The sequence below is a fragment of the uncultured Roseobacter sp. genome, from assembly GCF_947488185.1.
In the GTDB taxonomy this organism is placed as follows: domain Bacteria; phylum Pseudomonadota; class Alphaproteobacteria; order Rhodobacterales; family Rhodobacteraceae; genus Roseobacter.
Genome location: NZ_CANKYM010000004.1, coordinates 57,672 through 112,246, shown reverse-complemented (window position 1 = coordinate 112,246; position 54,575 = coordinate 57,672). Strand labels below are relative to the sequence as shown.

Here is a 54,575-nt window from a genome sequence, read left to right as displayed (position 1 = left end):
CGCTGCGCTTCGGTATAGGGGCTGGGACCTTCCCGCACGGCGGCATAGAACACCTGCCCCAAATCATCTGCATCCTGTGCTCTTGCCCATCTGATCATGCTCTTGCTCCCCCACCCGGCCTTGTGACGCGGCGTTCGACGTGACAGCACATATGTGAAAATGTGATCTCGTGCCAATACCATCCGGGGAGGATTTCTTATGGCCGACTATCCGCATCTTCTGGCACCGCTCGATCTGGGCTTTACCACGCTGAAAAACCGCGTGCTGATGGGGTCGATGCACACCGGGCTGGAGGAAACCAAGGACTGGGCCCGCGTGGCGGAATTCTACGCCGCCCGCGCCCGCGGTGAGGTGGCGCTGATGGTCACCGGCGGGATCGGTCCGAACCTCGAGGGCTCCGTCCTGCCCGGTGCCGCGATGATGGTGAGCGACGAGGATGTGGCCAACCACTCTGTGATCACGAAGGCGGTACATGAGGCTGGCGGCAAGATCGCGATGCAGATCCTGCACGCAGGCCGCTACGCGTACGGGCCGAAATGCGTGGCCCCGTCGGCGATCAAATCCCCGATTTCCCCCTTCCCACCTGCGGAACTGGACGCGGACGGCATCGAAAAGCAGATCAGCGATATCGTGGCCTGCGCTGTGCTTGCGCAGGAGGCGGGCTATGACGGGGTCGAGATCATGGGCTCGGAAGGCTACTTTCTGAACCAGTTCCTCGTCACCCACACCAACAAGCGCGAGGACGACTGGGGCGGCTCCTACGAGAACCGCATGCGCCTGCCCATCGAGGTGGTGCGCCGCACCCGCGAAGCGGTGGGACCGAATTTCATCCTGATCTACCGCCTGTCGATGATCGATCTGGTGCCCAACGGCTCCACCCATAACGAGGTGGTGCAGCTGGCCCAGGAAATCGAAAAAGCGGGCGCCACCATCATCAATACCGGCATCGGCTGGCACGAAGCGCGCATTCCGACCATCGCCACTTCTGTCCCCCGCGCGGCATTTGCCTGGGTCACCAAGAAGCTGATGGGCAAGGTGGGTATCCCGGTGATCACTTCCAACCGCATCAACACGCCCGAGGTCGCCGAAGACGTGCTCGCGGGTGGCTGCGCCGATATGGTCTCCATGGCGCGGCCCATGCTGGCGGATGCGGATTTCGTGACCAAAGCCATGGCGGGGAAATCCGATCAGATCGCGCCGTGCATCGCCTGCAATCAGGCCTGCCTGGATCATACCTTCAGCGGCAAGATTTCCAGCTGTCTGGTGAACCCGCGCGCCTGTTATGAAACCGAACTGGTGATCACCCCCGCCGATGCGCAGAAGACTATCGCCGTGGTGGGCGCGGGTCCCGCCGGGCTGTCGACGGCCATAACGGCTGCGGAACGTGGACATGCGGTGACGCTCTTTGACCGAGCAACCGAAATCGGCGGGCAGTTGAACATGGCCAAGCAAGTCCCGGGCAAGGAAGAATTCTGGGGCCTTGTCGACTGGTACCGGACGATGGTTGCCGACCTGGGCATTTCGGTGGAGCTGGGCCGCGATGTCACGGCGGCTGACTTGCAGGGGTTTGACGAGGTGATCATTGCAACCGGCGTGGTGCCACGCGACCCCGAAATTCCCGGTCAGGATGGCCCCAATGTGCTCAGCTACATCGACGTGCTGCGCGAAAAAGCAAAGGTTGGCGAAAGGGTCGCGATCATCGGTGCGGGGGGCATCGGCTTCGACGTCGCCGAATATCTCGTGCACGCGGGCACCAGCCCAACCGAAAGCCTGCCCGACTGGATGCGGGAATGGGGCGTGGCCGATCCGGCAGAGCACCGCGCCGGTCTGGCCCCCGAGGGCCCAAAACCGCATGCCCCCGCCCGTCAGGTGACGCTGCTACAGCGCAAGGCGGAAAAACCGGGCAAGCGCCTTGGCAAGACCACCGGGTGGATACACCGCGCAGCCCTCGCCATGAAAGACGTGAAGATGGTGGGTGGCGTGAACTATGAGCGGATCGAGGGTGGCGGCATTCTGGTGTCCCATGGAGAGGCGCGTGAAAACCCGACGCTGATCGAGGCGGACACCATTGTGCTTTGCGCCGGGCAGCTCCCGGAGCGCAGCCTCGCCGACGCGCTGGAGGCCCAAGGCACAGCCTGTCACGTGATCGGCGGCGCGGATGTGGCGGCAGAGCTTGATGCTAAACGCGCGATCAATCAGGGCACCCGGCTCGCGGCGACGTTATGACAAGCCGCGTTGTTGACGGCGAAAACTTGCAGTAGTCTGGCGGACAAACCACTGCAGGATCACTCCCATCGCGCTTTTCGGAAAAAAATCAGGTGAGCAGGCCGTGCGAGAGGGCATGCCGGACGCCTATCCGGCTGTCTGGCGGTTCTGCGTCTCGCTGACCGGGCGCCGGGATTGGGGGGAGGATGTGCTGCAGGCGACCTGCCTGCGCGCAATCGAAAAGGCGGACGGGTTTGAACCCGGCACCCATCTTGACCGCTGGATGATGCGCATTGCCCACCGGCTGTGGCTCAACGAATTGCGGGCGCGCAAGGTGCGCACCGGCGGTGGCCTCGTGCCCGTCGAGGACATTGACGTCGCAGACCACAAAACACCGGCTGCGGAAACGAATATTTTCGTCGCTGAGGTGTTATCCCAGATAAATACCCTGCCCGATGCGCAGCGCCACGCGGTGTCGCTGGTCTACGTGGAGGGCATGAGCTACCGCGAGGCAGCTGACATTATGGAAATACCGATCGGCACCGTCATGAGCCGATTGGCCGCGGCACGTAAGACGCTGAATCAAAGTATGCCGGATGAAAAGAGGTCGTCACGATGACGGAAGGCACATGGATTAGCGACGAAGACCTGACCGCCTATCTTGATGGAGAGGCGGAGGAGGCGCTGTGCCGCAAGATCGATAAGACCCTTGCCGAGGATACCGATCTTCAGGCACGCCTTTCGGCGCTGACACTGGATGTGGACGCATTGCGCGCGGGCGTGCTGGCGGCCGTTCCGCTACCTCCGCCTATGCCCACCCTGCCAGCGGCCAACCGGTCACGCGCGCCGTTGGGGATGTTCAGCGCCGGGCTCGCGGCAGGTTTGGCCATTGGCGCCTTCACCTTCGCCACCTTCTTTACAAAACCTGCACCGCGTGATGGCTGGGCGGGGTTCGTCGCAAGCTACCAAAAGCTCTATACGGCTGAGACGCTCAACGCGATTGATCAGCCCGCTGCAGAGACGCAGGCGCAACTGTTGCGGGTCTCCGAAGCGATTGGTCTGGACCTCGGCAATCTGCCTGCCGTGGACGGGCTGACCCTGAAACGCGCGCAAATACTGGGCTTCAAGGGCAAGCCGCTTGTCCAAATCGCGTACCAGCGCACGGATGGCACGCCCGTGGCGCTTTGTATCATCCTGTCCCCGTCTCAGGACCCGATGCCGCTGACCGAAAGCGAGAACAAGGGCCTGCAAACGGTACGTTGGAACCGGGACAATCATGGCTTTTTACTGATCGGGGATATGGATCCGATGCCTCTTAAACAGGCAGCAGAGGTTTTCGCCGCGGCGCTTTGAGCGCGGATTTCCGCCGGAATTGTGGCCAACTCGTTTCCACGCCCTCAACGATCCTCGCAAAAACCGCGATACTGTCTCACCTGCGCCGCGTTCCTGCCCGAATTGACCGGCATACCCGTCTCTGGAACTGACAGAATAAAAGGGGAAGGCAATGGACCGCCTCACTGAAATGGAAGCATTCGCCACGGTTGTGGACCAGGGCGGCTTCACCGATGCGGCCAAAAAGATGGGGATTTCCAAGTCTGCCGTCTCAAAACACGTGTCCTCCCTCGAAGCGCGCCTCGGCGCGCGCCTTCTCAACCGCACAACGCGCCGCGTAAGCCCGACCGAGATCGGGCTTGCCTACTATGACCGCGCCCGCCGCGTCCTGAACGACGCGGGCGAGGCCGATGCGCTGGTGACGTCGATGCAAAGCGCGCCTTCGGGCCTTCTGCGCATCTCCGTCGCGACCGATTTCGGTGTGAACCACTTGTCGCCCGTTCTGAGTGAATTTCTGTCCGATTTCCCGGACATCACCGTGAACATGGTGCTCAACAACCGCTACGTCGAACTGATTTCCGAAGGGTTCGACATGGCCGTGCGAATTGGTGAGCTGGAAGACAGCACCCTACGCGCGCGCAAGCTGACCGAAACAACCAAACGCATGATTGCGAGCCCGGAGTACTTTGAAAAGTACGGGCGGCCCGAAAAGATTGACGACCTGAACAACCACAAACTGCTGCATTATTCCAATCAGTCGTCCGGCAATGTCTGGAAGCTGACAGCACCTTCGGGCGAGAAACGTCAGGTGCGCACGGCGGGATGGCTGAGCGTGAATGACGGGCAATCCTTGCTGAATGCTGCGATTTCCGGTCTGGGCATCGCTTACCTTCCCAGCTTTCTTTACGCCGACGCGATGGAAAAAGGCCTGATCGAGGATGCGATCCCGGATCTGCCGCTGGAAACGCAAGGCATCTACGCCGTCTACCCGCCGGGCCGATTCACACAGCCGAAAGTACGCGCCTTCATCGATTTCCTCGTCCATGCCTTTGCCGAAAAAGGCCCCTCGGACTGGTAACCCCTCAAACACCTCCTCGGTGACACTTCCTTCGGTACGCATCTCGTACCGGAGGATTTTTGTCTGGGAGGGCGCTATTCCGTGTTGAGAAGAATGGCCTCAACCCGGCGATTTTGATCGCGCCCTTCAGCGGTACGATTCGAGGCGAGCGGCGCCAGATACCCCATTCCTTCCGCCTCCAACCGGTCGGGATCAATCCCATATTGATCGATCAGTCTTGCGCGTACCATCCGCGCTCGTTCCCGCGACAATGCAATATTCGGCGCGAGGCTCCCGACGGTATCCGTGTGCCCCACCAGCGCGATCCGCATCTCTGGCCGTGCTTGCAGGAACTCCGCCATGCGTTCCAACGACATAAACGGGCCCGGCCCAAGCGCCGTGGTTCCGGTGTCGAAATCAAGATCACGCAAGACGACGAAACCGCGCTGCAAAAGGCCGGTTTCCGGGTCACTCACCTCCGTCGGTCGGTCAGGTGGTGTCGGCACCGGCGACGGTGTTTCAGTCGTGATTGGTGGCTGCACATCAGCTTCAGTCGATGTGTGAATGATCTGCACATAAGCCGAAGCTGCTGTCACGCTGGTTAAAACGGTCAGCGCTTCCGCAGGGTCGCTCCGCGGCCCCTTGAACGCCGTGAGATATCGGTACGACCCTATGTTCACATACATATTCGGCCCGGGCAGCACCTCGATACCAAAGCGGAAATCGAACCCGCCGCAAGCAGTACTGCTGCACTCAAACACGATATCGTAACCAAGCGCGTCAATCTGGTCGCGCAGCGGGGCCATCACTTGCAGAGGTGTCAACCCACCGGTTCCGATCCGCCACGCCCGCCGGGTCACTGCCCCTTCAAGGGTTTGCGACGGCACAGTGCCATCCAGAAACCCGGCAACGGGTGCGGCGAAACTGTCCAGATCCGTGGCGCGTTCGACCGTCATCTGTGCATCGGACGGCAAGACAAGATCAGCGGCGCTGGCTGCTTGTGCACAAGCCAAGATCATCGCGAACAAAGAGAGGTGGGGCGATATCATCTGGCCTGCGCGTGGTAGTCATCATTAGGCTGCATGGCCGTGGCGCTGGCCACCCGGTTGGTCATGTTGAAAAACCCGGCGACATTGGCGATGTCCCAGATGTCCTGATCGGTAAAGCCAACGTGACGCAGGGCATCGCGGTCCTGCTCTTCGATCGTGGCGCTAGCGGTGGTCATCTGTGCGGCGAAATCCAGCATGGCCCGTTGCCGCGTGTCCAGATCGGCAACCCGGTAGTTCATCACCAGCGCCTCGCCCAGTTTGGGATCCCCCGACATGGCCCGCACCGCCGCGCCATGGGCAACAAGGCAGTAAAAGCACTTGTTTATGGAGGAGACGACAACCGCAATCATCTCCCGTTCCAGTTTGCTGAGACCGGACGGGGCCAACATCAGGTTATTGTACACACCGGTAAACGCATCAAGCTTTTCGATATCGAAAGCGTAGGCACGCAGGACATTCGGGATCATGCCCAGCTTTTCCTGGCAGACATCGAAATACTTTTGCGTGGGCGCGGGCAGCGGGTCCACCATCGGCAGGTTCAACGCTGTGGGAAGAGCGGTATCGGCCATGTCATTGCACCTCTTGCAGATCTTTGTAGCGATAATGGTACTGTCCCACCGGGACAAAGCCCAGAGAGGAATAGAGGCGATTGGCAGCCACATTGGCCTCTACACAAAGCACCGAAATATCTTGGGCTCCCTGCTCCCGTGCCCAGAAAGCCGCAGCACGCATGACCCACCCGGCAACACCCTGCTGACGCTGCGCGGGCAGGATTTCCACGGCGTGGACCATGCATGTCTTCCGGTGCAGGGCCGCAAAACCCGCCCCGGCAGGTTTTTCATTCCAGCGGGCGAGAATACCAGTTTTCACCTCCGCCCGCGCCATCACTGCCAACCGTTCGGGACCGATGCCGCCCTGCGCCCAGATCTCTTCCATAATCGCCAGCGGCTCCCAGATGCAAAAGGCCGTCACGCGCGGTACTGGCACATCCGTCAGCCGGGCGATCGGCAGGCTATACGCTGTCGTGGGATCAAGAGTGCGATAGCCTCTGGCCTGCAGCATTTCATCCAGCACCTCGTCCCCCGGTCGGATCATGAACAGCGGTTGCTGCCCCGCGTGCAGCATGGCCTCTTCCGCGTCCCGAATGTCAGTAGGCCCGACCTCTGCGGTTGCCGTAGCGGCGGACACGCGCTTGCCACCGCCCTGCCCGTCGCGCAAAATCCACGGTCCCAGCGGGATTTGCCGCGCGGCGGGCCACGTGGCATCAATCGCTGCAAAGAGCATGTCATGGTTCATGTCGGGAAGGTTTCCGCGAGCAAATCCTTCACCTTGCGCACCAGGGCCGCGTCCGACCCCCGGATCACCACGTTCGATCCGTATTTCCCGCTCTTTTTCTGGAACGGATAGGACCCCATGCTGAGCATCGGATATTCAGCAGCCAGCGCCCCCAGCGGCCCCGCGATGTCCCCCTCTCCCCGGTCGATGCGCAGCGTTTCCGACACAAGCGGCGCGCCCCCCGTCAGCGTGGGCAGCAGGCTGTCCACCATCGCCTGAAACACCGAAGGCACCCCGGCCATGACATGCACATTCTCAAGGGTGAACCCCGGCGCTGCGGAGACCGGGTTGTCGATCAGCTTGGCATCATCGGGAATGCGCGCCATACGCAAGCGTGCCGCGTTCAGCTCGGTGCCCGAGGTGGCGTAGTGCCGTTCCAGAATGCCGCGCGCGTCTTCGCGCACATCGATGTTCTTGTTGAAGGCTGCGGCGATGCAATCGGCTGTGATATCATCATGAGTGGGCCCGATGCCGCCGCTGGTGAACACGTGGTCGTATGCGGCGGAAAGCGCCTGCACGGCGGCAATGATAGCCCCGCGATCATCGCTGATCACACGCACCTCGCGCAGGTCGATACCGGCCTCCGTCAGCTGCCCCGCCAGATGATACATATTGGCGTCGCGCGTGCGCCCGGACAGGATTTCATCTCCAATCACCATCATCGCGGCAGTCGGGTTGGGCATGTTTCGGCTCTCCTTGCGTCTCACCTGATGCGAGGTATAGACCTGCCCCCATGCGCTTTCAAACCGATCTTGTGCCTGCCCGGCTGACCCGCCGCTACAAACGCTTTCTCGCCGATTGTGTGATCGAAGAGACGGGTGCAGAAATCACCGCCCATTGCGCCAATCCCGGCTCCATGATGGGGCTGGCAGAGCCCGGCACCCGGGTGTGGCTGGAGCCCAATGACGACCCCAAGAAGAAGCTGAAATACGGCTGGCGACTGGTCGATCATGAAAACGGTCATTTCACCGGTGTGGATACCTCACTGCCCAACCGGGCGCTGAAATCAGCGCTGCAATCCCGTGCGATTGCGCCCCTCTCCGTCTATGAAACAGTCCGCCCGGAGGTGAAATACGGCGAAAACAGCCGTATCGATTTTCTATTGAGCGGGCCGGGGCTGCCCGACGCCTACGTGGAGGTTAAAAGCGTGACCCTCTCGCGGCAACCCGGTCTGGCGGAATTTCCCGACAGCGTCACCGCCCGCGGGGCCAAGCACTTGCAGGAATTGGCGCAGATGGCAGCGGCAGGGCATCGCGCGATCATGCTTTACCTGGTGCAGCGCACCGATTGCCATGATTTCACGCTCGCGGCGGACATCGATCCGGCCTATGCCGCCGCCTATCGGGACGCCCGTCAGGCAGGCGTTGAAACTTTATGCTATGGTACCAATATCAGCCCTGCGGGTGTCGAACTTGCCGATGCCTTGCGGATTTCGACCTGAGCGCCCTCTGGTTCTCAGGATTATTGCGCGTTAAAAGCGCCTCGAACAGCCACGGTGGAGCACATTCGTGAACGAAGACCTTCGGGGCCGTCACACCAAAGACGGCATACGCATCTACAATCCGTCGGATTTCGCCGGCATGCATACCGCCGGCGCGCTGGCCGCGCGTATTCTGGATGATATTGCCGCACATGTCTTTGTCGGCCAGACGACCGGTGCTATCGACAAGGCCATCACCGACATGGTCGAGGACGCAGGCGCGACCTCTGCCACCATCGGCTACAAGGGTTACCAGCACGCCAGCTGCATTTCCGTGAACCACGTCGTCTGTCACGGCATTCCGGGCGAAAAGACCCTCAAGGACGGCGACATCCTGAACATCGACGTGACCGTGATTGTCGATGGCTGGTACGGCGACACCAGCCGGATGTATGTGGCGGGCAAGCTGCCGCGCAAGGCCGAACGGCTGATCCAGGTGACCCATGACGCGCTGATGCACGGGATCGAGGCGGTGAAACCGGGAAATACCTTCGGCGATATCGGGCACGCCATACAGGTCTATGTGGAAAGCCACCGCATGTCCGTTGTGCGGGATTTCTGCGGTCACGGGCTGGGCCGCGTCTTTCACGCGCCACCCAACGTGTTGCACTACGGGCGACCCGGCACCGGCGCCGTGCTGGAAGAGGGGATGTTCTTCACCATCGAACCCATGGTGAACCTCGGGCGGCCCGAAACCAAGACGCTGTCAGACGACTGGACAGCGGTGACCCGCGACAAATCCCTGTCGGCCCAGTTCGAGCATTCGATTGGCGTGACATCGGACGGAGCGGAAATTTTCACGACATCGCCCGGCGGGCTGTTTCACCCGACTTACTCCAAGGACTGATCGGCATCCGCCTCGCGGCGCAGTATGTCAAATAGCATCGTCCCGTGCCCCCAAGGCTGGACCGCATCACCGATGAACACAGGCGAGGCGCGCCTTTTGGGCGGGTTTGATTGGGCCGGTGCTTCGGCGACAGGCGGCCAAAAGAATGACACAGCACTTGCAAACATGCGGTGCTGCCTAGCACATCACGATGGAATTTTCGACAACAAGGTGATGTGTGTATCGCCATACCTGCGTTGATCGATGGGCGCGAAACCCTCCGGTGCAGGCATCGGCTGTGCCTCTTCCCAGACGATGAAGGCCTCCGGTGCCAGCCAATCCCCTGCGTCCGCAGCTGCAAGCGCCTTGCCGCCCATGTCCTTGCCATAGGGCGGATCCAGAAAAATCAGTTCGTAGGGTGTTGCATCGTGGACCGGCAGGCGCGTTGCATCCCGCCGGATCAGATCGGTCTGACCTTCGGCGCGCAGCTTGGCGACATTCTGACGGATCAACCCCTGCGCAACCCGCCCGCCATCCACAAAGCTGACGTGCGCCGCCCCCCGCGACAGCGCCTCGAGGCCCAGCGCGCCGGTGCCCGCGAAAAGGTCGAGAACACGCGCGCCCGCGATCACGTCATGATGTGTCAGCATGCTGAAAAGGCTTTCACGCACGCGGTCCGACGTGGGCCGCAGATGCGCACCCTTATCCCCCTTGCCAACGCTGGTAAGGGCTGTGCCGCGAAACTGTCCGGCGATGATCCTCACGCCTGCAGCAGCACTTTCAGATCCGCAGAGGGGTCAGTCACCAAGGAGGGTTCCGCAGATTTACCCGCCTCGATCAGCCGTTTGCCGATCATATAGGAACGCGGGTCATTCATCGCGTCCACGGCAAGTAGTTCCGCATCCCGGTAGTACCAGAAGGATGCGGTCTGGCCTGCGCTAACCCGGCTGACGACATCGGTGTAGCCGGTGTTCAGCCCGGCGATCTGCAGCTTCACGTCATACTGATCCGACCAGAACCACGGTTTGGCGGTGTATTCCTTACCCGCGCCCATGATGTTCTCGGCCACCAGTTCCGCCTGATCAATCGCGTGCGGCACACTCTCCAGACGGATACGACCGCCACGATAAGGGAAAGAGGTACAATCCCCCGCCGCCCAGATATGATCCTCGGAAGTGCGGCCCTGCGCATCCACCTTGATGCCGTTTTCGATGTCGAGACCTGCGGCCTCAGCCAGTGCTGTTGCGGGTGCGATCCCCACACCGGCAATCACGAAATCAACCGCGATCTCTGTGCCGTCGCTCAGCACGGCACCACTGACATCACCGTCACCCGTCAAACGATCAAGGCCGACACCTTCCAGAATGCGCACCCCATGCGACTGGTGCAGAGCGCGAAAATAATCACTGGTTTGCGGCGCGGCCACACGCTGCAGAAGCCGGTCGGCCATTTCCACCAATGTGACGTCGAGACCCAGCTTGGCCGCCACCGACGCCGCCTCCAGACCGATGTAACCGCCGCCCACGATCAACACCCTCTTACCCGCCTCGAACCGTGGCGCCATGGCATCCACATCAGCAAGATCGCGCACCGTAAACACCCCAGCAAGATCGCCGCCGATGCTCGCGGGCAGACGGCGCGGGACCGAACCGGTGGTCAGAACCAGCTCATCATAGCTGAGGGTTTCAACCCCGAGCGCCACGCGCTTTTCCGCCGGATCAATCGACGTCACCTCTGCGTCGGTGCGCAGGGTGATGTCATGCTCTGCATAAAAGGCCTCGGGCCGCAGGTAGAGCCGTTCCAGCGCCATCTCGCCCATCAGATAGGCCTTGGACAGCGGCGGGCGTTGGTAGGGCGGTGCAGGTTCGGCTCCGATCAGCGTCACCTGACCGTCAAACCCGCCATTGCTCAGTTTGGCCACGCAGGAGGCGCCCGCCTGCCCTGCTCCGATCACGATAACGTGGCTCATGTCGTGTCCCTCACCTTGCCCGATTTTTCTGGCCCTGCCCGAGGCCGCAACCTATATCCAGCGCAACGACAAACGCAATTGCAAGAAAGGCGTATCACATGACGATCTCACAGGGCGACCAACTTCCCGACGCAACATTGATGGAATTGGGCGCGGAGGGACCAGCGCCCGTCTCGCTCTCCGACAAGGTCAAAGGCCGCAAGGTAGTGATCTTTGCCGTGCCAGGCGCCTATACGCCCACCTGCCATTCCGCGCATGTCCCGAGCTTTGTGCGGACCAAGGACCAGTTCGACGCCAAGGGCGTGGACGAGATCATCTGCGTCTCCGTGAATGACCCCTTCGTGATGAAATCCTGGGGTGAGGCAACCGGGGCAGCCGATGCCGGTATCACCATGCTGGGCGACGCGGACAGCTCGTTCACCAAGGCGATCGGCATGGACTTCGACGCCCCGCCCGCGGGCCTGATGGGCCGTTCCAAGCGCTACGCGATGCTGGTGGATGACGGCAAGGTCACATTGTTCCAGCCCGAGGAAAGCCCCGGCATGTGCGAGGTTTCCGCCGGGGAGGCCCTGCTGGAAAACATGTAGAAACGCAAAAGGCCCGGAGCATCCCTCCGGGCCTTTTTGGTATGTCTGGCACGTGACGGCACAGGTCAGGCACGCTCTTCCTCGGCATCCCCGTCGAAGCCCGTACGCGCCGCACCATTCTGGTTGCTTTCCGGCTCCTCACCACTGTCCGCGTCCGCTCGCACAATGGTGCGCGTCGGGAAGGGGATGTCGATATCTCCGGCATCAAGTGCCTCTTTGACCGCCCGTTTCATATCCGCCTGATAGGCGAAATACTCGGAGGCTTCGACCCAGACCCGCACCAGGAAATCGACGGAACTGGCGCCCAGATTGTTCACCTGAATGAAAGGCTCCGGATCGCTCTTTGACCGCGCGTCGGCCATGATCGTATCGCGAATGATCCGCTCTGCATCCGCAAGATTGGCCCCATAGCCCACGCCAAAGGTCCATTCGGCGCGTCGCATGTCGTTCGTCGAATAATTGGTGATCACGTTGCCCCAAACCTCGGAATTCGGGATGATCACCTGCACATTGCTCAGATCCGCCAATTCGGTGAAGTTGAGCGTGATGGCTTTGACGGTGCCCATCTCGCCGCCCACTTCGACGAAATCGCCCAGTTTTATGGGGCGGAAGAGGATCAGCATCACACCGGCGGCGACATTCGACAGGGTGCCTTGCAACGCCAGACCAATGGCCAGACCTGCCGCACCGATGACCGCAACAACAGAAGTGGTCTGCACGCCAAAGGTGTTGAGCACGAAGAGAACCGTAAAACCCAGCACCACATAGCGCACGATCGAGGCGAGAAAATCAAAGAGCATGTCGTCAAGGTGACGGTGTCGCAGGCCGATGTTGCGCACGCGGCGCTGCAGCCAGGCCGAAACGATCCAGCCAATGATCAGAATGCCTATGGCCGCCAGAACGGACCCCGCCGCGCTCAGCAGGAATTCAACGGTGAGAAGATCGGCGAGGGTTTTGCCCTGCCAGATTTCAGTTTGCAGTAGCTCTTGCATTGTTTACTCCGAAAGACTGTCCATCTTGCGGGCCAGCTTCGCGTCCAGCGCGCTGAGCCCGTCCACATCGTGGGTGCTCAGCACCACATCGACGGTTTTGTATACATTGTGCCACTCCGGGTGGTGGTCCCATTTCTCTGCCCAGATCGCCACGCGGGTCATCCAGCCAAAAGCCTCGACGAAGTTCTTGAAAACGAATGTCTTCCGGATCGCGTCGCGGTCCTCGACCATCTCCCAGCCGGTGTCGAAGAGTGGTGCCAGCAGGGGGCCACGGGTTTCTTCGCTCAATCTCTCTGTCATTCCTGTTCCTCGATCTCGGCCCGTTTGAAGGGCCCATATTCCGTCAGCACGGTAATCTCTTCGTCCACGGCGTCCCGTTCAGCCTTGAGATAGGTGCTTATGGCATCAGCAAAACCCGGATCATTCACCCAATGCAACGACCACGTCGGCGTCGGCAGATAGCCGCGCGCCAGTTTGTGTTCGCCCTGCGCGCCCGCTTCGACCCGCGCCAGCCCCCGTTCGATGGCGATATCAATCGCACGGTAGTAGCACAGCTCAAAATGCAGGCAAGGATGATGCTCCGTGCATCCCCAATACCGCCCATATAACGTCTGGGCGCCGATAAAGTTCAATGCGCCCGCAATCCAGCGCCCGTCCCGCTCTGCCAGCACCAGCGCCATGTCGTCCCGCAGGGTCTCCTGGGCGATATCGAAAAATGCCCGTGTCAGGTAGGGCGTGCCCCATTTGCGCGCGCCGGTATCCTGGTAGAATCGCCAGAAGGCATCCCAGTGTTCGGGCCGCAGGTCATCCCCTGAAAAAGTCTGGATCGTGCCGCCGAAATCCTGTGCGCGGGCACGTTCCTTGCGGATGTTCTTGCGCTTGCGGGAACTCAGGCTCGCCAGAAACCCGCCGAAATCCGCGTATCCTTCGTTGCGCCAGTGAAATTGCTGAGTCTTACGCAGCAAAAGGCCGATCTCTTCGCCGCGCCGCGCCTCTTCTTCGGTGCAAAAGGTCAGATGCACCGAAGAGAGGTTGTTGCTGTCGGCCAGCTGCACCGCCCCCTGGATGAGCGCGGCGGTGCCCGTTTCCTCGAACCCCGGCCGCACCAGCAACCGTCTACCCGTTGCAGGTGTATGCGGCACGGCGACCTGCAGTTTGGGGTAATAGCGCCCGCCAGCGCGTTCGTAAGCATGCGCCCAGTTGTGATCAAAGATATATTCGCCCTGGCTGTGCGATTTGACGTACATCGGCGCCACGCCGATCAATTGCCCCGCCAGATAGGCCGTCAGATACTGCGGCTGCCAGCCGGTGCCAGTGCCCACCGAGCCGCTGTCTTCCAGTGCGCTCAGGAAACGGTGCGTGGTGAAGGGATCCATCGGTGGCGTGCCCGCCGCCGCTTCCGGACAGGCGCAGGCATCCCAGTCACCGGCGTCAATAGCACGCAGTGAGGCTACCACCCTGATCTCAACTTCCTGTTGCTGCATCCGCATCGCCCTTCTACGCCTTAGGTGTGCCCGCCGGGCGCGGGATCAAGCGGGAAGCGCCGCGCGATACTGTTCAAAGGTGATATTCTGGGCGATTTCGCGCGCTTGCGCCTCGTCTTCGGGCGATTTCACAGTCCAGCAGAGGATCGAGGCGCCTTGGGCTTTCAACGCCGCGACCCGTGCCCGGGCCAGATCGTGCATATTGTGGCTGATGAAACTGCATTCTGCCGCATCGTAGTCGGGGATGCCGCGCAGCCGGTCGCAGGTCTCAGCAGGCAGTTTCCAATGCGCTGCATCATATCCATCCGTCACCAACCCGCGCGGCTCATTGGGGCAAAGAGCTGCCATCCGCATCACCGAATGCGGATTGAACGACATCACCGCCACCGGCCCGTCATAGCCTTTCAGGGCGGCGGCCACCGACTCTTCCAGCGGTCCGATATTCGCGCCCATCGCGCCATCCTGATCCTTGATTTCGACAAGCAGTGGCACGCGACCCGCGACCAGATCAAGGATTTCAGGCAGATCGGGAATACCTTCTTCGCCCCCGCGCAGCGGCACCTGAGCGAGTTGTTCCGCCGTTTGCTCCCGTACCGGCCCGCTGCCGTCGGCCAGCCGGTCCAGCGCATCATCGTGAAACACCATCGCCTGCGCATCCGCGCTCTGCTGCACGTCGATCTCGATCCCGTAGCCTGCGTCAATTGCCGCTCGGATCGCCGCGCGGCTGTTTTCCGGGCGGCCATCCGCGACATCATGCAAAGCGCGGTGCGCCAGCGGGATCGTCAGGAATGCCTCTGGCAGGGGGACCCTCATTTGATCTCGAAAATGCCTTCGATCTCAACAGCAACCCCCAACGGCAGCGATGCGGCGGACACGGCAGATCGCGCATGCCGACCCGCATCGCCCAAAGCTTCGACCAGGAAATCCGACGCGCCGTTGATGACTTTGGACTGATCGGTGAAATCCGCCGTGGAATTCACGAACCCGGTGAGTTTCACCACCCGATCAAGCCGATCGATATCACCGCCACAGGCTGCTTTCACCTGTGCCAGCAGGCTGATCGCGCAGAGCCTGGCAGCGGCAGCGCCCCCTTCCACCTGCATATCGGCACCAAGCTTGCCGGTCACAAGACCATCAGGACCGTTTGAAATCTGTCCGGAGACGTAAAGCGTGCTGCCGACCTGCACAAAAGGCACGTAGTTGGCAGCGGGCGCAGGCGCATCAGGCAGGCTGACGCCCAGGTCGGCGAGGCGGGAGGCAATACTCATATCGGGGTCCTTCAGGATGTATTGGCGTGTTGGCGGGCCAAGCACTCAGCGTGGATTATGCCCAGTCTGCCACGATCCACAAGCGTCAAGATCACGGTGTCGGGGCGCCATCGGTACGTTGACTCCTACGGAAAATTCCGGGGCAAAAATTTGAAATCAATAAGAAATGCCAAGCAATGCTCAATGTCGGGAAGACCCTCTCAATTCCCATCGAGAGACCCTTGCAGGTTGCATTGATCGCATTTCCGCTTACAAATCGGTTCTTGCCGCCACAGTTCTAGACTGTATACGCTCAATAGCTTTAGAGTTGCGCTGTCGCGCATGTGCCACATCATATGAATTCCACATTCTCGCCCCCTAGGCATCGCTGTAAAAAGTTCTAACTACCGTCCAGTCAATTTCACAGGATTTACCCAGTGTCCCGTACTCCAAGAATGAAGGCTTTCGCGCGGCCCGCAACGGCGCTCGCAACCGTATTGGCGTTGAGCGCATGTGCGACCACGCAGGATGTTGCGACCCGCTCGGATGGCATCAATGACCCCTACGAGACACAGAACCGCAAGATTCACGGGTTCAACAAGGGGTTGGACAAGAATATCGTGCGCCCCGTGTCACAGGCCTATGGTGTCGTGCCGGTGGAGATCCGCAACACGGTGAACAATTTCTCCGACAACCTGTCGATGCCAGGCGTTGCTGTGAACAGCCTGCTGCAGGGGGACCTGCGGGGAACCGGACTGGCAACATTACGGTTCGTGATGAACACGACCATCGGGCTTGGTGGTCTGTTCGATGCGGCCTCCGAACTGAACATTCCCGAGCACCAAACCGATTTTGGCGAAACGCTTACCGTCTGGGGATCGGGCGAAGGCGCATATATCGAACTGCCCGTTTTCGGGCCCTCGACGCAACGCGATACAGTTGGTTTCGTGGTCGATTTTTTCACCAACCCGCTGACCTACAACACGATTGACGGGGATGCGCGCGTTGTGCCGCCTACCGCCGCCGCTGCCTCCGTCCTGAACGACCGGGAGAAATTCTCCGACACGATCGATTCCGTACTTTACGAGAGTGCGGACAGCTACTCGCAATCCCGGTCGATCTATTTGCAGAACCGTCGGTTCGAGCTTGGACAGGGTCAAGGCACAGATATCGACCCGTTTGCAACAGACCCGTATGAGGACCCTTATGCCCAGTAATCTCAACCGCCGAGATTTTTTCCTGAGTTCCGCCGCCGCTGCCCTTCTGGCAGCAACACCCGCCGCGGCGCTGACCGAATCCGGCGCGCGCCAACTCGTGGACCAGGTTGTCGCAGACATTGATCGCGTCATTTCCTCAGGCCAGTCCGACGCTGCAATCCTGCGCGAGTTCGAGCGGCTCTTCGTGCGCTATGCCGACGTCAACATCATGGCGCAATACGCGTTGGGAGCGGATGGCCGCTCTGCTTCGTCCTCGCAGAAGCGGGCGTTCAACGATGCCTTTACCTCCTATATCGCGCGCAAGTATGGCAAGCAGTTCCGTGATTTCATCGGCGGACGTGTTGAAGTGCAATCCGCGCGTCAGATCAAGGCCGGGTACGAGATCAACACGCTGGCCTATCTGCGCGGCGACGGTCCTTTTGAGGTCACATTCCACGTGTCTGACAGATCCGGCAGCCGGAAGTTCTTCAACATCTACATCGAAGGCGTGAACCTGCTGCTGACAGAGCGGAGCGAGATCGGTTCCATGCTCGACAGGCGCGGCGGCGACATCAACGCGATGATCGCCGATCTCAAAGGCGCAGGCTGAACCAACGGCAGTGGCGGGTTACCGATCGCTGCCGCTGACATTGGGCTGCCGTTCGCGGCCGTTGTCGTTGCCGCCGCCCAGAATATCGCGCAGAAGCCCTTCCAGAATACCAACGGCGCCGCCACCGCCACCCTGTTGTCCGCCTGACGGGTCACGCACCTCGCCTGCCTGCGAGGGCGACATCATCGGCAGGGGTTTCAGCGGCACACCTTCATGTACCCGCGACATGGTTTCGCGCCAGATGTCCGCAGGCAGGCCAGCGCCGGTCACACCAGTCAGCGGGGTGTTATCGTCATAGCCCATCCACACGCCCGCAACGTAGTCGGCTGAAAAACCTACAAACCATGCATCCCGCGCGGCCTGCGTTGTGCCGGTCTTACCCGCCAGTTGACGTCCGCCGAATTGCGCCCGCGCGCCGGTTCCTTGGGAAACAACCTTTTCCATCATGTAAATCAGCTGCCGCGCGGCAGGTTCCTGTACAACGCGTTCGCCGATCCCGCCGCCGGTGCCCATCAAAGGCTCGTCCTCGCCCATCAGGCGCAGTTCGACCAATCCATATGGCTCAACCGAAGACCCGCCATTGAGAATGCCCGCATAGGCGCCCGTCATCTCGATCAGCGTGCTTTCCGACGCCCCCAAGGCCAGCGCAGGACCAGCCGCCAGATCGCTCTCCAGACCGAAATCACTGGCCACCTGCCGCACCAGATCGCGGCCGACGAATTCTGAAACCTTCACGGCCGGGATGTTCAGACTGTCCGCCAACGCACGGGTCAGGGACACCTTGCCGTAAAACCGGTTGGTGTAATTGCGCGGCGACCACGGGCCGGACCCGGGGATATCGATCGTCAGCGGCTCGTCAGTCACCGTGTCATTGGGCGAATACCCCAGATCAAGCGCGGCAGCATAGATAAAGGGCTTGAACGCCGACCCGGTCTGCCGCTTGGCCTGTACCGCCCGGTTGAACGCCCCTGCCACCTTGGTCTTGCGCCCCCCGACCATGGCACGCACGGCCCCATCTGCCGACATCACTACAATCGCGGCCTGCGCCTTGCTTCCGTCGCGAATCTTGTTCTCGAACACCCACTGCATGGCCTCGTCGGCGGCGCGCTGGATGCGTTGATCGAGCGTTGTTTTGATGATCACGTCCTCGGTGGTCTTGCGGGTGAAGAACTCCGGTCCGGAGGACATGACCCAATCGGCAAAATAACCGCCTGCCCGTGCCTCTGCCGCCTCAGACAGTTCCGCAGGGTTGTTTTGCGCGGAGCGGGCCTCAGCATCGCTGAGGTACCCTTGCTCATTCATCAGGCGGACAATGGTTGCCGCCCGGTTCTGCGAACGTGTCAGGTCATTGGTTGGTGCAAACCGCGTCGGGGCGACCAGCAGACCTGCAAGCATTGCGGATTCCGCCGGGGTCACATTGGCGGCGGATTTGCCAAAATACCGCTGGCTCGCGGCCTCGAAGCCACGGGCCCCGGCCCCCAAAAACGCCCGGTTCATGTAGATCGTAAGGATTTCATCCTTGGAATACTTGGCCTCCATCGCCAACGCGTAGACCGCCTCGGAAGCCTTGCGCTTGATCGTACCGCGCCGGCATTCGGTTTCGTATTCCGCCTCGGTCTGGACCGTTGGATCATAGGGCACACCGAGACACAAAAGCTTGGCCACCTGCTGCGTGATCGTCGACCCCCCGTGCCCCGACAGTGGCCCGCGCCCTTCACTCAGATTGATGCGCACGGCGCTGGCGATCCCGCGCGGGCTGAGACCGAAGTGCCGATAAAAGCGCTTGTCTTCGGTAGCAATGATCGCATTGCGCAGATGGGGAGAGACGGTGTCTGCCGTGATCGCGCCGCCAAACTGATCCCCGCGCCAGGCAAAGACCTGACCGGAATCGTCCAGCAATGTCACAGACCCGCGCGCGCGCCCGTCCAACAGCTCCGTCACATCGGGCAGGGTCGTGTAATAGTACCCCACGATCAGCCCGAGCATCAGGCAGGCTACGGCACCCACGCGCCACACCACCCGCCAGATCAGCCGGAGCAGCCACGCAAAAAGCCGCTGAATGAGGCCAATGATCCCGCCCCGCCGCCGCGCAGGGGCTTTGCGCCGTGCTGTCTTGCGCGGCTTCGGTTTGGCTTTGGGTTTCGCCTTGGTCTTGCGCGCCTTTGTCGGTTGCGCAGCGTAGCGCTTGTCAGCGACCAGCGGTCGTCTGCCTTTACGTGAATCACTCATGAAGAACCTGCCCGGCTCACTGTTGTTTTGCGCAGTCTAGCGGCTCTGCACCAAATTGTTGAGGCGCTCATGTGCAGAAACATGATTAAATATATGCCTAATAATTATGCAATATCCCCAACGTGACTATTTCTTGGGCACATGGCTTGCGTTTTCCGTCGCGACTCCGCCCAGAAACTTCCATGTCTGCTGCCCTCTGGCGTTTTCTGCAGGCGCAAACATTGCAGATACGTCTGCCAAGCGAAGGGGACACGAGGTGAAACTCATCATTGCAACAATCAAGCCGTTCAAGCTGGAGGAGGTGCGCGAAGCACTGACCGAAGCAGGTGTGCGCGGCATGATGGTCACGGAAATCAAGGGCTTCGGCTCCCAGTCCGGCCACACTGAAATCTACCGCGGGGCTGAATACGCCGTGAATTTCGTGCCGAAGGTCAAAATCGAGATCGTGGTCGCCGAAAGCGTGGTCGATCAGGTCGTCGATACCATCACCAAGACCGCGCAGACCGGCAAGATCGGCGATGGCAAGATCTTTGTCCTCAGCGTCGATCAGGCCGTGCGTGTGCGCACCGGCGAAACCAACGAAGACGCGCTGTAAAGCTGCGCATCAACCAGGGATACGTACAATGAAGCTTCTCAACACACTTGCCCCCGCTGCCGCGCTGATCGCGCTGCCCAGCCTCGGGCTGGCCCAGGACGGCCCGACGCCCGGCATTAATCCGTCTACGGATTCGGTCTTTATCTTCAACTCGCTCCTATTCCTCATCGGCGGCTTCCTCGTCTTCTGGATGGCGGCAGGGTTCGCCATGCTGGAGGCTGGTCTTGTCCGCTCCAAGAACGTCACGATGCAGCTGACCAAGAACATGGCGCTCTTCTCGCTGGCGGCGATCTTCTATTACCTGATTGGTTACAACCTGATGTATCCACTCGGCACGTGGATGGTTGACGGCGTCCTCTCCGGCGTCTGGGGTCCGGGCGTTCTGGAGGCCGTTGGCGTGACGTCTGACGCCGCCGATGACTATGGCTACGCGTCTACCGGCTCCGACTTCTTCTTCCAGCTGATGTTCTGTGCGGCCACGGCGTCCATCGTGTCCGGCGCGCTGGCCGAACGCATCAAGCTCTGGCCCTTCCTGATCTTCGTGATCGTGCTCACCGCCGTGATCTACCCGCTGCAGGCCTCCTGGAAGTGGGGCGGTGGTTTCCTCGACGCGATGGGTTTCCTCGACTTCGCGGGCTCCACGGTCGTGCACTCCGTCGGGGGGTGGGCGGCTCTGGCAGGCGCACTGATCCTCGGACCGCGTATCGGCAAATACAAGGACGGCCGTGTGAACCCGATGCCGGGCTCCAACCTCGCGCTTGCGACGCTTGGGACATTCATCCTGTGGATGGGCTGGTTCGGTTTCAACGGCGGCTCGCAGCTGGCCATGGGCACAGTGGGTGATGTCGCGGACGTGTCGCGCATCTTTGCCAATACCAACGCCGCTGCTGCCGGTGGCGCAGTGGCTGCCCTTATCCTGACGCAGCTTCTCTACAAAAAGCCCGACCTCACCATGATCCTCAACGGTGCGCTGGCTGGTCTGGTCTCCATCACAGCCGAACCGCTGACACCAACATTGGGGTCTGCCACGCTGATCGGCGCTGTTGGCGGTGTCATCGTGGTCTTCGCGGTACCGTTCCTCGACAAGCTCAAGATCGACGACGTGGTCGGCGCCATTCCTGTGCACCTTTTCGCCGGCATCTGGGGCACGATCGCAGTGGTCCTGACCAACCCCGATGCCTCCTTCGGTGTTCAGATCTATTCGATCTTCGTGGTGGGTATCTTCACCGTCGTCGCTTCGGGTGTGATGTGGTTCATCCTCAAGGCAACCATGGGTATCCGGGTCTCCGAAGAGGCGGAGATCAACGGTCTCGACACGTCAGAGCTGGGCATGGAAGCCTATCCAGATTTCTCCAAAGGCTGAGCTGAACACCTTTGTAAAAGCAAAAACCCGGGCGTCCGCGCCCGGGTTTCTCTTTGTTCGCAGCGAGGGGGGGAAGAGCGACGTTTCCGGTGGCTCCGGGTCCCGTCACATCGTCTCAAGGCAAGTCAGACACCCGCATCGATGATCGCTTTGGCAAGAATCGGAATTGTGTGTTCGTTCAGCCCGGCGATGTTCATCCGGCTGTCCGAGACCATGTAAATCCCGTGCTTCTCCCGCATCTCGACCACCTTGTCCGGCGTGGTGCCAAGGCGGGAAAACATCCCACGGTGCTGCGCCAGAAACCCGAATCGGTCAGAGCCCGACAGCCGTTGCAATTCGCTCGCCAGCTGACTGCGCAAGCCCAGCATGCTGGACCGCACCTCCTCCAGCTCCGCCATCCAATCCGCCTTCAGCGCGTCGTCATTCAGGATCATCGTCACCAGACGCGCGCCATGATCCGGCGGGAAGGAAAAGTTCTGCCGGTTGAGAAAGGCCAATGTGTCCTGATGCAGCTTGCGGGCTTCGGTGTTGTGGCTCACCGCCATCAAGAGGCCGGTGCGCTCCCGGTAAATCCCGAAATTCTTGGAACAGCTGGCCGCGATCAGGCATTCCGGCACGGAAGAGGCGACAAGACGGGTGGCCGCGGCGTCCTCCTCCAAACCATCGCCAAAGCCCTGATAGGCGATATCGATCATCGGCACCGCGCCGGTTTCCAGCAGCACGTCGACAACGGCGCGCCATTCGGTCATGTTCAGGTTAGCGCCCGTCGGGTTGTGACAGCAGCCGTGCAGCAGAACAACGTCCCCCGCCCTGGCCGTTTTGATATCCTCGATCATCCCGTCGAAATCGACGCCGCGCGTGTCCTCATCGAAATAGCGATAGTTCACTACTTCGATGCCCAGATAGCCCAGAATGGACAGATGGTTTGGCCACGTGGGGTCAGAGACAAAGACCCGTGCATCAGACCGCGCCATCTGGATGAGCTCAAACGCCTGACGGACGGCGCCCGTCCCGCCAGGCGTGGCCACCGCCGCAACACTGTCACGGGGCACCGCGTCGCGCAGCACCAGATCGATCATCGCATCGGCGAAGGCCGGGTCACCAGCGAGGCCGGTATAGACCTTTGTGTCCTGCGCTTCCCAAAGCTGGTGTTCGGCCGCCTTCACGGCCCGCATGATCGGCGTCAGGCCCGTTGCATCCTTGTAGACACCCACCCCCAGATCGATCTTAGTCGGGCGCGGATCGTCCTTGTACATCTGCATCAGGGCAAGAATGCCATCGGCAGGGCGGGTTTTCAGGCTTTCAAACATCATGCGTCTCCGGTTGCGACAGGTACGGTGGGAAACATCCCCCATTCGGCCCAGGAGCCGTCATAGACGGACCACTGAAGATGCCCCATGCGCTCCAGCGCCAGGGCGAGGATCGCCGCCGTCACGCCCGACCCGCAAGAGGTTATGATCGGCTTGTCGAGGTCTACGCCCGCGGCTTCGAAAACCGCGCGGCAGGCTTCGGGATCTTTCAGGGTGCTGTCGGCGTTCAGCAGGTCAGCAAAGGGTACGTTGCGCGCGCCGGGAATGTGACCGGACCGCAGGCCTTCGCGCGGCTCGGGCGCTTCCCCCCGAAACCGCGCGGCTGCCCGCGCATCGACAATCACATGGTCCTCCAGCTTCGACGCGGCAGACACCTGTGTCACGTCCCGCACAAGATGGTTCTGGAAACGGACAGTCATGTGCCTGTCCCGAATGACCGGGGGCATGTCTTCGATGGGATGACCTTCAGCCTGCCATTTGGGAAAGCCGCCGTCCAGAACGGCAACATTCTCCTGCCCCATCAGCCGGAAAAGCCACCAGACCCGCGCAGCCGAGAGCAAACCGGCGCCATCATAGATCACCACCTGATGGCCGTCGCCAACCCCCATCGCCCGCAGCCGGGACATGAATTTCTCAACCGGAGGCGCCATATGCGGCAAATCGGAGCGGTGGTCGGAAATCTCGTCGATATCAAAAAACCGCGCCCCTGGAATATGCGCCGCATCATATTCCGCCTTCGGATCGCGGCCAGCGTCAGGCAGGTGCCAGGATGCGTCGAGTATCCGCAGATCTGGATCCTTCAGGTGCTGGGCCAGCCACGCGGTGGAAACCAGTGTTTTCGGATCATCGGACATGAGATTCTCCTAGCTGTGCAGATCGGCTTCTGGGTACCCTCCGCCAGCCACAGTGGCAAGCCTGCTTGCGCGCGGGTGGCCTGAAGCCCACCCTACCTGTCTACCACGGCGCTCACCGCCTGCAGGTAAGGTGGGCTTCAGGCCACCTTTGCCTATCCGTGGTCTTTCATCAGACGCGACTTTTGACGTGACCAGTCCCGCTTGGCCGCGGTTTCACGCTTGTCGTGCAGCTTTTTGCCCTTGGCGACGCCGATCTTGATCTTCGCCATGCCACGGTGGTTGAAGTAGAGCACCAAGGGCACAAGGGTCATGCCCTTGCGTTGGGTGGCATTCCAAAGGTCAGCCAGTTGCTTGCGCGAGATCAGTAGCTTGCGCCGACGCCGCTCCGCGTGCTGAAAGCTCTTGGCCTGCTTGTAGGGGGCGATGTAGCTGTTGACCAACCACAGCTCCCCATCTTCCACGGCGGCGTAGCTTTCGGCAATGTTCGCCCCGCCCTCGCGCAGGGATTTCACTTCCGAGCCTTCCAGAATGATCCCACATTCCAGATCTTCCTCGATCGCATAGTCGAACCGTGCCCGCCGGTTTTCGGCGACCACCTTATAGTTCGGATCGGACTTGGATGCGGATTTCACCTGGGCCATGGGCGCAGATGTAGTGCCTGCGATCTCCACGCGCAAGCCGCCCCACATGGACACTTGTGCCCTTCATGGCCTGTACACGTAGGCGTCTACAGAAAAATAGTGTATGCAAGGCGGATAATGCAGGCCCGGGAGGTCCAGATGTTCAACCCGACAGCAACGCTGGCGTCCTCCTTCGGCGACCACCTATCGGAGACATTCCTGCAGTATTTTTCCGGACGAGAACCGGAATATGCTGCCTTCATAAACGGATGCGCCAAGATGGTGCTGGAGCGGCTGGCCAATTCCGACGCGCTTTATCACAACGCCGAACACACGATCATGGTAACGCTTGTGGGTCAGCAGATCATACGCGGGCGTCTGGTTACCGAAGCCCTGCAACCCTGCGACTGGCTGCACTACATCGTCGCCCTGCTTCTGCACGACGTCGGATACATGCGCGATATCTGCAAGGGGGATGTCGGATCAAAGGTGGTCATTGATCCTTCAGGCAAGACCATCACCCCGCCTCGTGGGGCCTCCGACGCTTACCTCGCACCCTATCACGTGGACCGGGGCATGATGTACGCCCGCCAGCGGTTTGCCGACTCGGCCCTGATTGACGAAGAACGCATTGCAGCGGCCATCGACTACACCCGCTTCCCGGTGCCTGACGATGCGCACTATGGCTCTACCACCAGCGAACCGGCGCTGGTGCGGGCGGCCGACCTGATCGGCCAGATGGCGGATCCGTTTTATCACCGCAAAATCGGCGCGCTTTACCTGGAGTTCGAGGAGACCGGCATGGCCGAGCAGCTTGGTTACAAAAGCGCGGTGGACCTGATGGAGAAATTTCCCGATTTCTTCTGGGCGCAGGTGCAGCCGCTGATCGGTCCGGCCCTGAACCATCTGGAACATACGATGGAAGGCAAGCAGTGGGTGGCGCAACTCTATAACCACATCTTTCAGGTGCACCATCGGACCAGCCTTCTGGGTCCTTTCGACGGCCGATAACCTGCCAGATCAGTCCCCCAGCTTGGCGTGCACCTCATCGAGGTCGATCTCGGAGACAGGCATCTTGTTGCCCGGGTTCTCGAAATCATACCGGAAGAGCTCGAAATCCCGTTTGTAGATCTCATAGACCAGATGCATCGACAGATCGTCGAAATACGCCTCAACCGGATGTGCCCGCTTGGGCCCATGCCCTTCGCTTTCGTTAAAGCGCGGCACCTCATCCAGCTTAATCTGATACGGTGTCTCAATCGCATTCAGAACCTCCTGCATGCCGTCGTTGAAACTCTCCGTCCAGACGATCTTGTCGTATGTGCCGCCGTTTACGATAAAGGTGCTGACATGGCCTGACATCGCCGACCAATGAATGTCCGGGTCCATGGGTTTACGAAATTTGATGGTGTCGCGCGCGAAGAGAAGAAACCGCCGGAACGACGCGATCTGGTCAAACTCCTCCTGACCGTCATCGCCCCCCACATCAATCCCGTATTTCTGCACCAACACCGGCACCAGATTGCCGCGATACCGTTTGCCATTGCGCTGAATACCGCAAATCTTGTCGAAGAAGGAGCTCAGAATGCGCGTGTAGGGGTTCCGGACACAGGTGAAAGCATAGGATTTATGCTGCTGCACATTTTCGGTGATCGGGGTCTGACTATCGTCCAGCGCCCATTTGTGCAGCCCCTCTTTCGCATCATGGATGTCCCCGTCGAAAAATACGCCGTGATCTGAATAGTACATGATCTGACCGATGGTCGAACAGGCGCATTTGGGCACCACGCGGTACACCATGCTTTCACTGGTGGTCATCCAGGTTCCTGGGAAACCCATACTGTTTAACTCCTGCCCGGTCCGCCCGTTTTGAGGCTTTTGACGATGTTAGGTTAGAAAAAAGCAAATAATTTCGGTTTATTCAATGAGCCTTCATGCTTATCAACATATAGAGTGGCAACAATAAGAGCAGATCAAATCAAACGTGGCAAAGATCGCCTTTATCCTTTTATGCCATAAAGACCCCGATGCCATCATCCGGCAGGCGGAGAAATTAACTGCGGCTGGCGACTACATGGCCATCCACTTCGATGCCCGCGCCAATCCAGAACATTACCAAAAAATCCGCAAAGCATTGAACGGAAATGCGAACGTGACCTTTGCACGCAAACGCGTGAAATGCGGTTGGGGGGAGTGGTCCCTGGTACAGGCCACATTGAACGCTGTTCAGGCGGCGGTGGATGCGTACCCGCGCGCGACGCATTTCTATATGCTGTCGGGCGATTGCATGGCGATCAAGACAGCTGAATACACCCACCAATTTCTCGATGAAAACGACGCGGATTTCATCGAGAGCTTCGATTATTTCGAAAGCGACTGGATCAAGACCGGCATGAAGGAGGAACGGCTGATATACCGTCACTTCTTCAACGAACGCAAACACAAGCATCTGTTCTATGCGTCGATGGACCTGCAACGGCGCCTGAAGCTTGATCGCAAACTGCCCGATGACATCCAGATCAGGATCGGCAGCCAATGGTGGTGCCTGCGGCGGGAGACCGTCGAAAAAATGCTGGATTTCCTAAAAGAGCGCCGTGACGTGATGCGTTTTTTTGCAACCACGTGGATTCCGGACGAGACCTTTTTCCAGACCGTCGTGCCCCATCTGGTGCCGGAAACGGAAATCCGCAGCCGCACCCTGACCTTCCTGATGTTCACCGATTACGGGATGCCGGTGACCTTCTACAACGATCACTACGACATGCTGATCAGTCAGGATTACCTCTTTGCCCGCAAGATCAGCCCCGAGGCCAGCGACCTGAAACGCCGCCTCGGCCTGCTCTACGCCGCCTCGGGCGTGGATTTCCAGATTTCCGGCGAGGGACCAAGCCTCTTCAAATTCCTCACCGGACGTGGGCGCGTTGGACGCCGTTTTGCCTCGCGGTTCTGGGAAACGGAATCGACGCTGGGCCGCGAACGGGAATTGCTCGTTGTGGTCTGCAAGAAGTGGCATGTGGCCAAGCGGGTGCTGGACCGCATCCGGCAGACCACCAATGTGCCTGCTGTCGAATACCTCTTCAACGAAGAGGACACGCCCCTGCCCGATCTGGGTGGCATCCAGACCAGCCTCGAAAAACGTACCCGCCACCGCCGGGCGTTGATGCGGATGCTCTTTGACTACTATGAAACTGACCGCATGATCGTCTGCATGGATCCGGGCAACATCGAGCTTTTGCAGGATTTTGCGGCGGATCGTTCCGTCACCCGCCTGCTCGAAATCGAATGCAGCTTTACCGACGAGTATCTGATCGGCCATGCCATGCGGGTCGGCCTTGCGGGGGAACAGACCTCTACCGAAACGCTGGAACGGCTGCTGCCCACCATTCGCAATGACATGGTGTTCGAAAGTGACCGCATCAAGGATGCAGAGTTCAAGAACTACACCCGCATCCGTGAAAGCGGTGATCTGGACGACAATGCGCAGGCCCTTGCGCAGTTCCTGTCCATCCCGCAAGACGCCGCACGCGATATCGCCGACAGTCCACACCTCTTTGCCGACTAAGGATTCCCAATGAGCTACGCCTACGACGATCAGAATATCTTTGCCAAAATCCTGCGTGGCGAAATTCCCAATACAACCGTGTTGGAGACCGACCACAGCCTCGCCTTTCGCGATCTCTATCCGCAGGCGCCAACCCATGTGCTGGTGATCCCCAAAGGGGCTTACGTCAGCTACGATCACTTCGCGTCCGAGGCGTCGGAAGCAGAAATCGTCGACTATACCCGCGCCATTGCCGAGGTGTGCCGGCTGGAAGGTGTCGCCCTCACGGCAGGCGATGGGTTTCGTCTGATTTCAAACGCCGGGTCAAACGGTGTGCAGGACGTGCCCCATCTGCATGTGCACATCCTGGGCGGGCGTCCTCTGGGGCGGATGCTGGCAAAAGCCTGAGGCTAGTAGCCCCGCCGCTTGGCCGCCCACCAGCGGCGAAAGCGGTTGCGTTTCTCGGCAATGCTGTCTTCGGTGGCTTCCCAGCTGTCCTGCATCTCTTCCAATTTGGGGTCGATCCGTGCCTGGCGAAAACGCCGCCAGCGGACCCAGATGCCATAGAAGATCGCCGCCAGGAACAGCAGGATCAGCGCGTTCAGCCAGGGCAGCGGTTTGCTGGCCTCAGGCCCGTCCACAGGCCAGACCGAGATCGCATTGGGGAAGATCGAAAAGAACTCGTTGCGCCAGCCATAGTGCCGGATCGCCACGTATTGCGGCGCCGCAGCCGTTGATTTCGCATCCGCCGCTTCCGCCTGCAGGTTCGAGGTGTCGAATTTGAAATAGGGCGGCCAGCCCCAGCCGGTGTCCTCATTCCGGTAGACCATCACCGTGCCGTCGGCCCGGCGCGTCTGGATAAAGAACACATCCCGGCTGATCGCATTGGGGTCAGACCCCGCATCCGCCTGTGCCCAGAACAGCCGGTTCTCGCCGGGGTCGATCCGCTTTTCATAGGTATCCGTGACCCGCGCGATGTCGACCTGCGGCAGCGTGTAGTGAAAGAAGGAGGCGATCAGCAGCCAGAAGGCGATGATGAAACCCCATTTGACGTAAAACATGGATCAGCCCCCTCAGGCGAAATTCGTGAAATAGATGAGCAAGGCAATGGCAATCGACGGGATCACATAGACGCCCAGAATGAGTTTCCGGCGCAGCGAACCGTCGTAGTCCTGCAGCCCCGCCCGCACGAAACTCTCGCGATCGCCGGGGCCTCTGGCTTCATCCCATTCCGCCTCCAGCTTACCGCGCCGGACGGACCGTGAGTAGAAGGACAGACAGACGTAGATGATTGTCAGGACGATGAACCCGATAAACAGCATCCGTGCCAGTGCGGCCATTCCGATCTCCTTTGTGCGGCTTACCCGCAATATAGGGGATGTAAACTCTATTTACATCCCATGCGCCCTTGCTTTGATTGCTGCATCGCAAATGTCCCCGCCATTGGGAAGCCTATTTTGATGCGGCGGCGTCGAGCATGGTGCGGGTCAGACCCCGCAGGGTCCTTTGCAGTGCTTCGATCTCCGCCTGTGGCATGCCGGTGGCTTCCAGAATGCAGCCCGGCACGTGGGCGGCCTGCGCCTCCAGCGCCTGCCCCTGATCCGTCAGGGCCACCACCACGCGGCGCTCGTCGTCGGGATCGCGGGAGCGGGTCACCAGCCCGGCCTCTTGCAGCCGCTTGATCAGAGGTGTCAGCGTGTTGCTCTCCAGGCTCACCCGCCGCCCGATCTCCCCCACGCTCAGCAGGCTGTCGGGCCAGAGGTTCAGCATCACCAGGTACTGCGGATAGGTCAGACCCAGCGGCGCCAGCAACGGTTTGTAAACACGCGTAAAGGCCTGCGACGCCGCATAGAGGTCAAAGCAGAGCATCGGCGCCATCGGGTCAGCCGTGGTCGGGGGAGTCGGATCGTTTGCCATACTGGCAATTTAGGTCGCGGACGATTTAATCGCAAGGTTGACAAAATCGAGTCTGTTGTTTATATCGTGTACGATATTAACGTGCTCGATTAAAAAGGAAGCACCCCAATGCCCACCAAAATCCTCTACAGCACAAGCGCCACAGCCACGGGTGGCGGCCGCGAAGGTACATCGTCCCTCGATGACGGCAGCTTCACCGCAAGTCTGGTACCGCCCAAGGAGCTGGGCGGCGCAGGCGGCGATGCGTTGAACCCCGAAAAGCTCTTTGCCACTGGCTATGCCGCCTGTTTTCTCGGCGCACTGCGGTTCTACGCCGGCCAGAACAAGATCGACGTGCCGGACGACGCCTCGGTGAATGTCACCGTCGGCATCGGCCCGCGCGAGGATCTTGGCTTTGGTCTCGACGTGAAAATCAAGGTCGCTCTGCCCGGCGTCGAGGCCGCCGTGGCAGAGGACCTTATTGCAGGTGGCCACAAGGTCTGCCCCTACAGCCACGCCACCAAGGGCAGCCTGGACATCACGCCGGAACTGGCCTGATTCTGCTGCCGCGGCTCACGGGCCGCGGCGCTCAGCCGACGATGTTGAACTCCGGCCCGTATGGGTACCCGGTGATGTTCTCATTGCCATCCTCGGTGATCACCAGAATATCGTGTTCGCGGTAGCCGCCCGCGCCGGGTTTACCCTCGGCGATGGTCAGCATCGGCTCCATCGAAATCACCATGCCCGGCTCCAGCACCGTGTCGATGTCCTCGCGCAGCTCCAACCCCGCCTCGCGCCCGTAATAATGGCTGAGCACGCCGAAGGAATGTCCGTAACCAAAGGTGCGGTATTGCAGCAGGTCGCGTTCGGCGAAGAAATCGTTGATCTTGTGGGTGACATCGGCACAGGACACGCCCGGTTTGAGCAGGCTCATCCCGTACTCATGGGCCGCCACATTCGCCTCCCATATCTTCAGGCTGTCCGCATCGCATTCCTGTACAAAGAGTGTCCGCTCCAGCGCCGTGTAGTACCCTGAAATCATCGGGAAGGTGTTCAGCGACAGGATATCCCCGCGCGCCAGCACACGCCCCGTGACCGGGTTATGCGCCCCATCGGTATTCAGACCCGACTGGAACCAGACCCAGGTGTCGCGGTATTCTGCATCCGGAAAGCGCTTGGCAATCTCCAACTCCATCGCATCCCGTCCGGCCATTGCCACGTCGATCTCGCGCACACCTGCTTTGATCGCCTCGCGGATGGCATACCCGCCCACATCCGCAACCTGCGCACCCTGCCGAATGAGCGCAATCTCGGCCTCGGATTTGTGCATCCGCTGCCGCATCGTGGTCTCGTAGAGGTCCACCATCGTCAGTGGCTGCAGGAAATCCTCCAACTTGTCGCGCTGCATCAGGGTCAGGTGATCGCCCTCATAACCGATGATCGCGTTCTTTCCGGTCACGCTGACCACCGCGCGCCAGAAGTTATCGCGCTGCCAGTCGGTGTAGGTGATGTTGTCGCAGAAACTGCGCCGCCACGGCTGGCCTGCGTCGATCCCGGCGCTGATGGTCACGGCATCGGTTTCGGTCACGACCATACCGTAAGGCCGCCCGAAGGCGCAGTAGAGAAAGCCCGAGTAATAGGCGATGTTGTGCATCGACGTGAAAACAGCGGCGGATGCGCCCGCTGCCTCCATGCGCTCACGCAGCTCTGCCAGACGGTCCTCGTATTCTGAGATCTCGAAGGGCAATGGTGACTTGTCGCCATTGTGATAGCGATACATCTCGGGGCGGTCGGAAAGGGGTGAGGTGGTCATGTCAGACCCTCCTTTTGCAGAAAGGTCCCGGCGTTCAGGACAAATCAGGCCGCGCGCAGGGCGACGCCATCGCCCCACAGCCGCGCCAAGGCTTGGACGATTTCAGGCGCACGATCAAGGCTCAGGTTGCCGTCAGGAAACGCACGAGGTCGCTTTGCGCGTCTTCCAGCGCGTCGATCACGTCGAAATGGTGTTTTCCCGGCACGATGGCGGCGTCGATGCCCCACGCCCGCACCAGCGCCTCTGCCTGTTCGATAAAGACGGGCCGCTCCTCAGCGCCCACCCAGATCCTGACGTCGGCGGCAGCGGGGGGGGCCATACGGGTGGGGCTTTCCGCTGTCGCCTCCGCCTCGTCCAGCCGCAGGATCTCGTTCATGGAAGTCTTAAGCAGCGGCATGAGGTCAGCCACCGGCGAGATCGGCGCGACGCGGACAATCCGGTCGCGAACCGCCTCTGACAGGACCGCAGGGTCCAGCATCCGCGCCACGAGATGACCGCCAGCAGAATGCCCGGCAAGCGCAAGCGGCCCCTCCGTCCGCGCGGCAATCACCTGAACCGCCTGCGCGATCTGCTGTGTGATGTCAGAAATCCGCACATCGGGGCAGAGATCATAACTTGGCATGGCCACCGACCAGCCCGCAGCCAATGGCCCTGCCGCCAAGTGCGACCAGCTGCTGCGATCAAATGCTTTCCAATATCCGCCGTGCACGAAGATCATCGTGCCTTTGGGCGCGTCCGATGTGTTAAAGAAATCAAACACCTGCCTATCTGACGCACCGTAGGACTCGCCGACCTCTGCGTGCGTCCCAAGCCGCTCGCGAAATGCCGCAGCGGCGGCATCCCACTTGGGCGGATAGGTCTCAGCCCCTGCAATATAGGCTGCATTGGCGTAGGCATCGTCGAGCGGCATCATGAAGGTCATCCTCGTTTCGGAACTGGACAATCATAGTCAGAGTTGAAATGACAACCATAGCCATTTTCGCGGAGGACCCGAAATGAAAGATATTCTAAACACCGATCTCAAATCCCTGCTGAAAGATTCCAGCCTGCTGGAGACCCGTGCCTATATCGGCGGCCAGTGGGTCGACGGCGATAACGGTACTTTCGAGGTGACCAATCCGGCACGCGGTGACGTGATCGCCGAGGTGGCGGACCTCAGCCGGGCGCAGGTCGCGGGCGCCATCGCGCAGGCCGAAACAGCGCAGAAGGAATGGGCCAGTTGGACCGGCAAGGAACGTGCAGGCGTTCTGCGCAAATGGTATGATCTGATGATGGAAAACGCTGACGATCTGGCGACCATCCTAACCGCGGAACAGGGCAAGCCGCACGCCGAAGCCAAGGGCGAGATCGGCTATGGCGCCAGCTTCATCGAATTCATGGGCGAGCAGGCCAAGCGGATCTATGGCGAGACGATCCCCGGCCATCAGCGCGACAAGCGCATCACCGTGCTGAAACAGCCCATCGGCGTGGCGGCCTCAATCACGCCCTGGAATTTCCCCAACGCGATGATCACGCGCAAGGCGGCCCCCGCGCTGGCCGTGGGATGCTCCTTTGTCGCCCGCCCAGCCAAGGAAACCCCGCTCAGCGCCATCGTCATGGGTGTTCTGGCGGAACGTGCGGGCATCCCGGCAGGTGTGTTCAACGTGGTCACGTCCTCCTCCTCTTCGGAGATCGGCAAGGAATTCTGCGAGAACCCTGCCGTGCGCAAGCTGACCTTCACCGGATCCACCGAAGTCGGCCGCATCCTGCTGAAACAGGCCGCCGATCAGGTGATGAAATGCTCCATGGAACTGGGCGGCAACGCACCTTTCATCGTCTTCGACGATGCCGATCTGGATGCAGCAGTCGAAGGGGCCATGCTGTGCAAGTTCCGCAACAACGGCCAGACCTGCGTCTGCGCCAACCGCATCTACGTACAGGCCGGGGTCTATGACGCCTTTGCCGAGAAGCTGAAGAAAGCGGTCGAGGACCTCAACGTGGGAGACGGTCTCGAAGAGGGCGTGACAACCGGGCCGCTGATCAATCAGGACGCCGTCGAGAAGGTGCAGGAGCACATGCAGGACGTGGTCGACAATGGCGGCGCGGTGCTCACCGGCGGCAAGCCGCACGAGAAGGGCGGCACGTTCTTCGAACCCACCATCGTGACCGGCGTGACGCAGGACATGAAAGTGGCCTCAGAGGAAACCTTTGGGCCCCTCGCCCCGCTCTTCAAGTTCGAGGACGAGGACGAGGTGATCGCCATGGCCAATGACACCATCTTTGGCCTTGCGAGCTACTTCTACGCCAAGGACCTCAGCCGCGTTTACAAAGTGGCCGAGGCGCTGGAATACGGGATTGTGGGGGTGAACACCGGCATCATCTCTACCGAGGTCGGGCCTTTCGGTGGGGTGAAACAGTCCGGTCTGGGCCGCGAAGGATCCCACCACGGCATCGAGGACTACCTTGAGATGAAATACATCTGCATGTCAGTCTGACGATCAAATCAAGTCTTGCGAAAAAGGCCGCCTTGTGCGGCCTTTTTTACTGCGCTCAGGTCTTGGGATCGATCCGTCGCTTGCCATCTGCAAAAACCTGGCGCCACGCCAGAATACGGAACGACTTGCGCAACCCGGTCGGCCAGAACGGGTCCGCATGCACCAAGGCTTTTGCCGCAGCCTCATCCGGCACATTCACGACCCAGAGACCACCCTGCCCGGCACCTGCGGCATCTGACAGCGGTCCGGCGGATTGGATCGCATCCGAATGCGCCTCGAGAAAATCCAGATGCGCGGGCATATACGTCTTTCGAATGTCCGGGTCCGCCTGTGCGTCGTCTTCGAAAAGAATGATGAATGTCATGCGATCCTCCAGCGTGTGTGTGCCAAAGCTACCACCACACATACGCTGATTGATTCAGTATATGTGACCATCTAGTCTGCAAAAATGCAGAGCTTTAACTGGAATGATCTGAAGTATCTGATTGCCTTGCACCGATCCGAAACTCTGCGGGCAGCGGCGCGGCATCTGGGGACCAGCGATACAACCGTCGCACGGCGGATTGCGGATTTGCAGGACAAACTCGGGGTGACACTGTTCCTGCGCGACAGCGCCGGGCGATATGTTCTGACGGAGATTGGGCACGCCGTCCTGATCCATGCGGAGACCACCGAACGAGCCGCCATCGCGGTGGAAGACCTGCTGGGGCAGATCACAACCCGTCTCACCGGTGTGGTACGGATCAGTTCGGTTCCGGTGATCATCAATCGGATTCTGGTGCCGCAGATCGGCCGACTACAGGATCAGGAGCCTGGTCTGACGCTGGAACTGGTTCCGGAGGCGCGGTTGCTTGATCTAAACAAGCGAGAGGCTGACCTCGCGCTCCGTTTTGCGCGACCAGCAGCCGGGGGGCTACGCGTCAAGGCGCAGAAGCTGGGCAGGGTGACGTTCGACCTCTTTGCCTCGTCGGCTCTGGCAGAAAGCGCGCTCCCGGAGACACCGTGGATCGACTACGAGGATGCGCACGCAAGTCTGCCCCAGGCGCGGTGGCTTGCCAACGCCGCGCAGCGGGATCCTGCGGGGCCTGCACCGCTGAAAGTGGCCGATCTCGAAACCGCCTGGGAAGCTGCCGCGCAGGGGTTGGGGAAGACACTTTTACCCGGCGCCGTTGCAGCGGCTGATACACGCCTGCAACGGGTCGATGTTCGACACCAGACGACCACGCCTGCGCGGGAGGTCTGGCTGCTGTCTCATGCGGATCAATCCGACCGGGCCTCAGTGCTGGCTGTCAAAAACTGGCTGAACGGACTGCGCTGGTCGTAGGTGAGGGTGCATAAACGAAAAAGGCCCGCGTCAGAAACGCGGGCCCGGCAGTCAAACGGTGACGTGAAATCAGTTCACGGATTTCGCGTCGACCACGTCTTTCTCGATCTGCTTGGTCGAGGAGATCGAAATCTGCCGCGGTTTCAGCGCCTCGGGCACTTCGCGGACCAGATCAATGTTCAGCATTCCGTCGACATGGGCGGCACCGGTGACCTGAACGTGATCCGCCAGATGGAAGCGACGCTCGAACGCACGGGTTGCGATACCGCGGTGCAGGTAGCTGCGCGCCGCGTCCTCTTCGGCTTTCTTGGCCGAAACGATCAGGGCGTTTTCACGCACTTCGACACTGAGGTCCGCATCCGAGAATCCGGCGACCGCAATCGAGATACGATAGGCGTCATCATCCAGCTTTTCGATGTTGTAAGGCGGGTAGGAAGGCTGTGTGCCTTCGGTAGTCAGCACCCGGTCCATCAGGTCGGCGATCTGGTCAAAGCCAACGGTGGCCCGGTAAAGCGGTGCAAAATCATAAGTACGCATAGTGTTATCCTCTTCATTGAGCGATTACGCGCCAGCGGCTCCGGATGGACGCACGCCGGCAATGGTTATGTGCCGGGGCCCTATAGAGGCACCCCGGATACCGGTAATGTGGGGATGAGATTTGAGCGGTTCAAGACCCCCCGGGGCGGACAAATTTTGCGCCACCGGTCGCAGTTGTTCGGCTCACGCCGTTGTTGATTGTGATCCTGCGCGCGTTGGCCAAAGGGTTTTGCGCATTGGCCCGCATCTGACGTTTCAGGTCGGCCACGAGCCTGGGAAGCATCATACCAAAAGAGACCTTTTTACCCTCAAAGCGGCCCACACTTGAGACGACGGAGACAATCTGCCCCCGACCGTTCTTGTGACTGAACACGGGCGCGCCTGAGGATCCGAATGTCACATCGCAATCCATCAAAACCACCCCCTGGTAGTGATCGAACATGCGGCACACCGCCTGTCTGGAGGGCAACTCCGCGCGTCCCCGCCCATAGGATACGACGCTGACCGGTCCCTTCGCGAACCGCTCGTCAAAGAGGACAAAGGGATCAAGCATATGGGTTGGGATCGGCGTTTTGAGTCGCAACAGGGCGACATCGTGGCGAATGTTCTCCACGGTAGAGCCCTGCCCCGGCGTGTACCCGGGATGCGCCTCAATCTGGGCAATTTGACGCTCGGCAGCGGAAGTTCCATTGCGCAGACCAGCGCGGAACGTGAGGTCTTCCGCCTTCAGGGGCGTGTTCGAGGTTGGCGAATAGACGCAATGCGCCGCCGTCAGCAAGAGGTCCGGGGCAATCAGCGTCGCCGTACAAAACCCGACACTGTTGGCGTCAAGCCGCCCGACGGCCTGCCAGACCAGCGCCTCGTTTGCCCCGCCAAGACCAGTCAGTGACGTGTTGCGCTGTTGTGCCTCGACAGGGCCGGTCCCGCCCAGCAAAGCCATGAATGTCAAAGTCAGAACGAACCGCATAGATCAGTTCACCGGTCGAATGAATTTTGCACCGGTGGAACTGCGCCCCTCACCAACGCCAACGCGGGCCGCAATCGGCGCGGACTCCTGATAAACGCCCTTCCCCGCCACCAGTTCGGACCGGAGAAAATCCAGCGGCGCGCCCAAGGCAGTTCCCAGCGAAACGTCTTCACCATTCATTTCTGCCTTGGCGGACACGACCGATACAATCTGCGCCTTGCCTTCGGCAAAGACAAAGATCGGGGCCCCTGACGATCCGAAATCAACCGAACAGGAGGTGACAAGAACACCCTGTTGGCGGGCCAGCACGGTGCAGACTTCCTGCAAGGATGGCGCTTCGGAGCGGTCGCGGGCATAGCTGACCACACCGACCCGATCCCCTTTGCGCGGGCGCGGTGCTGTCTCAAAAGGTTCAATCGTGGTGTTGCGAATGGGGCGGGCCAGTTCCAGAAGCGCGATGTCATTGCGCACCCGTGCGGAAGAGACGTCTTCCGCGTAGGTGTAATCAGGGTGCACCACCGCGCGGCGCACTTGCCGGTAGGCTGAGGCACGCCCACTGCGCCACCCCGCAAGGAATTCGACAGTCTCGTGATTGATCCGCGCACCTGAGGCCTTGTCGTAAAGGCAGTGCGCAGCGGTCAGGACCAAGTCGGGGCTGATCAAGGCACCTGTGCAGAATCCCTTGCCGCCAATATCCAAACGGCCGACCGCTTCCCACGGACTCGCATCATTGCCGTCTTCCAACGCCTTCAAACGCGCATCCTGCGCGATAGCACCTGTTGTCGTAAGCGCCGCCAAAACAAACAAAACCAACCACTTTTTCACAGAAAATTCCTTCGTATCGATGCGAACAAAAATACGCATCACATACGGCAGAAATAGGGCACCAGCGGCCTGATTACGGGCAATTTGGTTAACGGTCCGTCGTCAATTCGTTAACGAAGCCTGGGGATTTCAGACCTTGGATTGAAATCTTCAATCATTGCGGGAGGTTGCGGCCCACCAGTCGCCCAATCCAGCAATTCCACTGTATGCACGATTGGCAGTTTGGTGCCTGATCCGATCTGCATCATGCAGCCGATGTTGCCCGCGGCGATGACATTGGGCTGCTTTGCTTCCAGGGTGCGTACCTTGCGATCTTTCAGCTTTCTGGAAATCTCGGGCTGCATCAGGTTATAGGTCCCCGCCGATCCACAGCATAGATGCGCATCAGACGGCTCCACAACGGTGAACCCCGCGCGTTTCAGCAGATCCTTGGGGTATGTCTTGATCTGCTGGCCATGCTGCAACGAACAAGCGGCATGATAGGCCACGACCATCTCCTTGTCGGCACCTTCGGGCACATCCAGCTGCATCAGCACCTCAGATACGTCCATGGCAATCTCCGACACGCGCTTGGCGTCGGCGGCCAGCGGTTCATTGCGGAACATGTGCCCGTAATCCTTCACCGTCGTGCCGCAGCCCGAGGTGTTTATCACAATCGCGTCCAGCCCTTCGCCATCCATCTCGCGCGCCCAGGCGCGGATGTTTTTCGCAGCCGTCGCGTGGCTCTCCGTAGTCTTGCCCATGTGATGGGTCAGCGCCCCGCAACAGCCCGCCCCTTCGGCCACCACCACCTCGCATCCCAACCGGGTCAGGAGCCGGATGGTCGCGTCATTGATATCCGTATTCAGCGCCCGCTGTGCACAGCCGGTCATCAACGCCACCCGTTTGACCCGCGGCACCTCCGGCACAAAGCTTTGCGGATCATCGTTGCGGCTGACCGGCGGAATTTTCTTCGGCGCCATCTCCAGCATCGCCCGCAGCCGGGCATCCGGCATCAGCCGCGCAAAGGGCCGCCCCAGCTTGGCCCCGACCAACGCCATCCTGAATCGCATCGGATAGGGCAGAATACGTGCGAGGACCCAACGCAATGCCCGATCACTGAAGGGACGCTTGTAGCGCTGTTCGATGTAATCGCGCGCGTGATCCACCAGATGCATGTAATGCACACCCGACGGGCAGGTCGTCATGCAGGCCAAACAGCTTAGACAACGATCAATGTGCTTGACCGTCTTGGCATCCGGGTCGCGGTCATTCTCCAGCATGTCCTTGATCAGGTAGATGCGGCCCCGGGGGCTATCGAGTTCATCGCCCAGAACCTGATAGGTCGGGCAGGTCGCCGTGCAAAATCCACAGTGCACGCAGTTGCGCAAAATCTCGTTGCTGCGCTGAATGCCCGGGTCCTGGAGTTGTTTTTCAGTGAAAGTGGTCTGCATCAGGCAATCTCTCTTGCAACAGGGCCCATCAGACCGGGGTTCAGGATGCCGCGCGGGTCAAAACGGGCGCGCAATCCTGCGCTGATTTTTGCGACGCCGGGCGCTTCTGGATGAAAGGTTGGCAATGCGGCCCGCGTCGCCTCGGATGCCCGGATCAAGGTTGCGTGACCGTCAAAAGCGCCCAAAGCCGCACGCAGATCATCCCCTGCTGGCATGCGCACCCAGATCAGACCACCCGCCCAGTCAAAATACCAGCCCGCAGCACTTGACCGCGCCATCAGCGCAGGCGCGTCAGAGGGTTTGCAGCACACCCGCCAGATGTCTTCCGGCACATCGGCCAGCAAAGTGGCGTCCCGCACGCTTTTCCAGATCCAATCCGACATGGTCGCATCCGCAACATTCATGTCGACGTTGAAGCCCTTGAGCAAATCTTTCAGCCGGTCCATGCGGTAGGCAACCGACGTCTCGAACCCTTCGATCCTCAGCGCTGTTACCGATCCCCCCTCCATGATCTTGGCACAATGGGCCGCCCCCGTGATCTCATAGGGAGATCCCATCGCCGCCGACATCGCCCGCACACCCGCCACATCATCCAGACCGCGCAACATCAACGTGCCCTGCGTCTCGGGGCTGGGCAGAACTTTGAGCGAAACCTCCGTGAGAACGCCGAGCGTCCCAAAGGCGCCACACATCAGTTTCACCAGATCATATCCGGTCACATTCTTCATGACCCGCCCACCGTTTTTCACGGCCGTGCCCGTACCGTCCACAAACCGCGCGCCCAAGGCATAATCGCGCGCAGACCCGCCCTGAATCCTGCGCGGACCGCTCACATTCGCCGAAATCACACCGCCCAGTGTCGGTTCGCCCTGCGTGCCCAACACGGCACGATGATCCATCGGTTCAAAGGCCAGACGCTGGTTTTCAGCGGCCAGCGCCGCCTCAATCTCCGAAATCGGCGTGCCTGCCTGCGCCACCATCGTCAGCGCACCGGGCTCATAGAGCGTAATGCCCGACAGCCCGGCCACCGACAGAACATCACCCTGAGGCGACAGGCCACGCGTGCCCCCGCCCTGAATCGCCAAAGGCCCCTTGGCCGATTTCACAATGTCGGCCAGCGCCGCTTCCGTGTCAGGTCTCATATCTTCTCTTGGCTCTCAATATCCTGGGGGAGCGCCAAAGGCGCGGGGGCAAAGCCCCTATTCCGCCGCGACGTCCAGCGCACGCCGTGTCTCTGACACGGCAAGCGGAAAGACCTTTGCGGGGTTCAGCAACCACTGCGGGTCAAACACATCTTTCACGGCCATCTGCGCCTCGAGATCGGCGGGCGCATATTGATGCGTCATCAGGTCCCGCTTTTCGATCCCCACACCATGCTCACCGGTCAGACAGCCCCCAACCTCAACGCAAAGCTTCAGCACTTCTGCGCCGAATTCCTCGCATATCTCCAGATCGCCGGGCTTGTTTGCGTCGTAGCAGATCAGCGGATGCATATTGCCGTCGCCCGCGTGGAAAACATTGCCAACCCGCAGACCGTATTGCTCCGACATCTCGCCAATGCGGCGCAGCACATAGGGCAATTCGCTGACCGGGATCGTGCCATCAAGACACATGTAGTCACTGATCCGCCCAATCGCGGAAAACGCCGCCTTACGGCCCGCCCAGATCCGCGCACTTTCGTCGGCGGACGCGCTTTCCCGGAGAGCGACGGGGTTGTGGCGGCGGGCGATCTCCGTGATCAGCGCCAGCTGATCGTTGATCTCCGCCTCCGATCCCTCAACCTCGACAATCAACAGTGCCTCACACATGGGATAATCCGCCTTGGCGAAATCCTCGCAAACCTCGATCAGCATCTTGTCCATGAACTCGATGGCCACGGGCAAAACACCCGCCTTGATAATGTCCGCCACGCAGGCACCCGCGATTTCGGCACTGTCGAAGCCCATGAGAACAGGTCGTGCACCCTCGGGCTTCGGCAAAATGCGCAGGGTCGCCTCGGTCACGACACCCAATTGCCCTTCGGACCCACAGACAAGTCCCAACAGGTCGAGCCCTGCCGCATCCATATGGGCGCCGCCCAATTCAACGATTTCACCATCCATCATCACCATGGTGACACCCATGAGATTGTTCGTCGTCACACCATACTTCAAGCAATGGGCGCCGCCGGAATTCATCGCGATGTTCCCGGCAATAGCGCAGGCCAACTGGCTGGAAGGATCAGGCGCGTAAAAGAAACCATTTTCCTCCACAGCCCCGGTCACGCTGAGGTTTGTGCGCCCGGTCTGCACCTTGATCGTGCGATTGTCATAGTCGGTGTCGAGCACATCATTCATCCGCGCCACACCCAGGATCACGCAGTCCGCTGTGGGCAAGGCCCCACCGGCCAACGACGTCCCCGAACCACGCGGCACCACGGGCACTCCCTCTTCATGACAAATGCGCAGGATTTCCGAGACCTCCTGCGTGCTTGCGGGCAACACCGCCACCATCGGCGGGCACCGATAAGCCGTCAGCGCATCGCATTCATAGGCGCGCGTCTCTGCCGGGTCCTGAATAACCGCGTCCGATGGCAGAACCGCCTGCAAGCGCGCCACGACGCGATCCTTGCGGGCCAAGACAGCCGGGTCGGGAATCGGCATTTCCATGATCATTCCTCCATTTGGTAAAATAATATGACCAATTTCACCCATTGGCAAGTTTTATCGGACCTGCCATGCGTCTGGCATGACACTGATGGACCGATTTGCGCTGTTTCAGCCCCTGGATTTTGTAGCCCTTGGCATGATTTTCTTCTTTTGGGCCGCTATCGGCTGGCGCGTGGAACACCCCTCGGCCAAACATCTGTCAACCACGCGCATCATGGCGGGCTATCGGCAGGAATGGATGCGCCAGATGGTGACGCGCGACCCGCGCATCTTTGACTCGCAGGTTCTGGGCACCCTGCGACAGGGCACGACATTTTTTGCCTCCACGTCGGTCATTGCCATCGGCGGCACCCTTGCCGTGATCGGCAATGCGGAGCGTCTGGCGGGCGTTGCGGCTGACATCACCTTGATGGATCATCCCACAATTGTGTGGGAGCTGAAACTGATGGTCCTGACGCTTTTTCTCACCAATGCCTTTCTAAAATTTGTCTGGGCCAATCGACTGTTCGGATATTGTGCTGTCCTGATGGCCGCTGTTCCGAATGACCCATCCCACCCCGATGCCTTCAAACGGGCAGAACAGGCTGCCCAGATCAACATCACTGGCGCGCGGAGCTTTACCCGCGGGCTGAGATCGATGTATTTCGCGCTTGCCTCCGCTGCCTGGCTGGCCGGGCCCATCGCGTTGATGCTTGCCTCGCTCTTTACCGTGACCGTGATCTGGCGCAGAGAATTTGCGTCTCACTCTCGCAAAATCCTGCTGAACCCTTAGATTAGGCAGCGTAGAGAGGGTATGATTTGGTTGATCTTAAAATGAAATATGCATTTCTGGCACTGCTTCTGGCTGCAACTCCGGCGTTGGCCGAACCACCGCAAATCGACAATGTGAAGGCCCGTAAAAGCGGCGATACCTGGCGTTTCGACGTAACGATCTCGCACCCTGACACTGGGTGGGACCACTACGCCGACGCCTGGCGCATTCTGGACATGCAGGGCAATCAGCTTGCGATCCGTGAGCTGGCGCATCCACATGTGGAAGAACAGCCGTTTACCCGCTCCCTCTCGGGCGTGCGTATTCCGGAAGGGACAACACAAGTGCAAGTGCAGGCACGCGATCTGCCGGGTGGCTGGAATCCGAAGACCAGGGTGATTAACCTGCCCTAGCGCGCGGATTATTGCAACCTGCCCTCCGTGCGCGCGCTTGATGGCGCGGCCTCCTTGGCGCGCAATGCATCCTCCATCAAACGGCTGGCGGCCTCGATGTGGTCCTGCAAAATCGCACAGGCAGACGCCGCGTCTCGGGCGGCGCACGCCGCAAGCAGTGCACGATGCTCCTTGTGTGAGCTTGCGGAGTACTCCAATTCGACGGCAACGGTGTGAAAGTACCGCTGGGACAGATGGTTCAGCGACGCAATATGGGACAGCAATCTAGGGCGTGCGCAAGGGCCTAACAGGGTCATGTGAAACGCCCGGTTCAACGCGGCGAACTCCACGATATCTGATTGTTCTGCGTCATCCTGTATCGCCTCGGCCTGCGCAATCAGGCGGTTTGTAAGCTCCGGGATCGCGTGTCTCAGCGCAAGCGGCTCCGCAACCGCCCGCATTTCGTTGATCTCGACGAAGCTCTCCACATCGAGGGGCGCAACCACTGCGCTGCGATTTGCCGGGAGGAGGACAAGCCCCTCCCTTTCCAGGATTTTGAGGCTTTCCCTGATTGGCATTCTGCTGGTCTGAAAGCGTTCCGCCAGTTCTTCCTGGAACAACATGGTCTCCGGCGGGTGCTTGCCCGCAATGATCACTGCACGCAAAACCGCGGCGATTTCCTCTGCGGTTTGCCCGTCCCGGATGATCTTGCGTGTCATGGCCCCTTCCCAATCGAAATCATCAAACTTGACGATTTGTATACTATTGCCAAATCTGTATCCAGATAATTCTAGAGGATACAGATGTCCAAGAGTGTAAACCGAGTGCAAAAGGCGCTTGACGATTTGAAGCTGGATGCCGCCATTCAGCACATGCCGGACTCGACCCGAACGGCAGAGGATGCCGCGGCTGCCTGCAAGTGCTCCGTTGGGCAGATCGTCAAATCGATGATTTTTGAGGGCGCCGAGACAGGCAAGCTGAAGCTGCTTCTGGTGAGCGGGAAACACACCGTCGATCTGGCGAAAGCCGCCGAGGTTTTCGGAGAACCCTTGATCAGGGCCGATCCGAAACGGGTTCGATCTGAGACAGGTTTTGCCATTGGGGGCGTTGCGCCCCTTGGGCATTTGTCAGCGACAGACACCTGGATGGACGCCGCCCTGCTTGACCACGACCTGATTTGGGCAGCGGCTGGCGCGCCAAATGCTGTTTTCAGCCTGCCCCCTCAGGAGCTGAAAGATGCAACAGCTTCAAGGATTTTTCAGATAGGCTGATACCGGTTGCGCCAAGTGGTGCAGGCCTCTCCTGAACCGCATTCGCAAGGCCGTTAGGGCGGTCGCTACAGATACTTCACTGTTGCCCAATGTCCCCGCCACCGGGGCTCCTCCATAGTGTCCATGACCTCTTCCAAGGGCAGAGGTTGCGCGCGTGCTTTGCGCAACTGGCACCAGTTCCGAATACGCGCCAGGAGGGTCCGATCATCGGGAAACTGGAAGAGTGTAATCGTTTCCTTTGCAGCGTCCATACGTTCGCGCCGCGCTCCCAACGCCTTGAACGCACGCGCTTCGACCACCTCATCGGCGAGGCCGGGTATCGCCGTGTCCGCGTGATGCGGCTGAATACGCTGATGTTTCATGGCCGAGCTCCTGACAGTTCAGCGTGAGATTGACACAAGCCCGTATGTATTGAAAATTCAGACTCCAAATATACAATATTGGAAAAATTGATATGCTGACCCATCGCCAGATCAGGTATTTTCTCGCCGTTGTCGATGCGGGGCAGGTTTCCGCTGCGGCCAGAGCGCTCAACGTATCGCAGTCCGCCGTGACCCTTTCGATCAAGGATATGGAGGGTATGTTGGGCACAGCGCTGTTCGACCGCCTGCCAACCGGGCTGCGGCTGACCAGAGCCGGACAGCAGTTCCGGCATCATGCCCGCGACATTGCTGTCTCCTTCGAGGCCGCGATGAAAAGTGTAGAGACCACCGATGATGCGATAACGGGCCGGGTGCGCCTTGGCATGAGCTGGACGCTTTCCAGCTATTTTGCAGTGCCCGTGATCGAACATTTCGCGCGCCAACACCCCCGGATCGACGTCCAACTCACCGAAGAACCCAGAGAGGTCCTCGAACAGAGCCTTGTTGAAAACAGGCTGGATCTGGCTCTGGTGTTGACCTCGAACCTCACGCCGGGTGCGGGTCTGAAAAGCCAGACCTTTCACAGGTCACCGCGACGGCTGTGGGTCAGCGTGGATCACCCCCTGACCCGCCAAAAGACAGTGACCCTGACAGATGTCGCCAAACATCCCTACGCCGTGCTGAGGTCCGATGATGCAGACAAACAGGGGCTTGCCTATTGGACCGACCTCACGGGCCATCCCGAAATCAAACTTGTCTCGACCTCGGTGGAAGCGGTGCGCAGTCTTGTAGCCACCGGGCGGGCCGTCACGATTCTGAGCGACGTGATCTATCGTCCCTGGACACTTGATGGTCGGCGCGTCGAGAGAATTGATCTCGCAGAGGCCATTCCCACCATGGATGTCGGCATCGCCTGGAGCGCGGCAGGCACTTTGTCTGCGGCGGCCAAGCTGCTACGCGCCGCGTTTAACACATCGATACACGGGAGCCATATCTGATACGTGACATTGTACATGCTCCCACTCTGACCAAAAAATGGAAGACCTGAGCCGCCAGTGGCACAGATAACGCCGCCGGTGCCTCTCAGGCTGTCATTCCCGATGATAGGGCGCACCCGCGAGGATGGACGCCGCGCGATAGAGCTGTTCGGTCAGCATGACCCGCACAAGCATATGCGGCCAGACCATCTTGCCAAAGGAGAGCGACAAATCGGCCTCGGCCCGCAAGCCCGGATCGATCCCGTCCGCCCCCCCGATCACCAGCGCCAGATCGCCGCGCCCTGCGTCGCGCCATCCTGCAAGCCGCTGCGCAAAAGCGGGCGACGTTTCGAGCTTTCCGCGCTCATCCAACGCCACGAGAACAGCGCCCACAGGCAGCGCCCGACGGATCAGCGCCGCCTCTCCCGCCATGCCGCCGCCTTTACGATCGTCCACCTCCACGACACGCGCCGGGCCGAGGCCAAGCGCACGCCCGGTGCGGTCGAACCGCTGCAAATAGTCATCAATCAGGTCTTTTTGCGGCCCCGCCCTCAGGCGTCCAACCGCAATGATATGCACACGCATGAAACCGGCCTACCCCGAAGGGATCAGTTGGCCGCCGTCTCCGAGCCGCTCATGGGCTGCCACATCTTCTCAAGCTGATAGAATTCGCGCACTTCCGGACGGAACACGTGCACGATCACATCGCCTGTGTCGATCAGAACCCAATCTCCGGTCTCCTTGCCTTCCATCTTGGCAGTGCGACCATATTCATCTTTGACCGTCTGCGCGAGCTTCTCCGATATGGAAGAAACCTGACGCGTCGACCGCCCCGAGCAGATGACCATGTAGTCACCGATCTCGGTCTTTCCGCGCAGATCAATCTGCACGATGTCTTCGGCCTTGTCGTCGGAAAGGGATGAAAGGATGGTCGCCAAGAGCGCTTCGCTGGTGGCTGTGTCGGCCGCAGTGACCATTACTGCAGGCCCGTTTTGAGCAGCATCTGCTGCGTCAGCATGGATTGACAGGACATTGTCCTCCTTTGAACGCGCCGCCGGACCCCCGGCGCTGGGGTACCTACAGGGTAACAACGCAGCTGCAACAATTCAATGACAGCGTTACAGATCGGTTAACCTTACGTCCCGTCCCGGACGATGTCCTGTTCATCTGTGAGCATCCGGACCTCACGCTGCGGGAACGGAATGGAGATGTTGTGCGCTTCAAACGCATCCCAGAGCGCGAGATAGACGTTGCCGCGGATATTGGTCAGCCCGCCGGTCGGATCACTGATCCAGAACCGCAAGATGTAGTCCACAGAACTGTCGCCAAATCCGACAATATGGCACACGGGAAGCTTGGGATGGGCCAGCACCCGGTCAACATCCGCCGCCGCTTCTATCGCCAGCTTACGCACCTGATGCGGATCGCAGCCGTAGGAGGTGCCGAAAAAGATATCCAGCCGCACGAATTCATTGGAATGCGACCAGTTCACCACCTGGCTGGTAATAAGGTCCTCATTCGGGATCAGGTATTCCTTGCCATCCCGTGTAACGACCGACACGTAGCGCGCGCCGAGCGAGTTGATCCAGCCGAAGGTCTCACCCAGGCTGATCACATCGCCAGGTTTGATCGATTTATCCAGCAGGATGATTACGCCGGACACAAGGTTCGAGACGACCTTTTGCAGACCGAAACCAAGGCCCACACCAATCGCACCCGATAGGACCGCAAGCCCTGTGAGGTCGATCCCGACTGCCTTGACCCCCATGAAGAATGCAAACCCGTAAAGCGTGATCTGCACCGCTTTGACGGCCAGCACCTGCATTGACGGGCTGATGTCTTCGTTCTTGCGGATGCTGGAGGCAGTGGTGGAACTGATCAGCCGGGCCACGGTAAAGAAGACGCCGATCACCACCGCCGCGGTGATCAGGGTAAGCAGCGACAGGTGGAAATCCCCGACATCCAGCGCGAGATCATCGAGGAATTCGGAAACCTCATCCGAGACACCGACGAAATAGAGCGTGGCGTAAATCCACAGCCCCCACGTCACCAGCCGCCGCAGGAACCGGTTGCGCACCAGCCGGGCAGCATAGGCAATGCCGGTCCAGACAATGGCGAGCGTGGCCGAAAGCCCGATGAAATATGATCGAGAGGGCCAGGTGATCTGCTGCATAAAGAGGTAAAGCCCGCCCGCCAGCAGCGCGAACCAGACCAGCCCCATGCGCCGTTTGATCTGGACGATCATGCGCAGCTGCCACTTGGACCAGCCTTCCCGCGCCCGCACCTGATTTTCAATCATGCGGCCCGAAACGATGTGCAGGAAGTAGCAGAGCACCGCCAACCCCAGCACGATCAGCACCTGATTCTGCCGCCAGCCGGGGGTGATCACGCTTTCCAGGAAACTGGTGAAGAGGAACCAAATTTCATCAACCGACATCAATGCGGCGGCAAAAGGTTCTTCTTCGGTCTCCATCGGCGCTCCTTTTGACCGGAAAGTGACACAGACAAACCGCGCTCACAACCCGGCAACCCTTGCGGCAGCGCCTGTAGCCCTGTATCTGGTCTTGCATGACAAGCATCATTGATATGGATGATCGCGCGCGCCTGCGTGAACGCTTCTTTGGGGCGACCCATACCGTGCTGGCGCGGCTATAAGCGCGCGCTTCACCCCATCTGACCCATTTCACATTACGGGAGAGGACCCATGTCCCCCAAAACGCTCTATGATAAAATCTGGGATGCCCATGTCGCGCATGAAGCCGACGATGGCACCTGTCTGCTCTACATCGACCGCCACCTTGTACATGAGGTAACGTCCCCGCAGGCCTTTGAAGGTCTGCGCATGACAGGCCGCAAGGTCCGCGCACCAGAGAAGACCATCGCCGTGCCGGATCACAACGTGCCGACGACGCCGGGGCGCGAAGATCCGTCGAACATGACAGAGGACAGCGCCATTCAAGTGGCGGCGCTAGATACCAACGCCAAGGATTTTGGCATCCACTACTATCCGGTTTCCGATATCCGGCAGGGCATCGTACATATCGTAGGGCCGGAACAGGGCTGGACGCTCCCGGGGATGACGGTTGTTTGTGGCGACTCGCACACAGCCACCCACGGCGCTTTTGGGGCTTTGGCGCATGGCATCGGAACGTCTGAGGTGGAACACGTGCTGGCCACCCAGACGCTGATCCAGAAGAAATCGAAGAACATGAAGGTAGAGATCACTGGAAAGCTGCGCCCCGGCGTGACGGCCAAGGACATCACGCTGAGTGTGATCGGCGCCACCGGCACCGCGGGCGGCACCGGCTATGTGATCGAATATTGCGGCGAAGCGATCCGCGATTTGTCGATGGAAGGCCGCATGACCGTCTGCAACATGGCCATTGAGGGCGGCGCGCGCGCAGGCCTGATTGCACCGGATGAGAAGACGTTCGAATATTGCAAGGGCCGCCCACATGCGCCGAAAGGCGCGCAATGGGAAGCCGCGATGGACTGGTGGAAAACACTTTTCTCTGATGATGACGCAGTATGGGATGAGATCATCACGCTGAAGGGCGAAGACATCGCGCCGGTTGTGACCTGGGGCACCTCGCCCGAGGATGTGCTGCCCATTACCGCTGCTGTGCCGGCAGCGGATGATTTCGAAGGCGGGAAAATTGACGCCGCCCAGCGCTCCCTCGACTACATGGGTCTGACACCGGGCACGCCGCTGTCGGATGTGGAGATCGACACGGTCTTCATCGGTTCCTGCACCAACGGCCGGATCGAGGATCTGCGCGCGGCCGCCGCCATCCTGAAAGGCAAGAAGAAGAAAGACGGGCTGCGGGCGATGGTTGTGCCGGGCTCCGGCCTCGTGCGTGCGCAGGCTGAGGAAGAAGGTCTGGCGGATATCTTCAAGGAGGCCGGTTTTGAGTGGCGCCTTGCAGGCTGTTCCATGTGCCTGGCGATGAACCCGGATCAGTTACAGCCGGGGGAGCGCTGTGCCGCGACCTCCAACCGCAACTTCGAAGGTCGGCAGGGCCGCGGCGGACGCACGCACCTGATGTCGCCCGCCATGGCCGCTGCTGCCGCCATCACCGGCAAACTGACGGATGTACGCGAAATGATGTGACGGGAGTAGGTGGCCTGAAAGCCCACCCTACCCGCTGATTGCACCACATGCGGTTCACATCACCACGATATGGTCGTTGAACCGACAGCCTTTTGAAGGCGAGGAGAGACAAAATGGACAAGTTCAATACCCTGACCGGGATTGCCGCCCCGATGCCGCTGATCAATGTCGATACTGACATGATCATTCCAAAACAGTTCCTGAAAACCATCAAGCGTTCAGGTCTCGGCGTGAACCTCTTTGACGAGATGCGCTATGATGACGATGGCAAAGAAATTCGGGACTTCGTACTCAACAAGGATGCCTATCGCGAGGCGGAGATTCTTGTGGCCGGTGATAACTTTGGCTGCGGTTCCTCACGGGAGCACGCACCCTGGGCGATCAAGGATTTTGGCATTCGCTGCATCATCGCCCCGTCGTACGCGGACATCTTCTACAACAACTGTTTCAAGAACGGCATCCTGCCCATTGCGCTCCCGCAGGAACAGGTGGATCTCTTGATGAAGGATGCGGAGAAGGGCTCGAACGCGCGCATGATCGTCGATCTGGACGCGCAAACCGTGACCAGTTCGGATGGGGAGGTCTTCAGCTTTGATCTCGATCCTTTCAAAAAACACTGCCTGATGAACGGCCTTGATGACATTGGCCTCACAATGGAGAAGGCAGCGGCTATCGATAGCTTTGAGGCTGCTGTATCGCAGGCCCGTCCCTGGGTCTGACCCTGATCGCGGCAGGTTGCTCATTCAGAGACAATGACAAACTCTTAACATGATTTTAGTTGGCGCCTTGACGGCGCCTACTACATCTTGGGTGCTGCCAGTTTTCTGCCACAGTATTGATGCAAGAAGGCACCACCTCTTCCCTCAAAACGCCCAATGGATTGCGTCTTGTTAACCATGACACTTGTGGAACTAAGACGAATGATGTCACAAATGGGGCAAGAATGAGGCAGCAGACCACCGCCCCGGTGGCATCAAGTTGGGACAAGACGCGGCAACGAATCGCGGCTGACCAGTTTGAAGGGAAGAAAACGGATGCTTGTACGTATGTCAGGCGCAGTCATGCGCGGACTATTGGTGGCGCTCTTGATCGCCACACCAGCTCTTTTGCTGCCCGATGTGGCATCAGATCAATCGCAATTGGTGGTGCTTGCGGCACTGCTTGCCGCCTTTCTGACATTTGTTGAATACAACTCCACATCGCCCAGCATCGTGGAATTCCGAGACGCCGCCCCTTTTAACCGGTTGCGGTTTGTCGCGTTGTTTCTCACGGTATTCCTGCTCACCGCCATTGCGCGCGGTAGCTCCGACCCCAACTCAATGAGCCAGGGCATTACGGCGATCGGAACAATCATCGGCAACGGGATCGACTTCCCCTATTCCCCGGTGCGCCTGATCGTGTTGATGCTGCCCTATGACGCTTCGACCGAGGTGATTAACACCGTCCGGTCAGCTGCCGGGATATCTTATCTCATCTCGCTTATAGCCATGGTTGCTTTTGTCGCGCTGGTGCGCCTTTGGGGCTGGCCTGTTCGCAAAGGGGCCTTTAACGTTTGGGTCAACCTGCCCCTTTTCGACCCGACTGCGGGGGGAGATGTGCTGTACCGCTTGCAGCGTGATGCACGGGTGAATATTGCCATCGGGTTTCTCTTGCCGTTCATCATCCCGGCGGTGGTCAAGGCCACATCCGATCTGGTAAACCCGGTGTCACTTGAGAACCCTCAAACCCTTATCTGGACGATCACCGCATGGGCCTTTCTTCCTGCAAGCATGATCATGCGCGGAATCGCGATGAGCCGGGTCGCCAATATGATCGAGGAAAAACGGCGGCGTGCCTATCGGACGGCTGCCGAAGACGCCGAATACCAAACAGCCTGACCTCGGCGCTCATTGCGGCAACCATAGCCGCGACAAGTGCAGACGCAGACAGTTTACGAATTGCAACATTCAACACTGAACTGGCGCGTAGAGGGCCCGGTCTTTTGCTGCGGGATATTGTGCGGGGCGAAGATGCTCAAATCACGGCCACGCTGCAGGTCATAGCCGAAGCACATCCCGATGTTCTTGTTCTGCAGGGGTTTGACTACGATCTGACCGGGGCAGCTCTGATGGCGTATCAGCGCGCCCTGACCGCGTGGGACATCGAATTCCCCTACAGTTTCGCAGCCCGCCCCAACACGGGCATGGCCACCGGTCTCGACATGGACGGCGATGGCAGACGTGGTGGACCACGAGATGCGCAAAGCTACGGCCGCTTTTCAGGCCAGGGCGGCATGGCCGTGCTGTCGCGATACCCGATTAACACGGATGCGGTGCAGGATTTCAGTGCGATGCTTTGGCGGGATTTCCCGGATGCATTGCTGCCACGCGAAGACGATGAACCCTTCCCCTCGGAGGACGCTCAGGCCATCCAACGCCTGTCGACCACAGCGCATTGGGTTGTGCCGATTGACGTGCCAGACATCGGCCGGGTCACGATCATGACCTTTCATGCAAGCCCACCGGTCTTTGACGGGCCGGAAGACCGCAATGGCAGGCGCAATCATGACGAAATCACTTTCTGGCAGCATTATCTGGCCGGAACATTTGGCCCGGCACCGCAGGATCGGTTCATCCTGATGGGCGATTTCAATCAGGACCGCCGGGGCGGTGAGGGGATCAAGGCGGCGATCACCACCACATTGGATGATCCGCGGCTGCAGGATCCGCTGCCGCGCAGCACCGGCAGTGACATCATCACGGGCGATCCTTTCGATACGGTGGACTGGGACGATCCCGTTCCGGGCAATCTGCGGGTTGACTATGTGCTGCCGTCTGCTGACTGGCGTGTCCTCGGCTCGGGCGTGCTGTGGCCTGATCCCGAAACACCTCTGGGTCAGGCGGTCGAGATCGCGAGCCGCCACCGCCTTGTCTGGGTGGATATCGCGCGTTAGGCCGTGCGTGCCTCGCGGCGCAGCCACAGTTCGAGCACCAAAAGATAGGGCAGATAGAATGCAAAATTCTGGACCAGATCGAACGTGCCGTCGAAGTCCGGCGTGGACGCCAGCCCCTCGGTGAAGAAGTACCAAATCCCGTAGTGCAACCGGTAAAGCCATGAGCCGAAAGTCAACACCAGAACCCGCAACGCCCAGCGGCGGTGCACTGCAAAGTCCCGTCTGCGAGCATAGCAGATGGCCTGACCCGCACTGAGACAAACCAAAACTCCGTAAACGCCGAAGCCAAGATCCATCCAAAGCCCGCCGATGGTGCCACGTACAAAAATATAGGCCAAACCGGCAAGGCCAATCGCGCCAGCTACCAGACAGAGCAGCCGGCCGGACCATCGGTGATAGGCCGCAAACCGCGCGCGCAAACCGGGCCAGAACTGCAGTGGAACAAATACCATCAGCAGCGCACCCAGTGACATATGCGCAAAAATTGCAAGATTGATGATGGTGCCGCCGGGAGTGTAAAACCGGTTTTCCGACAGATCCGGACTGATCAACAGCAAGGCACCGGAATCCATTGCCCAGATCGCGAAGGGCAGAGAATGCAGGATCAGAAAGACCAACCCGGCGCCGACATAAATCTGGCGGGCTCTTGATGTTGGCACCGGCATCTCCTTAACGCGCGTCCAACGTCATTCTAGCGCCGGTCAGCCGGTTCCGCCACGCAAGCCTCAGAGAACACCGATGCGTTCCGGTGTCGCAGCCTTCGTCATTCCCTGCGCCTTCTTGACCCTGACAGGACCGCGCGGTAGGCCGCAAGCAACAGATTTTGCAGGAGACGTTCCATGGCCAACCCTTCCCTTCTTATTCTCGCTGGCGACGGCATCGGCCCGGAAGTCATGGAACAGGTCAAGCGCGTCATTGACTGGTTCGGCGCCAAACGCGATCTGGCCTTCGATGTGAGCGAAGATCTGGTTGGCGGGGCAGCCTATGACGCCCATGGCACGCCGCTACACGATGACACGATGGCCAAGGCGCTTGAGGTGGATGCGGTACTGCTGGGTGCGGTCGGCGGTCCCAAATACGACGATCTGGATTTCAGCGTGAAACCCGAGCGGGGTCTGCTGCGTCTGCGCAAGGAGATGGACCTGTTTTCCAACCTGCGCCCGGCCCAGTGTTTTGACGCGCTTGCGGATTTCTCTTCACTGAAGAAGGACGTGGTCGCCGGGCTCGACATTATGATCGTGCGCGAACTGACGTCCGGCGTCTATTTCGGAGAACCGCGCGGCATCTTCGAAGAAGGCAACGAGCGTGTGGGCATCAACACCCAGCGCTATACCGAAGGTGAAATCGACCGTGTCGCCCGGTCGGCGTTCGAGCTGGCGCGGCGGCGCGGCAAGAAGGTCTGCTCCATGGAGAAGGCCAACGTGATGGAAAGCGGCATCCTGTGGCGCGAAGTCGTGCAGAAAGTGCGCGATGCCGATTATCCTGACATTGAGCTCAGCCATATGTACGCCGACAACGGGGCGATGCAGCTGGTGCGCGCACCCAAACAGTTCGACGTGATCCTGACCGACAACCTCTTTGGCGACATCCTGTCCGACTGTGCGGCGATGCTGACCGGGTCGCTCGGCATGCTGCCGTCTGCCAGCCTGGGCAAGCCCACTGACAACGGGCCACCGCGTGCCCTTTACGAACCCGTGCACGGCTCCGCACCGGATATCGCCGGGCAAGGCAAGGCCAACCCAATCGCCTGCATCCTCAGCTTTGCCATGGCGCTGCGCTATTCCTTTGATCAGGGCAACGAGGCCGCGCGCCTCGAAGCGGCCATCGAGAAGGTGCTGGCGGACGGCGCCCGCACCGCAGATCTGATGGGCGAGGAAGGGGGCACACCAATCAGCACCACCGAAATGGGTGATGCAATTCTGGGCGCGCTCGATAAAAGCTTGTAACAGACGCCATTTGACGGTCGCCTGACGTGATCAGG

Annotated in this window: 61 protein-coding genes (1 of these 61 only partly in view); 26 read left to right on the top strand and 35 right to left on the bottom strand. The window is 60.1% G+C overall.

What is annotated here, in order from left to right; all coding sequences use genetic code 11:
• Window positions 1-98 carry the 5' end (the start) of a GNAT family N-acetyltransferase gene (locus Q1A52_RS16150; protein WP_300017620.1) on the bottom strand. 364 nt of this gene lie to the left of the window's left edge, so the window shows 98 of its 462 coding nt (coding positions 1-98); it begins with the start codon at window positions 96-98; its stop codon lies beyond the left edge, outside the window.
• 100 nt (window positions 99-198) lie between these two features.
• Here Q1A52_RS16150 and Q1A52_RS16145 point away from each other — a divergent pair, with 100 nt between their 5' ends.
• The 4 genes from Q1A52_RS16145 to Q1A52_RS16130 all read left to right on the top strand — a co-directional run bounded on the left by Q1A52_RS16145 (window position 199) and on the right by Q1A52_RS16130 (window position 4,615).
• Window positions 199-2,226, top strand: coding sequence for an NADPH-dependent 2,4-dienoyl-CoA reductase (locus Q1A52_RS16145; RefSeq protein ID WP_300017617.1), 2,028 nt, complete (start codon window positions 199-201; stop codon window positions 2,224-2,226).
• A 103-nt stretch (window positions 2,227-2,329) separates the two neighbouring features.
• Complete coding sequence (locus tag Q1A52_RS16140; RefSeq protein ID WP_300017614.1) at window positions 2,330-2,824, top strand: RNA polymerase sigma factor; 495 nt, start codon at window positions 2,330-2,332, stop codon at window positions 2,822-2,824.
• Window positions 2,821-3,558, top strand: a complete 738-nt coding sequence (locus Q1A52_RS16135; protein ID WP_300017611.1) for a hypothetical protein — start codon at window positions 2,821-2,823, stop codon at window positions 3,556-3,558. The genes Q1A52_RS16140 and Q1A52_RS16135 overlap by 4 nt, the downstream gene beginning before the upstream one ends.
• 151 nt (window positions 3,559-3,709) lie before the next feature.
• Entirely contained in the window at window positions 3,710-4,615 is a 906-nt protein-coding gene (locus Q1A52_RS16130) for a LysR family transcriptional regulator (RefSeq protein WP_299779270.1), read from the top strand.
• Between the two features lie 74 nt (window positions 4,616-4,689).
• Here the strand turns inward: Q1A52_RS16130 and Q1A52_RS16125 are convergent, their stop codons facing one another.
• The 4 genes from Q1A52_RS16125 to Q1A52_RS16110 are packed head-to-tail and all read right to left on the bottom strand — an operon-like array spanning window position 4,690 to window position 7,661.
• The gene (locus tag Q1A52_RS16125) at window positions 4,690-5,613 is read right to left on the bottom strand and encodes an OmpA family protein (protein ID WP_300017608.1); all 924 of its coding nucleotides are present in this window, start codon (window positions 5,611-5,613) and stop codon (window positions 4,690-4,692) included.
• Between the two features lie 26 nt (window positions 5,614-5,639).
• Complete coding sequence (locus Q1A52_RS16120) at window positions 5,640-6,212, bottom strand: peroxidase-related enzyme (protein WP_300017605.1); 573 nt, start codon at window positions 6,210-6,212, stop codon at window positions 5,640-5,642.
• 1 nt (window position 6,213) lies between these two features.
• Window positions 6,214-6,939: a GNAT family N-acetyltransferase gene (locus Q1A52_RS16115; protein ID WP_300017602.1), complete on the bottom strand. Its 726-nt coding sequence runs from the start codon at window positions 6,937-6,939 to the stop codon at window positions 6,214-6,216.
• A complete protein-coding gene (locus Q1A52_RS16110) occupies window positions 6,936-7,661 on the bottom strand; it encodes a molybdopterin-binding protein (protein WP_300017599.1) in 726 nt (241 codons plus the stop codon). Before Q1A52_RS16110 ends, Q1A52_RS16115 begins: the two co-directional genes overlap by 4 nt.
• Before the next feature lie 50 nt (window positions 7,662-7,711).
• Between Q1A52_RS16110 and sfsA the strand changes: the two genes are divergently transcribed.
• Together sfsA and map are read left to right on the top strand one after the other, a co-directional pair.
• Window positions 7,712-8,419: a DNA/RNA nuclease SfsA gene (sfsA, locus tag Q1A52_RS16105; RefSeq protein WP_300017596.1), complete on the top strand. Its 708-nt coding sequence runs from the start codon at window positions 7,712-7,714 to the stop codon at window positions 8,417-8,419.
• A 67-nt stretch (window positions 8,420-8,486) separates the two neighbouring features.
• Complete coding sequence (map, locus tag Q1A52_RS16100; RefSeq protein WP_300017593.1) at window positions 8,487-9,305, top strand: type I methionyl aminopeptidase; 819 nt, start codon at window positions 8,487-8,489, stop codon at window positions 9,303-9,305.
• A gap of 185 nt (window positions 9,306-9,490) precedes the next feature.
• Here the strand turns inward: map and rsmD are convergent, their stop codons facing one another.
• A complete protein-coding gene (gene rsmD, locus Q1A52_RS16095) occupies window positions 9,491-10,048 on the bottom strand; it encodes a 16S rRNA (guanine(966)-N(2))-methyltransferase RsmD (protein ID WP_300017589.1) in 558 nt (185 codons plus the stop codon).
• Window positions 10,045-11,253, bottom strand: a complete 1,209-nt coding sequence (locus Q1A52_RS16090) for an FAD/NAD(P)-binding oxidoreductase (RefSeq protein WP_300017586.1) — start codon at window positions 11,251-11,253, stop codon at window positions 10,045-10,047. Before Q1A52_RS16090 ends, rsmD begins: the two co-directional genes overlap by 4 nt.
• A gap of 98 nt (window positions 11,254-11,351) precedes the next feature.
• Between Q1A52_RS16090 and Q1A52_RS16085 the strand changes: the two genes are divergently transcribed.
• Window positions 11,352-11,840, top strand: a complete 489-nt coding sequence (locus Q1A52_RS16085; RefSeq protein WP_299779290.1) for a peroxiredoxin — start codon at window positions 11,352-11,354, stop codon at window positions 11,838-11,840.
• A 65-nt stretch (window positions 11,841-11,905) separates the two neighbouring features.
• Here Q1A52_RS16085 and Q1A52_RS16080 read toward each other — a convergent pair whose 3' ends face one another.
• From Q1A52_RS16080 to Q1A52_RS16060, 5 genes are read right to left on the bottom strand one after another with little or no spacing between them, the layout of a single operon-like run.
• Complete coding sequence (locus Q1A52_RS16080) at window positions 11,906-12,832, bottom strand: mechanosensitive ion channel domain-containing protein (RefSeq protein WP_300017583.1); 927 nt, start codon at window positions 12,830-12,832, stop codon at window positions 11,906-11,908.
• A 3-nt stretch (window positions 12,833-12,835) separates the two neighbouring features.
• The gene (locus Q1A52_RS16075; protein ID WP_195821413.1) at window positions 12,836-13,132 is read right to left on the bottom strand and encodes a 4a-hydroxytetrahydrobiopterin dehydratase; all 297 of its coding nucleotides are present in this window, start codon (window positions 13,130-13,132) and stop codon (window positions 12,836-12,838) included.
• Window positions 13,129-14,316: a GNAT family N-acetyltransferase gene (locus Q1A52_RS16070; RefSeq protein WP_300017580.1), complete on the bottom strand. Its 1,188-nt coding sequence runs from the start codon at window positions 14,314-14,316 to the stop codon at window positions 13,129-13,131. The genes Q1A52_RS16075 and Q1A52_RS16070 overlap by 4 nt, the downstream gene beginning before the upstream one ends.
• A 45-nt stretch (window positions 14,317-14,361) precedes the next feature.
• A complete protein-coding gene (locus tag Q1A52_RS16065; protein WP_300017577.1) occupies window positions 14,362-15,129 on the bottom strand; it encodes a glycerophosphodiester phosphodiesterase family protein in 768 nt (255 codons plus the stop codon).
• The gene (locus Q1A52_RS16060) at window positions 15,126-15,584 is read right to left on the bottom strand and encodes a RidA family protein (protein WP_300017574.1); all 459 of its coding nucleotides are present in this window, start codon (window positions 15,582-15,584) and stop codon (window positions 15,126-15,128) included. The genes Q1A52_RS16065 and Q1A52_RS16060 overlap by 4 nt, the downstream gene beginning before the upstream one ends.
• 434 nt (window positions 15,585-16,018) lie before the next feature.
• Here Q1A52_RS16060 and Q1A52_RS16055 point away from each other — a divergent pair, with 434 nt between their 5' ends.
• Together Q1A52_RS16055 and Q1A52_RS16050 are read left to right on the top strand one after the other, a co-directional pair.
• Window positions 16,019-16,780: a VacJ family lipoprotein gene (locus Q1A52_RS16055; protein WP_300017571.1), complete on the top strand. Its 762-nt coding sequence runs from the start codon at window positions 16,019-16,021 to the stop codon at window positions 16,778-16,780.
• Window positions 16,770-17,369, top strand: a complete 600-nt coding sequence (locus Q1A52_RS16050) for a phospholipid-binding protein MlaC (protein WP_300017568.1) — start codon at window positions 16,770-16,772, stop codon at window positions 17,367-17,369. The genes Q1A52_RS16055 and Q1A52_RS16050 overlap by 11 nt, the downstream gene beginning before the upstream one ends.
• A gap of 18 nt (window positions 17,370-17,387) precedes the next feature.
• On the opposite strand, the gene Q1A52_RS16045 is transcribed toward Q1A52_RS16050, so the two are convergent.
• Complete coding sequence (locus tag Q1A52_RS16045) at window positions 17,388-19,598, bottom strand: transglycosylase domain-containing protein (RefSeq protein ID WP_300017565.1); 2,211 nt, start codon at window positions 19,596-19,598, stop codon at window positions 17,388-17,390.
• A 256-nt stretch (window positions 19,599-19,854) separates the two neighbouring features.
• Here Q1A52_RS16045 and Q1A52_RS16040 point away from each other — a divergent pair, with 256 nt between their 5' ends.
• Together Q1A52_RS16040 and Q1A52_RS16035 are read left to right on the top strand one after the other, a co-directional pair.
• Window positions 19,855-20,193 (top strand): P-II family nitrogen regulator, encoded by a 339-nt coding sequence (locus Q1A52_RS16040; protein ID WP_195821407.1) that lies wholly within the window; start codon window positions 19,855-19,857, stop codon window positions 20,191-20,193.
• A gap of 28 nt (window positions 20,194-20,221) precedes the next feature.
• Window positions 20,222-21,556 carry an ammonium transporter gene (locus Q1A52_RS16035; RefSeq protein WP_300017562.1) on the top strand — a complete coding sequence of 445 codons (1,335 nt, stop codon included), beginning with the start codon at window positions 20,222-20,224 and terminating at the stop codon, window positions 21,554-21,556.
• Window positions 21,557-21,681: 125 nt separating this feature from the next.
• On the opposite strand, the gene Q1A52_RS16030 is transcribed toward Q1A52_RS16035, so the two are convergent.
• The 3 genes from Q1A52_RS16030 to smpB all read right to left on the bottom strand — a co-directional run bounded on the left by Q1A52_RS16030 (window position 21,682) and on the right by smpB (window position 24,361).
• Window positions 21,682-22,866 carry an amino acid aminotransferase gene (locus Q1A52_RS16030; RefSeq protein ID WP_300017559.1) on the bottom strand — a complete coding sequence of 395 codons (1,185 nt, stop codon included), beginning with the start codon at window positions 22,864-22,866 and terminating at the stop codon, window positions 21,682-21,684.
• Complete coding sequence (gene sseA / locus Q1A52_RS16025; RefSeq protein WP_300017556.1) at window positions 22,866-23,720, bottom strand: 3-mercaptopyruvate sulfurtransferase; 855 nt, start codon at window positions 23,718-23,720, stop codon at window positions 22,866-22,868. The genes Q1A52_RS16030 and sseA overlap by 1 nt, the downstream gene beginning before the upstream one ends.
• Window positions 23,721-23,872: 152 nt before the next feature.
• Window positions 23,873-24,361 carry an SsrA-binding protein SmpB gene (gene smpB, locus Q1A52_RS16020; protein ID WP_300017553.1) on the bottom strand — a complete coding sequence of 163 codons (489 nt, stop codon included), beginning with the start codon at window positions 24,359-24,361 and terminating at the stop codon, window positions 23,873-23,875.
• A 138-nt stretch (window positions 24,362-24,499) separates the two neighbouring features.
• Between smpB and Q1A52_RS16015 the strand changes: the two genes are divergently transcribed.
• Entirely contained in the window at window positions 24,500-25,351 is an 852-nt protein-coding gene (locus Q1A52_RS16015; RefSeq protein WP_299826458.1) for a hypothetical protein, read from the top strand.
• 9 nt (window positions 25,352-25,360) lie between these two features.
• On the opposite strand, the gene Q1A52_RS16010 is transcribed toward Q1A52_RS16015, so the two are convergent.
• Entirely contained in the window at window positions 25,361-26,179 is an 819-nt protein-coding gene (locus Q1A52_RS16010) for a sulfotransferase family protein (RefSeq protein WP_300017550.1), read from the bottom strand.
• Between the two features lie 145 nt (window positions 26,180-26,324).
• On the opposite strand from Q1A52_RS16010, the gene Q1A52_RS16005 reads away from it, so the two are divergent.
• Both Q1A52_RS16005 and Q1A52_RS16000 read left to right on the top strand, forming a co-directional pair.
• Complete coding sequence (locus Q1A52_RS16005) at window positions 26,325-27,902, top strand: DUF5928 domain-containing protein (RefSeq protein ID WP_300017547.1); 1,578 nt, start codon at window positions 26,325-26,327, stop codon at window positions 27,900-27,902.
• Between the two features lie 9 nt (window positions 27,903-27,911).
• Window positions 27,912-28,289 carry a histidine triad nucleotide-binding protein gene (locus tag Q1A52_RS16000; RefSeq protein WP_299860505.1) on the top strand — a complete coding sequence of 126 codons (378 nt, stop codon included), beginning with the start codon at window positions 27,912-27,914 and terminating at the stop codon, window positions 28,287-28,289.
• 2 nt (window positions 28,290-28,291) lie between these two features.
• On the opposite strand, the gene Q1A52_RS15995 is transcribed toward Q1A52_RS16000, so the two are convergent.
• From Q1A52_RS15995 to Q1A52_RS15985, 3 genes are all read right to left on the bottom strand, one after another.
• Entirely contained in the window at window positions 28,292-28,942 is a 651-nt protein-coding gene (locus Q1A52_RS15995) for a DUF1523 family protein (RefSeq protein WP_195821398.1), read from the bottom strand.
• A 12-nt stretch (window positions 28,943-28,954) separates the two neighbouring features.
• Window positions 28,955-29,221: a hypothetical protein gene (locus Q1A52_RS15990; protein ID WP_299779326.1), complete on the bottom strand. Its 267-nt coding sequence runs from the start codon at window positions 29,219-29,221 to the stop codon at window positions 28,955-28,957.
• A gap of 112 nt (window positions 29,222-29,333) precedes the next feature.
• Entirely contained in the window at window positions 29,334-29,798 is a 465-nt protein-coding gene (locus Q1A52_RS15985) for a MarR family winged helix-turn-helix transcriptional regulator (RefSeq protein ID WP_300017544.1), read from the bottom strand.
• A gap of 108 nt (window positions 29,799-29,906) precedes the next feature.
• On the opposite strand from Q1A52_RS15985, the gene Q1A52_RS15980 reads away from it, so the two are divergent.
• Entirely contained in the window at window positions 29,907-30,335 is a 429-nt protein-coding gene (locus Q1A52_RS15980) for an organic hydroperoxide resistance protein (RefSeq protein ID WP_299860494.1), read from the top strand.
• A 31-nt stretch (window positions 30,336-30,366) separates the two neighbouring features.
• Here the strand turns inward: Q1A52_RS15980 and Q1A52_RS15975 are convergent, their stop codons facing one another.
• Window positions 30,367-31,590, bottom strand: coding sequence for an aminopeptidase P family protein (locus Q1A52_RS15975; RefSeq protein WP_300017541.1), 1,224 nt, complete (start codon window positions 31,588-31,590; stop codon window positions 30,367-30,369).
• A gap of 121 nt (window positions 31,591-31,711) precedes the next feature.
• Entirely contained in the window at window positions 31,712-32,500 is a 789-nt protein-coding gene (locus Q1A52_RS15970) for an alpha/beta hydrolase (RefSeq protein WP_300018575.1), read from the bottom strand.
• A gap of 85 nt (window positions 32,501-32,585) precedes the next feature.
• Between Q1A52_RS15970 and Q1A52_RS15965 the strand changes: the two genes are divergently transcribed.
• Entirely contained in the window at window positions 32,586-34,064 is a 1,479-nt protein-coding gene (locus tag Q1A52_RS15965; RefSeq protein WP_300017538.1) for an NAD-dependent succinate-semialdehyde dehydrogenase, read from the top strand.
• Window positions 34,065-34,119: 55 nt separating this feature from the next.
• On the opposite strand, the gene Q1A52_RS15960 is transcribed toward Q1A52_RS15965, so the two are convergent.
• Complete coding sequence (locus Q1A52_RS15960; protein WP_300017535.1) at window positions 34,120-34,428, bottom strand: YciI family protein; 309 nt, start codon at window positions 34,426-34,428, stop codon at window positions 34,120-34,122.
• 84 nt (window positions 34,429-34,512) lie between these two features.
• Between Q1A52_RS15960 and Q1A52_RS15955 the strand changes: the two genes are divergently transcribed.
• On the top strand, window positions 34,513-35,388 hold the full coding sequence (locus tag Q1A52_RS15955; RefSeq protein WP_300017532.1) for a LysR family transcriptional regulator: 876 nt from the start codon (window positions 34,513-34,515) through the stop codon (window positions 35,386-35,388).
• A 69-nt stretch (window positions 35,389-35,457) separates the two neighbouring features.
• On the opposite strand, the gene Q1A52_RS15950 is transcribed toward Q1A52_RS15955, so the two are convergent.
• From Q1A52_RS15950 to Q1A52_RS15925, 6 genes are all read right to left on the bottom strand, one after another.
• Window positions 35,458-35,925, bottom strand: a complete 468-nt coding sequence (locus Q1A52_RS15950) for an Hsp20 family protein (protein WP_195821390.1) — start codon at window positions 35,923-35,925, stop codon at window positions 35,458-35,460.
• 130 nt (window positions 35,926-36,055) lie between these two features.
• Window positions 36,056-36,865: a trypsin-like serine protease gene (locus tag Q1A52_RS15945; RefSeq protein WP_300017530.1), complete on the bottom strand. Its 810-nt coding sequence runs from the start codon at window positions 36,863-36,865 to the stop codon at window positions 36,056-36,058.
• A gap of 30 nt (window positions 36,866-36,895) precedes the next feature.
• Window positions 36,896-37,717: a trypsin-like serine protease gene (locus tag Q1A52_RS15940; RefSeq protein ID WP_299826435.1), complete on the bottom strand. Its 822-nt coding sequence runs from the start codon at window positions 37,715-37,717 to the stop codon at window positions 36,896-36,898.
• A 110-nt stretch (window positions 37,718-37,827) separates the two neighbouring features.
• Entirely contained in the window at window positions 37,828-39,150 is a 1,323-nt protein-coding gene (gene glcF / locus Q1A52_RS15935) for a glycolate oxidase subunit GlcF (protein ID WP_300017527.1), read from the bottom strand.
• On the bottom strand, window positions 39,150-40,292 hold the full coding sequence (locus Q1A52_RS15930; RefSeq protein WP_300017524.1) for an FAD-binding protein: 1,143 nt from the start codon (window positions 40,290-40,292) through the stop codon (window positions 39,150-39,152). The genes glcF and Q1A52_RS15930 overlap by 1 nt, the downstream gene beginning before the upstream one ends.
• A 57-nt stretch (window positions 40,293-40,349) precedes the next feature.
• Entirely contained in the window at window positions 40,350-41,798 is a 1,449-nt protein-coding gene (locus Q1A52_RS15925) for an FAD-linked oxidase C-terminal domain-containing protein (protein ID WP_299826429.1), read from the bottom strand.
• Window positions 41,799-41,877: 79 nt separating this feature from the next.
• Between Q1A52_RS15925 and Q1A52_RS15920 the strand changes: the two genes are divergently transcribed.
• Window positions 41,878-42,570 carry a DUF599 domain-containing protein gene (locus Q1A52_RS15920; RefSeq protein ID WP_299779352.1) on the top strand — a complete coding sequence of 231 codons (693 nt, stop codon included), beginning with the start codon at window positions 41,878-41,880 and terminating at the stop codon, window positions 42,568-42,570.
• A 41-nt stretch (window positions 42,571-42,611) separates the two neighbouring features.
• Window positions 42,612-42,962 carry a hypothetical protein gene (locus Q1A52_RS15915; protein ID WP_300017521.1) on the top strand — a complete coding sequence of 117 codons (351 nt, stop codon included), beginning with the start codon at window positions 42,612-42,614 and terminating at the stop codon, window positions 42,960-42,962.
• An 8-nt stretch (window positions 42,963-42,970) separates the two neighbouring features.
• Here Q1A52_RS15915 and Q1A52_RS15910 read toward each other — a convergent pair whose 3' ends face one another.
• Window positions 42,971-43,660, bottom strand: a complete 690-nt coding sequence (locus Q1A52_RS15910; protein WP_300017518.1) for a GntR family transcriptional regulator — start codon at window positions 43,658-43,660, stop codon at window positions 42,971-42,973.
• 84 nt (window positions 43,661-43,744) lie between these two features.
• Here Q1A52_RS15910 and Q1A52_RS15905 point away from each other — a divergent pair, with 84 nt between their 5' ends.
• The gene (locus Q1A52_RS15905; protein ID WP_300017514.1) at window positions 43,745-44,212 is read left to right on the top strand and encodes a YbaK/EbsC family protein; all 468 of its coding nucleotides are present in this window, start codon (window positions 43,745-43,747) and stop codon (window positions 44,210-44,212) included.
• Between the two features lie 65 nt (window positions 44,213-44,277).
• Here the strand turns inward: Q1A52_RS15905 and Q1A52_RS15900 are convergent, their stop codons facing one another.
• Window positions 44,278-44,574: a hypothetical protein gene (locus Q1A52_RS15900; protein WP_300017511.1), complete on the bottom strand. Its 297-nt coding sequence runs from the start codon at window positions 44,572-44,574 to the stop codon at window positions 44,278-44,280.
• A gap of 92 nt (window positions 44,575-44,666) precedes the next feature.
• Here Q1A52_RS15900 and Q1A52_RS15895 point away from each other — a divergent pair, with 92 nt between their 5' ends.
• The gene (locus tag Q1A52_RS15895; protein WP_300017509.1) at window positions 44,667-45,572 is read left to right on the top strand and encodes a LysR family transcriptional regulator; all 906 of its coding nucleotides are present in this window, start codon (window positions 44,667-44,669) and stop codon (window positions 45,570-45,572) included.
• A 93-nt stretch (window positions 45,573-45,665) separates the two neighbouring features.
• On the opposite strand, the gene rlmH is transcribed toward Q1A52_RS15895, so the two are convergent.
• The 3 genes from rlmH to Q1A52_RS15880 all read right to left on the bottom strand — a co-directional run bounded on the left by rlmH (window position 45,666) and on the right by Q1A52_RS15880 (window position 48,024).
• On the bottom strand, window positions 45,666-46,136 hold the full coding sequence (gene rlmH, locus Q1A52_RS15890; protein ID WP_300017506.1) for a 23S rRNA (pseudouridine(1915)-N(3))-methyltransferase RlmH: 471 nt from the start codon (window positions 46,134-46,136) through the stop codon (window positions 45,666-45,668).
• 23 nt (window positions 46,137-46,159) lie between these two features.
• Window positions 46,160-46,528 (bottom strand): ribosome silencing factor, encoded by a 369-nt coding sequence (rsfS, locus tag Q1A52_RS15885; RefSeq protein ID WP_300017503.1) that lies wholly within the window; start codon window positions 46,526-46,528, stop codon window positions 46,160-46,162.
• Between the two features lie 158 nt (window positions 46,529-46,686).
• Entirely contained in the window at window positions 46,687-48,024 is a 1,338-nt protein-coding gene (locus tag Q1A52_RS15880) for a mechanosensitive ion channel domain-containing protein (protein WP_300017500.1), read from the bottom strand.
• Window positions 48,025-48,255: 231 nt separating this feature from the next.
• Between Q1A52_RS15880 and leuC the strand changes: the two genes are divergently transcribed.
• The 4 genes from leuC (at window position 48,256) to Q1A52_RS15860 (ending at window position 52,594) form a co-directional block, all read left to right on the top strand.
• Window positions 48,256-49,662, top strand: a complete 1,407-nt coding sequence (gene leuC / locus Q1A52_RS15875) for a 3-isopropylmalate dehydratase large subunit (RefSeq protein ID WP_300017497.1) — start codon at window positions 48,256-48,258, stop codon at window positions 49,660-49,662.
• A 113-nt stretch (window positions 49,663-49,775) separates the two neighbouring features.
• On the top strand, window positions 49,776-50,381 hold the full coding sequence (gene leuD, locus Q1A52_RS15870) for a 3-isopropylmalate dehydratase small subunit (protein WP_300017494.1): 606 nt from the start codon (window positions 49,776-49,778) through the stop codon (window positions 50,379-50,381).
• Between the two features lie 315 nt (window positions 50,382-50,696).
• Window positions 50,697-51,539, top strand: coding sequence for a hypothetical protein (locus Q1A52_RS15865; RefSeq protein WP_300017491.1), 843 nt, complete (start codon window positions 50,697-50,699; stop codon window positions 51,537-51,539).
• 104 nt (window positions 51,540-51,643) lie between these two features.
• The gene (locus Q1A52_RS15860; protein WP_367278056.1) at window positions 51,644-52,594 is read left to right on the top strand and encodes an endonuclease/exonuclease/phosphatase family protein; all 951 of its coding nucleotides are present in this window, start codon (window positions 51,644-51,646) and stop codon (window positions 52,592-52,594) included.
• Here the strand turns inward: Q1A52_RS15860 and Q1A52_RS15855 are convergent.
• Window positions 52,591-53,253, bottom strand: coding sequence for a DUF2306 domain-containing protein (locus tag Q1A52_RS15855; RefSeq protein WP_300017488.1), 663 nt, complete (start codon window positions 53,251-53,253; stop codon window positions 52,591-52,593). The two genes, Q1A52_RS15860 and Q1A52_RS15855, sit on opposite strands and share 4 nt — an antisense overlap.
• Window positions 53,254-53,433: 180 nt before the next feature.
• On the opposite strand from Q1A52_RS15855, the gene leuB reads away from it, so the two are divergent.
• Entirely contained in the window at window positions 53,434-54,540 is a 1,107-nt protein-coding gene (gene leuB / locus Q1A52_RS15850; protein ID WP_300017485.1) for a 3-isopropylmalate dehydrogenase, read from the top strand.
• The last annotated feature ends 35 nt before the right edge of the window (window positions 54,541-54,575 follow it).

Excerpts from the sequence above, each read along its gene's own strand:
- Q1A52_RS16145 (WP_300017617.1), top strand. The coding sequence starts at position 199 with ATGGCCGACTATCCGCATCTTCTGGCACCGCTCGATCTGGGCTTTACC.
- Q1A52_RS16135 (WP_300017611.1), top strand. The coding sequence starts at position 2,821 with ATGACGGAAGGCACATGGATTAGCGACGAAGACCTGACCGCCTATCTT.
- Q1A52_RS16130 (WP_299779270.1), top strand. The coding sequence starts at position 3,710 with ATGGACCGCCTCACTGAAATGGAAGCATTCGCCACGGTTGTGGACCAG.
- Q1A52_RS16125 (WP_300017608.1), bottom strand. The coding sequence starts at position 5,613 with ATGATCTTGGCTTGTGCACAAGCAGCCAGCGCCGCTGATCTTGTCTTG.
- Q1A52_RS16120 (WP_300017605.1), bottom strand. The coding sequence starts at position 6,212 with ATGGCCGATACCGCTCTTCCCACAGCGTTGAACCTGCCGATGGTGGAC.
- Q1A52_RS16115 (WP_300017602.1), bottom strand. The coding sequence starts at position 6,939 with ATGAACCATGACATGCTCTTTGCAGCGATTGATGCCACGTGGCCCGCC.
- Q1A52_RS16110 (WP_300017599.1), bottom strand. The coding sequence starts at position 7,661 with ATGCCCAACCCGACTGCCGCGATGATGGTGATTGGAGATGAAATCCTG.
- sfsA (WP_300017596.1), top strand. The coding sequence starts at position 7,712 with ATGCGCTTTCAAACCGATCTTGTGCCTGCCCGGCTGACCCGCCGCTAC.
- Q1A52_RS16090 (WP_300017586.1), bottom strand. The coding sequence starts at position 11,253 with ATGAGCCACGTTATCGTGATCGGAGCAGGGCAGGCGGGCGCCTCCTGC.
- Q1A52_RS16085 (WP_299779290.1), top strand. The coding sequence starts at position 11,352 with ATGACGATCTCACAGGGCGACCAACTTCCCGACGCAACATTGATGGAA.
- Q1A52_RS16080 (WP_300017583.1), bottom strand. The coding sequence starts at position 12,832 with ATGCAAGAGCTACTGCAAACTGAAATCTGGCAGGGCAAAACCCTCGCC.
- Q1A52_RS16075 (WP_195821413.1), bottom strand. The coding sequence starts at position 13,132 with ATGACAGAGAGATTGAGCGAAGAAACCCGTGGCCCCCTGCTGGCACCA.
- Q1A52_RS16070 (WP_300017580.1), bottom strand. The coding sequence starts at position 14,316 with ATGCAGCAACAGGAAGTTGAGATCAGGGTGGTAGCCTCACTGCGTGCT.
- Q1A52_RS16065 (WP_300017577.1), bottom strand. The coding sequence starts at position 15,129 with ATGAGGGTCCCCCTGCCAGAGGCATTCCTGACGATCCCGCTGGCGCAC.
- Q1A52_RS16060 (WP_300017574.1), bottom strand. The coding sequence starts at position 15,584 with ATGAGTATTGCCTCCCGCCTCGCCGACCTGGGCGTCAGCCTGCCTGAT.
- Q1A52_RS16055 (WP_300017571.1), top strand. The coding sequence starts at position 16,019 with ATGAAGGCTTTCGCGCGGCCCGCAACGGCGCTCGCAACCGTATTGGCG.
- Q1A52_RS16050 (WP_300017568.1), top strand. The coding sequence starts at position 16,770 with ATGCCCAGTAATCTCAACCGCCGAGATTTTTTCCTGAGTTCCGCCGCC.
- Q1A52_RS16045 (WP_300017565.1), bottom strand. The coding sequence starts at position 19,598 with ATGAGTGATTCACGTAAAGGCAGACGACCGCTGGTCGCTGACAAGCGC.
- Q1A52_RS16035 (WP_300017562.1), top strand. The coding sequence starts at position 20,222 with ATGAAGCTTCTCAACACACTTGCCCCCGCTGCCGCGCTGATCGCGCTG.
- Q1A52_RS16030 (WP_300017559.1), bottom strand. The coding sequence starts at position 22,866 with ATGTTTGAAAGCCTGAAAACCCGCCCTGCCGATGGCATTCTTGCCCTG.
- sseA (WP_300017556.1), bottom strand. The coding sequence starts at position 23,720 with ATGTCCGATGATCCGAAAACACTGGTTTCCACCGCGTGGCTGGCCCAG.
- smpB (WP_300017553.1), bottom strand. The coding sequence starts at position 24,361 with ATGGCCCAGGTGAAATCCGCATCCAAGTCCGATCCGAACTATAAGGTG.
- Q1A52_RS16015 (WP_299826458.1), top strand. The coding sequence starts at position 24,500 with ATGTTCAACCCGACAGCAACGCTGGCGTCCTCCTTCGGCGACCACCTA.
- Q1A52_RS16010 (WP_300017550.1), bottom strand. The coding sequence starts at position 26,179 with ATGGGTTTCCCAGGAACCTGGATGACCACCAGTGAAAGCATGGTGTAC.
- Q1A52_RS16000 (WP_299860505.1), top strand. The coding sequence starts at position 27,912 with ATGAGCTACGCCTACGACGATCAGAATATCTTTGCCAAAATCCTGCGT.
- Q1A52_RS15995 (WP_195821398.1), bottom strand. The coding sequence starts at position 28,942 with ATGTTTTACGTCAAATGGGGTTTCATCATCGCCTTCTGGCTGCTGATC.
- Q1A52_RS15990 (WP_299779326.1), bottom strand. The coding sequence starts at position 29,221 with ATGGCCGCACTGGCACGGATGCTGTTTATCGGGTTCATCGTCCTGACA.
- Q1A52_RS15985 (WP_300017544.1), bottom strand. The coding sequence starts at position 29,798 with ATGGCAAACGATCCGACTCCCCCGACCACGGCTGACCCGATGGCGCCG.
- Q1A52_RS15980 (WP_299860494.1), top strand. The coding sequence starts at position 29,907 with ATGCCCACCAAAATCCTCTACAGCACAAGCGCCACAGCCACGGGTGGC.
- Q1A52_RS15975 (WP_300017541.1), bottom strand. The coding sequence starts at position 31,590 with ATGACCACCTCACCCCTTTCCGACCGCCCCGAGATGTATCGCTATCAC.
- Q1A52_RS15970 (WP_300018575.1), bottom strand. The coding sequence starts at position 32,500 with ATGCCGCTCGACGATGCCTACGCCAATGCAGCCTATATTGCAGGGGCT.
- Q1A52_RS15965 (WP_300017538.1), top strand. The coding sequence starts at position 32,586 with ATGAAAGATATTCTAAACACCGATCTCAAATCCCTGCTGAAAGATTCC.
- Q1A52_RS15960 (WP_300017535.1), bottom strand. The coding sequence starts at position 34,428 with ATGACATTCATCATTCTTTTCGAAGACGACGCACAGGCGGACCCGGAC.
- Q1A52_RS15955 (WP_300017532.1), top strand. The coding sequence starts at position 34,513 with ATGCAGAGCTTTAACTGGAATGATCTGAAGTATCTGATTGCCTTGCAC.
- Q1A52_RS15950 (WP_195821390.1), bottom strand. The coding sequence starts at position 35,925 with ATGCGTACTTATGATTTTGCACCGCTTTACCGGGCCACCGTTGGCTTT.
- Q1A52_RS15945 (WP_300017530.1), bottom strand. The coding sequence starts at position 36,865 with ATGGCTTTGCTGGGCGGGACCGGCCCTGTCGAGGCACAACAGCGCAAC.
- glcF (WP_300017527.1), bottom strand. The coding sequence starts at position 39,150 with ATGCAGACCACTTTCACTGAAAAACAACTCCAGGACCCGGGCATTCAG.
- Q1A52_RS15930 (WP_300017524.1), bottom strand. The coding sequence starts at position 40,292 with ATGAGACCTGACACGGAAGCGGCGCTGGCCGACATTGTGAAATCGGCC.
- Q1A52_RS15925 (WP_299826429.1), bottom strand. The coding sequence starts at position 41,798 with ATGGAAATGCCGATTCCCGACCCGGCTGTCTTGGCCCGCAAGGATCGC.
- Q1A52_RS15920 (WP_299779352.1), top strand. The coding sequence starts at position 41,878 with ATGACACTGATGGACCGATTTGCGCTGTTTCAGCCCCTGGATTTTGTA.
- Q1A52_RS15915 (WP_300017521.1), top strand. The coding sequence starts at position 42,612 with ATGAAATATGCATTTCTGGCACTGCTTCTGGCTGCAACTCCGGCGTTG.
- Q1A52_RS15910 (WP_300017518.1), bottom strand. The coding sequence starts at position 43,660 with ATGACACGCAAGATCATCCGGGACGGGCAAACCGCAGAGGAAATCGCC.
- Q1A52_RS15905 (WP_300017514.1), top strand. The coding sequence starts at position 43,745 with ATGTCCAAGAGTGTAAACCGAGTGCAAAAGGCGCTTGACGATTTGAAG.
- Q1A52_RS15900 (WP_300017511.1), bottom strand. The coding sequence starts at position 44,574 with ATGAAACATCAGCGTATTCAGCCGCATCACGCGGACACGGCGATACCC.
- Q1A52_RS15895 (WP_300017509.1), top strand. The coding sequence starts at position 44,667 with ATGCTGACCCATCGCCAGATCAGGTATTTTCTCGCCGTTGTCGATGCG.
- rlmH (WP_300017506.1), bottom strand. The coding sequence starts at position 46,136 with ATGCGTGTGCATATCATTGCGGTTGGACGCCTGAGGGCGGGGCCGCAA.
- rsfS (WP_300017503.1), bottom strand. The coding sequence starts at position 46,528 with ATGGTCACTGCGGCCGACACAGCCACCAGCGAAGCGCTCTTGGCGACC.
- Q1A52_RS15880 (WP_300017500.1), bottom strand. The coding sequence starts at position 48,024 with ATGGAGACCGAAGAAGAACCTTTTGCCGCCGCATTGATGTCGGTTGAT.
- leuC (WP_300017497.1), top strand. The coding sequence starts at position 48,256 with ATGTCCCCCAAAACGCTCTATGATAAAATCTGGGATGCCCATGTCGCG.
- leuD (WP_300017494.1), top strand. The coding sequence starts at position 49,776 with ATGGACAAGTTCAATACCCTGACCGGGATTGCCGCCCCGATGCCGCTG.
- Q1A52_RS15865 (WP_300017491.1), top strand. The coding sequence starts at position 50,697 with ATGCTTGTACGTATGTCAGGCGCAGTCATGCGCGGACTATTGGTGGCG.
- leuB (WP_300017485.1), top strand. The coding sequence starts at position 53,434 with ATGGCCAACCCTTCCCTTCTTATTCTCGCTGGCGACGGCATCGGCCCG.